Origin of the sequence: Enterobacter sp. 148H3 (genome assembly GCF_034107425.1) — a bacterium.
In the GTDB taxonomy this organism is placed as follows: domain Bacteria; phylum Pseudomonadota; class Gammaproteobacteria; order Enterobacterales; family Enterobacteriaceae; genus Enterobacter; species Enterobacter vonholyi.
The window spans coordinates 228,503-285,769 of sequence record NZ_JAWNEI010000003.1 but is presented as its reverse complement, the minus strand read 5'-3'; the positions used below and the strand labels follow the sequence as shown (position 1 = coordinate 285,769).

Below are 57,267 nucleotides of genomic sequence, written 5' to 3'. Positions count from 1 at the left end.
CACCGACGCGCCTGCAGGCCAGACGGTAACCATCACGCTGAACGGTAAAACCTATGCGGCTACCGTCCAGAATGACGGTACCTGGAGCTATACGGTGGGCAGCGCTGACGTGACCGCGCTGGCAGACGGCGGCTCGTACGTCATCAATGCGCAGGTGAGCAACACCATCGGCAACAGCGCCAGCGATAACCATACCGTCACGGTGGATCTCACCGCGCCGTCGATGGGGATAAGTATTGATTCGCTGCAAAACGATACCGGCCTGAGCGCAACGGATTTCATTACCAACGACAGTCAGGTCGTCGTCAACGGCTCGCTGACCGCGCAGCTCGGCAATAACGAGAAGGCGCAGATCAGCCTCGACGGCGGCGTCACCTGGATTGACCTGACCGTGACCGGCACCATCTGGCGCTACGCCGATGGCCGCACCCTGACGGACGGTACGTATCAGTACCAGGTGCGGGTGATTGATAACGCGGGCAACGTGGGGGCAACGGACAGCCAGGACGTGGTGATTGATCTGACGAAGCCTGCGGCAACCACCATTACCGTGGATTCCATTACGCAGGATACCGGCCTGTCCGGCAGCGACTTTATCACCAGCGACAACCAGATCAGCCTTAAAGGCACGCTCGGTGCGGCGCTGGGCAGCGGCGACCACGCGCAGATCAGCCTTGACGGCGGCGTCACCTGGACCGACGTCAGCGTCAGCGGCCTGAGCTGGACGTACGTCGATGGCCGCACGCTGGCCGACGGGGATTACAACTACCAGCTGCGCGTGATTGACGATGCGGGCAACATCAGCGCCACCGCCTCTCAGGTGGTGACCATTGATACCGTTGCGCCGGACGCCAGCAAAACGATCGCCATCGACAGCATCAGCGACGATACCGGCCTGAGCAGCAGCGACTTTATCACTCGCGACACGTCCCTGACGCTGCACGGCTCGCTCGGCGCGACGCTGGCCGACGGGGAATACGCGCAGATCAGCATCGACGGCGGCGTCACCTGGCAGAACGTGATTGTCACCGGCAACAGCTGGTACTACGTGGACGGCCGCACGCTGGGTAACCAGACCTATGACTACTACGTTCGCGTGGTGGATGCGGCCGGTAACGTGGGCGCCAGCGCCCATCAGCAGGTGACCGTCGATACGGTCGCCCCGGATGCGGCGATTACGGTGACCGTGGATAACATCACCGTGGATACCGGCTTCGACAATAACGACTTCCTGACCAGTTCGACCTCGTACACGCTGCACGGAACGCTCGGCGCAGAACTCGGCGCGGGTGAATTCGTGCAGGTGAGCATGGACGGCGGCAGCACCTGGGTATACGCCACCGTGAGCGGCACGCAGTGGAGCTACAGCGACACGCGTACACTGACCGACGGCAGCCATAACTATCAGGTACGGGTCGTCGATCTGGCGGGGAACGTTGGGGCAACCACCTCGCAGGCGGTGACGGTGGATACCCAGGCGCCGCAGTACGGCGTCACCATCGACAGCATCAGCGAAGATACCGGCCAGTCCGGCAGTGATTTCATCACCATGGACACCACGCTGACCATTAACGGTTCGCTGGGCAGCGCGCTGGCAAGCGACGAGCGCGTACAGATCAGCCTGGACGGCGGGAATACGTGGCTCGATACCACGGTCACCAACCAGCGCTGGAGCTACACCGATACCCGCGATCTGCCTGACGGCGACTACACCTACCAGGTGCGGATTATCGACCAGGCGGGCAATGTGGGTTCCACCGCGTCTCAGATCGTCACGGTAGACACCACGCCGCCGACCACGGTTGGCACGGTCGTGAGCTACACCGACGGCGAAGGCGAGCGTCAGGGCACCTTTGGTAGCGCGGTGGCAACGGACGATAACTCGCCGCTGATCAACGGGACGCTGAACCGTGCCCCGGATGACGGCGAGATCGTGCAGCTCTACCGTGACGGGGTTCTGCTCGGCCAGGTGACCATGAACGGCAGCGCGAGCTGGTCCTTCCAGGACAACGGCCTGAGCGACGGGAATCACACCTACATCGTGCGCGTCACCGACAGGGCCGGAAACTACACGGAATCCGACGGCTTTGTGCTGAACGTCGATACCAGCATCCCGACCACCACGGCGGCGATCACCGCGCAGACCACGTCGGACACTACGCCGATCGTCAGCGGTACCGTCTCCGCTGACCTGGTGAACGGCGAATATCTGGTGGTGACGGTGAACGGCAAAACCTACACCTCCCAGACCGGCGGTGCGGTGGTAGTCGACCCGGATCACAACACCTGGTATCTGCAGATCCCGGACGGCGATGCGCTGAGCGTGGCAAGCTACAGCGTGACCGCGCAGGTGAAGAGCAGCGCGGGTAACGGCAATACCACCGGTACGGCGACCGGCAGCCTGGTGATTGATACCACCTCGGTGAATACCGACTGGGCAACCACGGCGGGGAACAGCAACAACTCCACCATGACCCTCGGCATGAACAGCAGCGGTCTGTGGAATATCATCGCTAACGGCCAGTCATACTCCAGCAGCGATAGCTCGACCTATGCCGGCAATACGCTGACCAACACCCGTAACTACTACGTGGTGAGCCAGACCGCCGCCGACTTTGACCGTAACGGCACGCAGGACATTTTCGCGACGGAAAATACCTACGCCGGTTCAACGCAGGTGATGTGGACCTACGATGGCAGCACCTATAACGCCAGCCAGCTGGCAATGGGCACTACCATCTGGTACGGCGGCGTGATTGCGTACGATAAAACAGGTGATGGGTATCTGGATCTGGCCTACGGTGACTCCGGCGCGGACTCCATTACGTACCTGATCAACAAGAACGGCGTACTGTCGCCGGATGGGACCAATGGCGGAGCAGGTTTCTGGGGGCAATTCACCACCATGCGTGAAATCTCCGGCGTCGATCTGAACAACGACGGCACGGTAGATATTGTCCAGCACACTAACCGCAGCGGCGCGTACTCGTTAACCGTGATCAACAACAACGGTAACGGCACGCTCTCCATCGGTCAGAACCTGACGAACGTGTTTGTGGCAAACGCTTCAAATACCACCACGGCGGCATCCATGACGTGGGCGGACTTCAACGGCGATGGCTACATGGATCTGTACCTGGGCAGCAGCTACAACAACAACGGCGGGGTGATCTACTACAACGACGGTACCGGGAAGCTCTCGGGCACCAAGAGCGCGGTAGAAGCCTCTAACGCAGCGGCGGGCTATTTGTCTGTGGCGGTGGACTGGAACGGCGACGGACAGATGGACATCGTCAAGCTCAGCACCTACAGCGGCTCGCAAACGGCGACCCTGTTCACCAACAACGGTTACGGCTCTACCTGGACCTCAAGCCAGCTGGCTTCAGGCCTGGCGAACGTCACCGGCGTGGCGGCTGTCGACTACAACTGGGACGGCGCGCAGGACCTGCTGGTTTCTCAGCAGAACGGCAAGGTGGTGCTGGTGCAAAACAGCAAAACCATTGCTGACGGCACCGCGATGCATCTGCACATTGTCGACAGCGAGGGCATCAACGCCTACTACGGCAACACGGTCAATCTGTACAACGCCGCGGGCGTGCTGGTGGCCTCGCAGATCATCAACGCCCAGTCCGGTATCGGTTCGAACGATACCTCTGCGCTGGTGAGCTTCTACGGGCTGGATCCGAATGAAACCTATTCGGCTGAGATCCTGAAGATCACCAACGGCGTGTCGGATAACGTCACCTGGAGCGGTCTGGAAGCAGGCAACGGCAAGGAGGGCTATGTCCTGACGGCCGAAGCCGCCACCGGCGGCCACAGCGGGACTATCACCGGGACCGGGTATAACGACACCTTTATCGCGGAAAACGGCACCTATACCTACAACGGTTCCGGCGGCTGGAATACCCATTCCGACTATGACACCTGGAGCAAAACCGGTGGGATGGACGTGGTGGATTACCGCAATGCGACCTCCGGCGTAACCGTTGACCTGCGCCTCTCAACCGCGCAGGACACCGGGTTCGGCACCACGCGTCTGCTGAACATTGAAGGGATTAACGGTTCGGATTTCGACGACGTCATCACCGGCAACAGCGGTGATAACCAGTTCGAAGGCCGCGGCGGAAATGACACCTTCAACATTGGCAGCGGCGGTCACGATACGTTGCTCTACAAGCTGATCAACGCGTCGGATGCGACGGGCGGTAACGGTCACGACGTGGTGAACGGCTTTACGGTCGGGACCTGGGAAGGGACAGCGGACACGGATCGTATTGACCTGCGCGATCTGCTCTCCGGCAGCGGCTATACCGGCACGGGCTCGGCGAGCTATGTGAACGGCGTGGCCACGCTGGACAGCAGCGCGGGCAATATCAGCGATTACATCCGCGTGGTGCAGAACGGCAGCAATACCGAGATCCAGGTTGACCTGGACGGTACGGGCGGCCAGTTCTCGCCGACCACTCTGGTGACGCTGAACGGCGTGCAGACGGATCTGGCGACGCTGCTGGCGAACCATCAGCTGTTAATTGCGTAAAACAACGCCGCGGGGAGCGATCCCCGCGGCCTTTTGGCATTTCTTTACACGAATAGTCATAACCCTATATTTCACAAGATTATTTTGCGGGCTCGTTTAGAAAGCGTTCGTTTTTTAATCATCCCGTAAAGGTATCATTTCAGGGCGGAATTACCGCTCTGGACAGGACGTAGCCTTATGAAGACACATCCACTGTACGAACCCTGGCTGCAGGGCATGCTCATCATCGCGAAGCACTACCGGCTGGATTTTTCCGCGGAGCATGTTCGGGTCACAATTAACCATGAAAGCCAGTCTCCGCGCCAGCTGGTGCTGGAGGAGATGGCGCGCCAGCTTGGGCTGGGGATGCGTGTGGTGGCGGCGGAAGCGGTATCCCTCGATCCGTGGCGCCTGCCGCTGCTGGCGGAATTCACCGGCGGGCAGATTGCGGTGATCAACCGCATGGACAACGAAGGCAACGTCAGCCTGCAGTTCAGCGGCGATGCGGGGCTGGAGACGACGCTGACGCGCGAGGAGATCGGGTCGCGGTTAAAGGGCCTGATGGTACTGCGCCCGCTTGAATCCACGCCGGATGCCCGCGTGGATGACTACATCAAACCGTATGAGAAAAACTGGTTCTGGCAGCTGGCGCTGAAGGACTGGCGACGCTACAGCGATATTATGCTTGTGGCGCTGGTGGCTAACGTGCTGGCGCTCTCAGGCATGGTCTTCTCCATGCAGGTATATGACAGGGTGGTGCCGTCGCAGTCGGAGGCCACGCTGTGGGTGCTGTTTGGCGGCGTGATGATTGCCATCGTGTTCGAATTCATCATGCGTATGCTGCGGGTGCATATTTCTGATGTAGTGGGCAAGCGCGCCGACCTGCGTATCTCTGAACGCGTTTTTGCCCACGCGCTGCGGATTAAAAACGGCGCGCGATCGAAATCAACCGGATCGTTTATCGCGCAGATCCGCGAGCTGGAGTCGGTGCGCGAGCTGATCACTTCCACCACCATTGCGGCGATTTCCGATCTGCCGTTCTTCCTGCTGTTCGTCTTCATTCTGTGGATGATTGGCGGTCCGCTGGTGCTGGTGGTTCTGCTCGCCGTGCCGCTGCTGCTCATCCCGGGCCTGCTGGTACAGCGCCCGCTGGGGAAACTCTCCAGCGAAGGGATGCGCGAATCCGCCATCCGTAACGCTACGCTGGTGGAAGCGGTGCAGGGCATTGAAGACATCAAGCTGATGCGCGCCGAACAGCGTTTCCAGAACCAGTGGAATAACACCAACGACGTCGCCGCCAGCGTCGGCATGAAGCAGCGCTGGCTGACGGGCCTGCTGCTCACCTGGACGCAGGAGGTGCAGTCCATCGTTTATGCGGTAGTGCTGCTGGTGGGGTGTTATCTGGTCATCAGCGGCGATATGACCACCGGTGCGCTGGTCGGGACCTCGATTCTGGCGTCGCGGACCATTGCGCCGCTGTCGCAGATCTCAGGCGTGCTCTCGCGCTGGCAGTCGGCGAAAGTGGCCCGCAAGGGGCTGGACGATCTGATGCAGCGTCCGATTGACGATCCGCAGCACGGCAAGAAGGTGCACAAGGCCCACCTGCGCGGCGACTATTCGCTTGAGGACGTTGGGTTTTACTACGACGAGGAAGAGAAACTCACCGTGCTCAACATCAGCAAGCTGCAGATCCGCGCCGGGGAGCGCGTGGCGGTGCTTGGACGCAATGGTTCCGGGAAAAGCACGCTGTTACAGCTTCTGGCGGGCATGCAGGAGCCGCAGCAGGGCAGCATTCTGCTGGACGATATTGCGCTCAATCACCTCGACCCGGCCGACGTGCGTCGGGACATGCAGCTGCTGAGCCAGCAGGCCCGGCTGTTCTTTGGCTCCGTGCGGGACAACATCCTGATGGGGAACCCGCTCGCCACCGATGACGAAATTCATCAGGCGCTGGTCAACAGCGGCGCGCTGGAGTTTGTGCGCAAGCAGAAAATGGGGCTGAACACCATCATTAACGAAGGCGGAACGGGCCTCTCCGGCGGACAGCGTCAGGCGCTGCTGCTGGCGCGTGCCCTGATCACTTCACCAAATATCCTGCTGCTGGACGAACCTACCGCCTGGCTGGACGAAATGAGCGAGAAGCAGTTTATTCAGCATCTTCACAAATGGCTGGGTAAACGCCGGACGCTGGTCGTGGCGACGCATCGCCTGCCGATTCTGGACCTGGTCGACCGCATCATCGTGCTGGAAAACGGCAAGGTGGTGATGGACGGACCGCGCGACGCTATCCTGCACCAGCACGGTATGGCACCGCAAAAAGCAGCACAGCGCACCGTGACCATGAAGCCGGCGGCGGTTGCAGAGGAGGGCGCGGCATGAATGATTTGTCTCGTTTCAATAGCCGGTTGAAGGAGCCTCGCCTGCCGCGCTCTACCCTGGTGGCATGGTCGCTGTTTGCCCTGCTGGCGGTGTTTATCGCCTGGGCAAGCCTGTTCCATCTGGATGAGGTGACCACCGGCAGCGGTAAGGTGATACCGTCTTCGCATGAGCAGGTCATTCAGTCCCTGGAAGGCGGCATTATCCACAGCCTGATGGTGCGCGAAGGCGACATTGTGGAACGCGGCCAGCAGCTCGCGCAGCTTGACCGGACGAAAACCGAGTCGAGCGTGCTGGAGAGTGAGTCTCGTCTGAATGCGGCGCTGGCAACGGCGGCGCGCCTGAAGGCCGAGGTGAACGACACGGAACTCTCGTTTCCGGAAGAACTGGATGACGACGTTGAGCTGGTCAAACAGGAAACGGCGCTCTACCAGTCCCGTCGTGAAAGCCTCGAAAAAGGACTGGCCGGTTTGCGTCAGGGGGCCGAGCTGGTGCAGCGCGAACTGTCGTTAACCCGTCCGCTGGTGACACAGGGAGCGGCCAGCAAGGTGGAGGTGCTGCGTCTTGAGCGTCAGAAAAATGAGCTTGAGAACAAAATCACCGAGATGAAAAACCAGTATTACGTTCGCGCCCGTGAAGAGCTGGCGAAAGCCAATGCGGAGATTGAAGCCCAGCGTTCGGTGATGAAGGGTCGGGAAGACTCTCTGACCCGGCTGACCTTCAATGCCCCGGTTCGCGGGATCGTGAAGGATATCGACGTTACGACCGTGGGAGGCGTCATCCCGCCGAACGGCAAGCTGATGAGTCTGGTTCCGCTTGACGATCAGATGGTGATTGAAGCGAAAATTTCGCCGCGCGATGTGGCGTTTATCCATCCCGGACAGAAGGCGCTGGTAAAAGTGACGGCCTATGACTACTCCATTTACGGCGGGCTGGAAGGGGAAGTGACCATGATTTCGCCGGACACCCTGCAGGATGAGGTGAAAAGAGATGTTTATTACTATCGCGTCTATATCCGTACCGACAGTAACCATCTGACCAATAAGCAAGGTCAGGAATTCCCGGTCTTTCCGGGCATGATTGCTACCGTAGACATTAAAACCGGCAGCAAAACCATTCTGGATTATCTGTTGAAACCGCTGAACAAGGCAAAAGAGGCGCTGCGGGAACGATAGATGAGTGGCGTTCGGAATTCCGAACGCCTGGTGAATTATACGGTTGACGTCATGTTTTGAGCGTGGCGTCGCTCTTTAGGTACAACGTTGATGTAATGGGTAACATACGCAAAATATAATCCGGCATAATTTTCAACAAGTTCGAGAAACGCCGGGTATATCGACATTCGACCATCACCACGATCTTTAAGATAACCTGCCTCTTGTGCCGATTTAATAATTCGGTTGACGTGAATGCGCGAAACAAAAAATTCTTTTGCTAGCGTGCTTGCTGAATATTCAATGACGGCACCATGGGCAGATTTGTTTTTCATGGCCTGCAGGTAAAGATAAAGCATAATCATACGCCCGCCATCTTTATCGATAAATAATCCCACTTCTGGCAGCACCTTTCGGAACGTTAATCCCCGAAAAAGATATTCAGCCGCGCGGCGAAAAAAGTTGTTTCTCAAAATATCATTATCCAACAGGTTAACATTAATATTAAATGCTGGGTAAAGAATACTGACGGGCAAAAAAGCACCGGACATATAACGCTTAAGTTCATTAAGACCTTTTTCAGTGGGCGCGATTCTCGTTTTACGGCGGTCTTCCGTGCAGCGCCAGGTCCTGATGCGCCCGGTAGTTCTGAGTATCGTAATGATCGCAATAACGCTGTTAGGGCTGGCTATCTTATAGCGAGAACATAATTCTTTAATCTCTGAAACTGACTCGGCCTGATTTCCAAAAATAAAACAACACATGGAGAGAATAATATTGAATCGTGATTCCTGCAGCATTGTCTTGTAGAACAAAGGTTGTTTTTTGTAGATGGTGTCATTAATTGTGTAGTGCTCTGATATTGCCTCACCGAATCGCGGATTGCTCTTTATAACATCCCTTCGATGTAGCAAGGCCCTGGATGAGATATGATTATCCATAGCATTTTTCTCGTATTTGAATGAACCGATAGATGAAGTATCCAGTCTTCTTTTTCGGAATTTTCATTATACCCTGAGAATGAGATTTTTGTCGGGGTTATTTGAAAAGAAAAGTATATTTAAACCGCGGTGATTAACGCAAAGATGTTCCGGTGAGTTCAGCTGATAATTGTTTCGTACCCTGTGGCTGTATTGTAAAATTAATGATTATAAAAGGTGCGTTAAATTTAACGTATTCACAAATGGAAAAGGTGCGTTAGTGCCCAGGAGCAGTTTATGACCCACAAAATTTCTCACAGAAATGGGGCGTGCGATGAACAAAAATTTGTCATTTCAGCCTGCGGTTTTACGTTCCAGGGATATCGTCTGATCCTAAGCCAGTACGGAATAGAGGCTTCGCATCTGCACTTTGAGGGGGATGAGATATCCGAGCGGGATATGGAAAATATCCTTATAAATCAAAATGCTCATATCGTTGCCTTTCTTGGTAAGGGGGTCGTGAATCTCCTGGAAAGCCTGAAGCGTCTGGCATCCGTGCTCAATACACTTCCCGTTATTCGACGCGTCACCCTGTATGGTGACATACCGGATGGCTGGCTGTATCGCACCCTGGGCAGTCTTTTAAATAATAGTTATCAGTTATCATTGATTCGTATAGCCCGCGTTTCAGATATTATAACCTTTATTCATACGCACCATAATGTATTTAAGGACCGTTCGTACTTATTACGCGATCGTTACCGGGATAACTCTTCCCAGGAAAACGTAAAGTGGCTAACAAAAAGAGAGATTGATGTTTTATTAAATTTCTATCGCGGCATATCAGTAAAAGAAATGTGCGAAAGAATGGGCTTATCGAATAAAACGGTTTATACCCATCGGAAGGAGGGTGTGCTCAAATTAAACTTAATTAAGCGATGGCTACACGATCCGCATAATTTAAAAGCGGAAGGGCGAATTAAACATCAGCGCCAGAAAACAGAATTCACGGATAAGGAAACAGAAATATTTAATGCGCTACTTAAAAGAGAGATCTTCCCTGCCTATCAGATTATTACCGATCGTGACAAAAAGGGCGTAGGTTTTGAAATACTTATCCGCTGGAATAAAAACGGTAAAATTGTCAAGCCAGCCAGTTTTCTCACGGACATTTCAAATCATGAGATATGGTTAAAAATAACAGCGTTAGTCATCCATGCCGCCGTTTCGGGTATTAATAAGTATAACGGGAAATATTATTTTTCTGTGAACATCCCGCCTCGCCTGGCTTCCGGGAATGCATTGCCTGATATGGCACGCAAAGCCATCGATATGCTGCTCAAACCGCAGTGGGCCGAAAAGCTGGTCTTTGAATTTGCAGAGGATATTGACGTAACGAAGGACAAAAGGATCCCTGAAACCATGCGGCATTTACGTAATACGGGGTGTCGATTGTATCTGGATGACTGCTTCTCGAATCATCAAACTATGTTCCCGGTGCGCCAGGTGCATTTTGATGGACTTAAGCTGGATCGGGACATCGTTGAGCATTTTGTGGCAAACGATAATGACTATAACCTGATTAAAGCGATACAGCTTTATAGCGATATGACCGGAACGGACTGTATTGCAGAGGGGGTTGATAGTGAAGAAAAGTTTGAGAAATTAGTCGCGCTAGGCGTCAAGAATTTTCAGGGGTATTATTTATCGCGGGCCGTGAAAGAGGATGAGTTAGACCGTATGGTAAGATTGTTTAGTTAGGTAAAAATAAAGCCCCGAAGGGGCTTTTATTATTTTCGACCCAGCAACAGACCGAGAACAATACCGACAGCACCCGCGGCGACGAGGCCGGTGAGGGGATTATTTCTGACCGCTTCTGTTACATCGGAAACGGCATCGCTGGCCTGCGCGGCATATTTTTTGGCTGCACCTTTTACCTGATGCTTTGGTGAATCAACGAATTCACCAAACTGCTGCTGCGCTGAGCCTGCTAGTTCATCAAATTTATTTTTTGCTTTATCTTCAGCAAACTGGGTGTTTTTATCAGTACCGAAATCAGACATTTTTGCCTCCTTTTGTTGATAATTAAAGGATAGCCGCTCTTTGTGGATACGGGAGACGCAAGGCTAAATTCGGCACCTGAAAGGGCGGTTTTCGGATATATCTCTATATCCGGAACCCGTTATTTCTCATTGTCATCCTGACCGTAAAACAGTTTCCCGATGCGGATCAGAGGGCGGCCCTGTGACTTACGGTGCAGGTTACTGTCTCTGAGCGAATAAACGCAGCCGCAGTATTCCTGCTGGTAAAACTGTTCCCGCTTGCTGATCTCAATCATGCGTGAAGAGCCGCCCTGTTTGCGCCAGTTATAGTCCCAGTAAACCATACCCGGATAGCGCGCGGCCGCACGCTGGCCGCAGTCGTTTATCTGCTGCATGTTCTTCCAGCGGGAGATCCCGAGCGAGCTGCTGATGACGTTGAATCCATTCTCTGCCGCATAGAGCGCCGTACGCTCGAAACGCATATCGAAGCACATGGTGCAGCGGACGCCGCGCTCGGGTTCCCATTCCATGCCTTTCGCGCGCTCAAACCAGTTATCGGTGTCGTAATCGGCATCAACAAACGGCACGCCGTGTTTTTCCGCAAAGCGAATATTCTCCTCTTTACGAATGAGGTATTCCTTTTGCGGATGGATATTGGGGTTATAGAAGAAAATGGTGTACTCAATGCCCGACGCCTGGATGGCCTCCATCACTTCACCCGAGCAGGGGGCGCAGCAGGAGTGCAGCAGCAGTTTGTCAGCGCCGTTTGGCAAGGTGAGTTGAGGGCGGATAAAAGGGGCTGTCGTCATGGCGTTCTGCACTATGTTTATGAATTTTATGGAAGGGTAGCATAAATTCAGAATCTGTTGAGACGGGATCGACGCAGGAAAGAGCGATCCCGCAGGGCGGGATCTTCTCGGGTATGACGTGCCGCTATTCGGCAAATTTGAGCAACGCTTCTCCGTCAAGACGGTATCGCACCCATTCGGACTGCGGCAGCGCGCCAATGCTCAGATAAAAATCGATGGCGGGCTGGTTCCAGTCCAGCACGCTCCATTCAAGGCGGCCACACTGTCGTTTTACCGCGAGCTGAGCGATATGTTTCAGCAGCGCTCTTCCCGCGCCTTTACCGCGATATTCCGGGGAAACGTAAAGGTCTTCCATATAAATCCCGTTGCGGCCAAGCCAGGTTGAATAGCTGGTGAAGAATACGGCATAGCCGGCGATCTTGCCTTCACACTCCGCGATCAACGCTTCGGTTTTTGTACCTGCGCCAAAGAGCGTTTCCCGGATCTCCTCCGGCGTGGTAACTACTTCTTCCGGGGCTTTTTCATACACCGCCAGCTCGTAAATCATGGCGTAAATGGCCGCCGCATCTTCGGGGCGGGCCTGACGAAGGGTGATGCTCATTGTTTTTCCTGCTTTTTAGCGTGCGTCTTGATTGATGGCGTTAAGCATACGGAGTATTGTCCGAAGAATTAAGTGCAATGAAATCAACATATGATGAATATTATGCATCCGACCCTGAGACGACTTGATTTAAACCTGCTGCCCGTTTTCGACGCGATTTACCGCCACCGTTCCGTTCGGCTGGCCGCTGACGAGCTGGCGATGAGCACATCCGCGCTCAGCCATGCGCTGTCGCGCCTGCGCGCCAGCCTGAATGACCCGCTGTTTTTCCGCGAAGGGCATCGTATGTCCCCCAGCGTTTATGCCTCTCAGCTCGCACCTTCGATTGCTTCCGCACTCTCGTTCCTTAATCATGAACTGACCCCGCAGCCGGAGTTTGATGCAGCCAGCAGTACGGAGAGCCTGCAGATTGCGATAACGGACTTTACCGCGCTTTGCATTTTTCCGGCTCTGATGCACAGGCTGCAGCTTACTGCCCCGGGGTTACGCTTTGAATTGCGCTATCTGCCGCACAGTCCGGCGCTGACGGAACTGCTGGCGGGCGAGGTGGATCTGGCGCTGGGCTTCAGCACTCAGGATGATATCCGACACCCGGAACTGGAAGAGATCGACTGGTTTGAAGATGAGTATGTGGTCATCAGCAACGCGCGGCGGACGCGTCTGACGCTGGAGGATTATCTCGCGGCCCGACATCTGGTGGTGACCCCATGGAATGAGAAGCAGGGCGTTCTTGACGTACGGCTTGAGCTGCTGGGCTATACCCGGCAAATCGCGATCAAAACGCCGTCAATGCTCAGCGCACCGTTTATCGTAGCGGAAAGCGACCTGCTGATGGCGATCCCTCGTTACGCCGCTGAGAAGCTGGTTGCGGCAGCAGACCTGAGGATTTTTGCTTTACCGTTTTCGATACGCACGTTTGAAGTGAAAATTTACTCGCATAAACGCAGCGGCCAGCGGGGCGCAACGCGCTGGCTTCAGGAGGAGCTGCAAATGCTGGCGCAAAATTCCATAAAGGCTTCGACTGCGGCGGGAGCAAGTCGACGTGAAGGCCGCGTGATATAGAGAGGATAGGTTTCGCCCGGCCATTCCGGAAAAATTTCGACCAGCATTCCGTCAGCGATCAGCTGTTCAACGCTGAGTGAAAGCACCTGGGCAATGCCAACGCCACTTACGCAGGACTGAACCATCAGATCGACATCGGTTGTGGTGAGATGGCCACGGGTTTCAACCGTCAGAACTTCCCGACCACGGCGGAATTCCCATTCGAACGGCTTACCGCGGCGAGGATCGATAAACTGGATGCACTCATGACTCTTCAACGCTTCAGGATGCCCCGGTCGCCCGTGCCGTTCCAGATAGGCCGGTGATGCTACCGTCAGCACGCGCGTCTTTAACAACAATTTTGACGTAATAGTCGAGGGGAGTTGCGGCCCAAAACGCACCGCAACATCTATTCCCTCCGTCACTAAATCCCCGACGTCCGGTTGCTGGACCACTGTCAGTTCCAGTTCCGGATGACGTTCGCGTAACAGCGGCAGGTTCGGCGCCAAAATATGTCGGGCAAATATTGGATTAAGGCTGACCCTTAATGTACCCCGAACAGCCACGGCGGCACCGGAGACGTAGCTCGCTGCAACTTCGATACCTTCCAGATGCGGCGCGGCGCGCTCATACAAAGCCCGACCTTCATTCGTCAGGTTCAAGGTACGCGTAGTCCGGTTCAGCAAGCGCACGCCTAGCCTCTCTTCAAGCCTGTCTATCGATCTGCTGACGCCAGACGCTGACAGCCCCAGCACCTCGCCAGCGCGGCTGAAGCTGCCCGCCTCTACCACCGCGGCCAACACGCTTAATCCTGACAGTAACCGTCCGTCAAAACTCATTCCCGCTCACCTTTGACTTTATGCAAATATAATTTGAATAAAGCTACCTTTATCAAAGATGGCGCGCAACCTATTGTGTCAGCCAATTCGTTGCGAAGAGCAATTTTCACGATCGTCGTCCTGGCGAACCGCGCAACGAACGGCACCACTTAACCCTGAGGAACATGAAATGACAACGACGCGCACACTTTTTAAAGGCGGCATCATCCTGACCCTGGATGCTGACGTACCCAATCTCTCCGTGGGCGATGTGCTTGTGCAGGACGACCGGATAGCGGCTGTCGGCCCGGATCTGCATGCGGATGAAGCCCATGTGATTGACGCCACCGATCATATTGTTATGCCCGGCCTGATTGATGCCCATCACCACGCGTGGCTTGGGGTTATGCGCCGCATGATGCCGGACGTCGACGATCTTTTTGCTTACATTGATGTCGTCGCAGAGAAACTGGGCAAACACTATCGTCCACTGGACATGTACCTGAGTACCATGCTCACGGCACTTGCCTCACTGGACGCTGGTATCACGACCATTATTGATGCCTGCCACAACTCGCGCAGCCCCGAGCACACTGATGCAGCACTAGATGCTCTAAAGGAGAGCGGCATCCGGGCGTTACATATGGTTGGTGCGGCAATGGATAAAGAAGCTTCATCGGCGCATTTGCCTGCCGATTTGGAGCGACTGTCGCGAAGCTGGAATACAAATGACAGCCTTGTGCAGGTTGGTCTGTTTGGTCAGCTCAATCTTGACTGGTGGGAGATCGCACGCAAGCTCGACATGCGAATTCTGACTGAATTCATCGGCGATATCGCTAACCTCGGCCCTGAGTTTGCCAGACCGGGCATACTGGGCACGGATAACATCTTCAATCACTGCTCAAGAGTTCCTCAGGATACGTGGAAGCTGCTGGCCGATGCACGGGTCAACGTCACGGTCAATCCACGTTCGGATGCGTTATTTGGTTTCGACGATGAAACCTTTGCTTACCAGCAGGCTGTTGATAACGGCTTAACCCCGGCGCTGGGCATCGACCTGGATACGGCGTTTGGCAGCGATATGTTCGGAGAAATGCACGCGCTGTTCGGTCAGCAGCGATCGGCTATGCGCTACCGTCACTTCCGTTGCGAGGAGAACGTGCCATCTCCCATTACGGCAGAGGCGGTCCTTAAGGCGGCAACTGTGAATGGCGCGCGAGCGGCCGGACTTGAGGACCAGATTGGGACCCTTACGCCAGGAAAGCAGGCCGACATTATCATGATTCGTACTAACGGCGTCGCCGTTTTCCCCGTGACCAACGCGATCGGCACTGTTGTGCAGGCGATTGAACGGTCTGATGTGGATACCGTGATGGTGGCTGGCCAGCTGCGCAAGCGTGCGGGCAAATTAACGGGCATCGATCTGGCGTCGCTGAGTGCGGAGATCATCCGCTCTCGCGATTACCTGCTCAAAGCCAGCGGCTATCACGCCGATCTCTTTACAGCATCTTGATAACTGAGCGGCCCGACACTCCGGGCCGTTCAACTCTCTCACGCCTGTATCATCAAGGAGAATTTGATGGAAGCCCACGTCATAAAGCGGCTAGCGGAGGATAATACTCTGCCCGTGCTTCTTCCCCGCCCGGCAACGGGCGTTATCGCCGCGTTATTTTTTGGCTATCTGGCCGTCGGACTGCCGTTGCCGGTGATTCCTTTGTTCATCCATGGCCATCTCGGCTTTAGCAACGTCGTGGTGGGACTGGTAATAGGCATCCAGTTCCTGGCAACGGTGCTCACTCGCGGCTACGCCGGACGGATTACCGACCAGCAGGGTGGCAAACGTTCCGCGCTTCAGGGCGCGATCCTTTCGGCGCTGGCTGGAGGACTCTATCTGGTCGCTTCAGCAACGGACCTTTCACCCACAGCCACACTTTGCATTGTTATCGCAGGGCGTCTGATGGCCGGGTTTGGCGAAAGCCAGTTCGTGACGGGATGCGTGTCATGGGCAATTGCCTCCGTTGGCCCTCAGCGCGCCGGGATGTCTATGTCGTGGACTGGCATCGCTATGTTTGCGGCACTTTCAATCGGTGCTCCTGTTGGAATGGCCTTTTATCAGCATTACAGCCTCGCGACGGCGATGATTGCCTGTATTGCTTCACCGCTATTGGCCACGCTGATTGCATTAGGTACTACATCATATAGATCGCCAGGAGGTCCGCGGCTGCCATTCCATCGCGTAGTAGGGCGCATCTGGCGCGAAGGTCTGGGATTGATGCTGCAGGGTGTCGGGCTTTCCGGGCTTACCGCTTTTGCCTCATTGTACTTTGCAGCACATCACTGGCAGAACGCTGGACTGGTAATGACTGCCTTTGGCCTCGGTTTTATTTTTGTTCGCCTCGCCTTCGGGCATCTGCCAGATCGGCTGGGCGGCTACCGCGTTGCGGTATGGTCCCTGGTGGTTGAAGCTCTCGGTCAGGCAATGTTGTGGCTGGGATCAAACGAAGGGGTGGCGCTTGCCGGCGCTTTGGTCACCGGGTTGGGCTGTGCGCTGGTATTCCCCGCGCTGGGCGTTGAAGCCTTAAGACGCGTTCCACAAGCCAACCGCGGCAGTGCAATGGGCGCATTCGTTGCCTTTCTGGATGTCGCTTATGGAATCGCCGGGCCTGTAGCTGGCCTGATCGCCGGTCAGTTTAGTTATGCCGCTGTATATCTGTCTGGTGCAGTCTGTGCGCTGCTGGGGGCGCTGATTGCGAGCGCGTCTCGCATGCAGCAATCCTGAATAAACATCCGAGCCGGTAGCCCTTGCTGTCGGTTCAATAATCTGGAGAAATTATATGTCACGCATTTTCATCTCCGGTTCGTCTACAGGCCTCGGCCTGATGGCAGCCGAACTGCTGGTTCAACAAGGACATCAGGTTGTATTGCACGCGCGTAATGCCAACCGTGCTGAAGATGCCCTGCGCACCTTACCCCAGGCTGAAGCCGTCGTTGTAGGTGACCTGGAGACCATTGCCGGTGCCAGGGAAACGGCTTTATGCGTCAACGAACTGGGGCATTTCGATGCCGTCATCCACAATGCTGCCGTTGGCTACAACGAAGCGTATCGCGTGACCCGCGACGGGCTGCCGCATGTTTTCGCGATCAACACGCTCTCGGCTTACATACTTACCGCGTTGATTGAACGTCCGCAGCGCCTCGTCTATCTGAGTTCGGGTATGCATCATCATGCCCGGGCAAACCTGGATGATATTCTCTGGCAAAAACGTCGCTGGAATGGTGCTGACGCTTATGCTGAGAGCAAATTACATGACGCTATGCTGGCTTTTGCTCTGGCGCGTCGCTGGCGTAACGTGCGGATCAACAGCCTGGAGCCTGGCTGGGTGCCGACAAAAATGGGTGGGCCGCACGCTCCGGACGATATGGAGCTGGCACATCTCACTCAGGCATGGCTCGCAGCCAGCCATGATTCTGCGGCTGATGTGACGGGCAAATATTTCTACCACATGAAGCGCATTGCCGCTAATCCACAGGCTCTCAATGCGGCATTGCAGGATCGTCTCATTGATATATGTACTGAGATTTCAGGGATAACGCTGCCGGAGTAATACGTAACGTTAACAAAATGTGTGTTAACTATAAAAACAGAGTGTTTACATTATATCAATAATAAATGTACCATACCCCCCTATAGTATCAGGAGGGCGTATGCCGCATTCACCCGAAGATAAAAAACGTATTCTTACCCGCGTCCGGCGCATTCGGGGCCAGGTTGATGCCCTTGAACGCGCGCTGGAGGCGGGCGATCCCTGTCTGGCGATCCTGCAGCAAATTGCCGCCGTGCGCGGGGCTGCCAATGGCCTGATGGGCGAAATGGTTGAAATTCACCTCAAAGATGAGCTGGTAGCGGGGGAAACCACGCCGGATCAGCGTGCCGTACGCATGGCGGAAGTCGGCCATTTACTGCGCTCTTATCTAAAATAAATCCACATACCTGACAAGAAGGGAAGACATATGAAATCTCGCGCTGCAGTTGCATTTGGCCCCGGCCAGCCGCTCAAAATCGTTGAAATTGACGTGGCACCGCCAAAGAAAGGTGAAGTGCTGATCAAAATTACCCACACCGGCGTATGTCATACCGATGCGTTTACGCTCTCGGGCGACGATCCTGAAGGCGTTTTCCCGGCGGTACTCGGCCATGAAGGCGGCGGGATTGTGGTGGAAGTGGGCGAGGGTGTGACCAGCCTGAAGCCAGGGGATCACGTGATCCCGCTGTACACCGCGGAATGCGGCGAGTGTAAGTTCTGTAAATCCGGCAAAACTAACCTCTGCCAGGCGGTGCGCGCCACCCAGGGGAAAGGGCTGATGCCGGACGGTACCACCCGTTTCTCGTATAACGGCGAGCCGGTTTATCACTACATGGGCACCAGCACCTTCAGTGAATACACCGTTTGCGCGGAGATCTCACTGGCGAAGGTGAACCCGCAGGCTCCGCTGGACAAAGTCTGCCTGCTGGGCTGCGGCGTGACCACCGGCATCGGCGCGGTGCACAACACGGCAAAAGTTAAAGAGGGCGATACCGTGGCGGTGTTCGGTCTCGGCGGCATTGGTCTGGCGGTGATTCAGGGCGCGGTGCAGGCGAAAGCCGGTCGTATCATCGCGGTCGACACCAACCCAGAGAAATTCAGGCTGGCGGGTGAAATGGGCGCGACCGATTTCGTGAACCCGAAAGATCACGAGAAGCCGATTCAGGACGTCATCGTTGAGATGACCGACGGCGGCGTGGACTTCAGCTTCGAGTGTATCGGCAACGTCAACGTGATGCGTTCCGCGCTGGAGTGCTGCCACAAAGGCTGGGGCGAGAGCATCATTATTGGCGTGGCCGGAGCGGGCCAGGAAATTAAAACCCGTCCATTCCAGCTGGTCACCGGGCGCGTATGGCGCGGTTCCGCGTTTGGCGGCGTGAAGGGGCGTACCCAGCTTCCGGGTATGGTTGAAGATGCTATGGTCGGCAAGATTCAGCTCGATCCGTTCATTACCCACCGCTTACCGCTGGAGCAGATTAACGAGGCGTTCGATTTGATGCACGAAGGAAAATCCATCCGTACCGTTATCCATTTCGGCGACAAGTAACTCTTCTGCCAGCGGTTTTTAGCCGCTGGCATTTCTTTAATAATCTTCTCTAAAGTGTGACCAGTGCGGCGTTTTTAGCCGTAATCTAAATCTCTGCCGTGCCGATGACTATTTAACAGGCGTGTTTTTACGCATCTTACCTACAAGAGAGTCGACGGTCATGGACAACACTACTTCGATGCTGGCGCAGCGCAAGCTGGGCTTCTTGCATCACATCAGGCTGGTTCCGCTGTTTTCCTCCATTCTCGGTGGCATTATTCTTCTGTTTGCCTTGAGCTCGGGTCTGGCAGGGTATTTCCTGCTGCAGGCCGATAACGATCAGCAGGATGTCACATCCGAAATTCAGGTGCGTATGGGGCTGTCGAACAGCTCAAACCATCTGCGAACCGCGCGTATCAATCTGATCCACGCCGGTGCGGCAAGCCGAATCGCGGAGATGGATGCGATGAAGCAGAACATCAGCGAGGCGGAAACACGCATTAAGCAGTCTCAGGATAGCTTTACCGCCTACATGAATCGCGCCGTGCGTACCGCCGAGGGCGCAGCGCTGGATGCGGAGCTGAAGACCCGGTATGACGCCTATATCGCGGGCATGCAGCCGATGGTGAAATTCGCCAAAAACGGCATGTTCGAGGCGATTATCAACCATGAAAACGAAACGGCGCGTCCGCTGGACGACGCTTACAACGCCGTACTGCTGAAGGCAATTAAAATCCGTACCGACCGTGCCAATGCGCTAACGGCGCAGGCGCACAGCCGCACGCAGCTGGGCCTGATGTTTATGGTGGGCGCGTTTGCGCTGGCGCTGGTGCTGACGGCGATGACCTTTGTCGTGCTGCGCCGTACGGTAATCAATCCGCTGCAGCGTGCAGCGAAACGTATCGAGAATATCGCTAAGGGCGATCTGACGATGCCAGACGACGTGGCGGGACGCAGCGAGATTGGCCGCCTGACGCGCGATCTGCAAACCATGCAGCACTCGCTTGAAAACACCGTAGGCACCGTACGTCAGGGGGCGGAGGAGATCTACCGCGGCACCAGCGAGATTTCAGCCGGTAACACCGACCTCTCTTCACGTACCGAGCAGCAGGCCGCAGCCATTGAGCAAACTGCCGCGAGCATGGAACAGCTCACCGCGACGGTGAAGCAGAACGCCGATAACGCCCATCACGCCAGCAAGCTGGCGGAAGATGCCTCCGGTAAAGCCACCCGCGGCGGCCAGATGGTTTCCGGCGTGGTGAAAACCATGGGCAATATCTCCAGCAGCTCGAAGAAGATCTCTGAAATCACCGCCGTGATTAACAGCATTGCCTTCCAGACCAATATCCTGGCGCTTAACGCGGCGGTAGAAGCGGCGCGGGCGGGCGAGCAGGGGCGCGGATTTGCCGTGGTGGCAAGTGAAGTGCGCACTCTGGCAAGCCGCAGCGCGAATGCCGCAAAAGAGATCGAAAGCCTGATCAACGAATCCGTTTCGCTGATCGACCAGGGTTCCGGTGAAGTTGTCGCCGCCGGTAACACTATGAATGAAATCGTTGAAGCGGTTAAACGCGTGACCGACATCATGCTGGAGATTGCCGCAGCGTCCGATGAGCAGAGCCGCGGTATCGTACAGGTGAGCCAGGCGATTTCCGAGATGGATAAAGTGACCCAGCAGAACGCCTCGCTGGTGGAGGAAGCCTCCGCGGCGGCGGCGTCTCTGGAAGAACAGGGCGCGCGTCTGACCGAGGCGGTCGGCGCATTTCGGTTGAGCAGCAAGACACAGGGGCGCACTCAACCACAGAACTCCGCAGCGGTAAAACCGGCTGCACTACGTCCGGCGGTAGCAGATAGCGGGGATAACTGGGAGACGTTCTGAGTCGACAGCCGCGTCGGGTGGCGCTTTGCTTACCCGACCTACAAAAACTGACCTACAAAAAAGGGACCTTTCGGTCCCTTTTTCACATCTTATTTCTTATCGGGTAACGCGTACGCGATAACGTAATCACCGCGATCCGGCGACTGGCGGGCGCCACCGGCGTTAATGATGATGTACTGCTTACCGGTTTTCGGCGACACGTAGGTCATCGGTCCGGACTGGCTGCCGACCGGCAGGCGGTCTGTCCAGATCTCTTTCCCGGTGGCGGTATCAAACGCGCGCAGGTAGAAATCCTGGGTGCCGGCAAAGAACAGCAGGCCGGACTGGGTAGAGAGCGACGCGCCCAGGGTCGGCATGCCGATTGGGATTGGCATGTGCATACGTATGCCCAGCGGGCCGGTATCTTCCACCGTGCCGACAGGGACCTGCCACACCAGCTTGCCGGTTTTCAGGTCAACGGCTGACATGGTGCCAAACGGCGGCTTCTGGCACGGAATACCCAGCGGTGACAGGAAGCGTTCGCGCATCGCGCCGAACGGCGTGCCGTCCATTGGGACAATCCCCATCTCGATGCCGCTGGCATTTTTCGCCACGTTCGCGCGCGGCACCATATAGTTTGCCAGGCCCAGGCGCATATCGTTGACGAACATCAGGCTGTTGTTCGGGTCAACGGAGACGCTGCCCCAGTTCATCCCGCCGAGTGAGCCAGGGAACTGCAGGGAACGATCGAGACCCGGTGGGGTGAAGACGCCCTGATGACGCATCTCTTTAAACTGAATGCGGCACAGCAGCAGGTCGACAGGCGTCGCGCCCCACATGTCGGATTCGGTCAGCGTCTGGTTGCCAATCATCGGCATGCCGACGGAGTACGGCTGGGTCGGGGAATAGCGTTCACCTTCAACGTTACCCGCCGGGACAGGGCGTTCCTCTACCTTCGCGACCGGCTTACCGGTTTCGCGGTTAAGCATGAAGATCATGCCCTGCTTGCTGGTCTGCACCAGCACAGGCGTGGTGCCGCCCTTACCGTCAGGCAGGTCGTACAGCAGCGGCTGGGAAGGCAGGTCGAAGTCCCACAGGTCGTGGTGGGTAGTCTGGAAATGCCAGCGAACCTGACCGGAGGCCGCGTCGACGGCGACGATGGATGAACTGTACTTATCGTCCAGCGCGGTACGCTCTCCCGCCCAGAAGTCTGGCGTGGCGTTGCCGGTTGGCAGGTAGATCAGGTTCAGTTTGGCGTCGTAAGACATCGCTGACCAGACGTTCGGCGTACCGCGGGTGTAGGTCTGGCCTTCTGGCGGCAGGCCGGTCAGGTTCGGATTACCCGGATCCCACGCCCAGGCCAGCTTACCGGTGTGAACGTCGTAGGCACGCACCACGCCCGGCGGCTCGCCGGTTGAGTAGTTATCTGCGACGCGACCGCCGACGACAACAACATTCCCGGCAACCAGCGGCGTCGAGGTTTGCTGATAATATCCGGGCTTAATCTCACCCATGCCGACGCTCAGATCCACGGTGCCATGGTCGCCGAAGTCGTCGCAGACCTTGCCGGTATCCGCGTTGATGGCAATCAGACGGGCATCGGTAGTGGGCAGGAACAGGCGGCGAGGGCATGCCGCAGGCTGCGTTTCTGCCTGTGACGTTGTCACGCTAGAGTGGTCTTCAAAATAGCCCAGACCGCGACAGCGCTGCCAGTTAGGGGCCGTGGCTTTGGAATCGTAGCGCCATTTTTCTTTACCGGAATCCACGTCCAGCGCCAGCACTTTACTGTATGGGGTACAGACGTACAGCGTGTCGCCAATCTGCAGAGGCGTGTTCTGATCTTCCGCACCCGAGCCGTTGCTCTGCGGAATATCGCCGGTGTGTGCAACCCACGCGACTTTCAGCGAGCTGACGTTTTGCTTGTTAATCTGGTCCAGCGCGGCGAAACGGTCGCCGTGGGTGGTATTGCCCCAGTGCTCCCAGTTCTTTTGCTGCTCGCCAGGGGCGACGGGTTTCACCGGAACGGGCTCGTTGGCAGCCACGAGGGTCTGAGGCTTAAACATCCAGCCCAGGCTGACCAGCATGGCCACCGCGAGCAGGGCCGCGACGCCAAAAGCGGGAGCCTTGTTCGCGGCGCTGTGGTTTGCCGCGCGCAGGAAGGGCCAGACGATGGCGCACAGGAACGCCAGTACGGCAAAGGTAAACAGGCGGGAGAAGAGTGGCCAGAAATCCCAGCCCGCATCGCTTACCGCCCAGAACAGTGAGGCAATAAATCCAATGCTATAGAGCACGATCCCGCTGGTGCGGTTGAGGAAAATCAGGATCGCGGCAATCACCATTACCACGCCCATTATCAGGAAGTAACTACTTCCGCCCACGGTGGCGAGCTTAAAGCCCAACCCGCCGACGGCCAGACCGATGAGCATCATCAGTCCGGCAAGAAGCCACTGCAGAATACGAGGTATCCCGCGCGGCGCGCTGCCAAATGCCATTTCTGTCTCCTTAGCTCCCCCCGCTGTGTCGGGTATGTACCAGTTGGGTAATAAATGCGGTGGGATTGATGGTTGATACCGGTGAATTCGTTTATATCAAATAATTTACGAACCATTTGGTGAATTCGCCGCTATGATAAAACTGTTAAATTGTTTTACGCAATTGTTAATGATTTATTCCGCATTATTTGATTAACGCACAGGTCAACCCCCCTCGCCCCTAAGGGGAGAGGGTCAGGGCGAAGGGCAAAAAGGTTTTAAACCGGCATTGATTTACGGATGGCGCTCAGCAGCGTCTGCGCACCCGTTGAGAGTGGGGTGTCGACGCGGGTCAATATGCCGATGGGTTCACCGGGGCCAGGGGAGGTAATCGGCAGCGCGATCAGCGTTCCCTGGCGTAAATCATCTTTTACCGCCCCGGAAGGGACGAACCAGACGTAGTCATAATCCAGCGTAAGCTGGCGTGAAAGCGAGGCTGACAGCGTTTCGATACACCCTGAGGGAAGCGTACACCCCTGCATTTGCAGCAAGGTTTCGGCGGTCTGGCGCGGGACGGTCCCTTTTGGGCACACCACCACCGGCCACTCCATGACGCGGCTTAACGTCACCGTGTCCTGCAGCAGCGGGTGATCGGGACGAACCACCAGCTTCAGGGACTCCAGGAACAGCAGTTCGTAATTGAGACCCCCCATCAGTTCGGGGTCGGACATGCGGCCGATACCGATATCCAGCTCGCCCGATTTCAGCCCCGCGAGCAGCATGGTGTTATTCATGGTGGCAACCTGAATCGTGGTATGCCGTTGCTGCTTGTGGAACTGGCCAATCACCGGCGGAAGAATGCCCAGCGCGGCGGTAGGCAGTGCCCCGACGCGGACGACCTCGCTGGTGTGTTCTTCTTTTCGGTGCAGGGACTGGCCTGCGGTATTGAGCGCATCCAGCACCTTAACGGCGTGCGTAAGGAACTGTTCGCCCACGATGGTAAGCTGCGCCCCCAGCCGACCGCGGTCAAAAAGACGGGCGCCGGTCAGCTGTTCCAGCTCGTTGAGTGTTTTAGATAGCGCGGGCTGGCTCAGGTTAAGGGTTTCAGCCGCACGCCCCAGCGTTCCCTGTTGAGCGACGGCCACAAATGTATGCAAATGGCGCAAGCGTATGCGCTGACTGAACAGACCATTTTTTTCCATAGGCGATGTTAAAAACAGAGCGATGCGGGTGACAAGTTAAGTTATTTAATTTTGATAACCTGATAGCAAAATATTTTTAACATTTGATCTGTTTGAGTTACAAGATGTTTTTCGGCAGGGGAATAAGAGCGAACGTCCTTGTTCATTTATTGCTCATTGCTGAGGGGAAGGGTTAAGCGGTTAGATTACGCCGTCACCGCCGTCAGAACACCATACCTGGCCGGAGGTAAATGAACATTCATCCGAGGCCAGCGTGACGTACAGCGGGGCAATCTCGACGGGCTGACCCGGACGACCCAGCGGCGTATCTCCGCCAAACTCCTTCACTTTTTCCATCGGCTGGCCGCCGCTGGACTGCAGCACCGTCCAGTATGGGCCGGGAGCGACCGCGTTGACGCGAATGCCTTTCGGACCCAGCTGCTTGGCTAAGGATTTGGTAAATACCGCCAGACAGGCTTTGGTCTGGGCGTAGTCCAGCAGCACCGGGCTGGGCTTAACGGCCTGAACGGAGGAAGTATTAATGATAACGGACGAGGCCTTCAGGTGCCGCAGGGCCGCCTTCGTGATCCAGAAAGGGGCATATACGTTGGTTTTAAACGTCGCGTCAAAATCTTCGGTAGTCAGCTCTTCAAGGGATTCACGGAACTGCTGGCGACCGGCGTTGTTGACCAGAATATCCAGCCCGCCCAGCTTCGAGACGGCTTCTTCGACCAGGTTCTGGCAGAAGGTTTCGTCCCGAACGTCCCCCGGCAGCGCGACGGCGTTCCGGCCTTCGGCTTTGATCAGGTCGATGACCTCCGCGGCGTCTTTTTCCTCTTCAGGCAGATAGTTAATCGCCACGTCAGCGCCTTCACGGGCATAGGCGATGGCCACTGCGCGACCGATACCCGAGTCACCGCCGGTGATCAGCGCTTTTTTACCGGCCAGGCGGCCATGCCCTTTGTAGCTGGTTTCCCCGTGGTCGGGTACAGGCTGCATTTCGGATGCCAGTCCCGGTGGCGTTTGTGGCTGTTCCGGGAACGGGGGCTGCGGATAAGCGTTCGTACGTTGTTGGGTATCACTCATAGCTGACTCCTTAAGCCAAGGGGTGAGATTTGATGGATAACTGCAGCGTTAACGCTTCGCTGAATTATTTCTGCAAACGATCGACGCGGACGACGGCAGGAGATGATTTTTTATCAAGCGAACCGTTGATGCTGATCATCTGATCGGGTTTTACCGTTCTGCCGTCAAAGACTGCCTGGGGAATAATAACGTCGATTTTTCCGGTTTTATCCTGAAATACAAACTTATCGCCGCTACCGTCAATAAGATTACCGCGCAGTGAAATGGTCGCACCGTCGTGCAGTTGTTTTGCCTGATCGATGGTCATAATACGCGCATCATCGGTTCCGCGATATCCGCTATCCAGCGCATGGGGTGGCGGCGGAGCTTCACCTTTTTGTAACCCGCCGTTATTATCTGCGAAGGCGGCCGGAACCAGAAATATCATAAAAGCGGAAATAAGCGATAATTTCATCGGATATCCTTCATTTTGGGTGTCTTGACTTATTAAGTATTGTTGCTATTTCTTTATGTGGCAAATGTGATAAGTCCTAAAAACATTCGCGTGAAAAATCAAACTTATCGGATAATAAGCGAAACGGTGACGATGACCATGAAGCGTGAAAATGAAAAGTTGCCCGGGATAGATGAGAGTTTTCGCTTGCTGACGTTTGAATACGCGTTTCGTCAGGTGGGTTTTATTGTTCTGCTGGCTATTATCATCGCGGCTATCGCCGGTCTGTTTTCAAGCGGGTGGGTCAGCGATACGGTCAAAACCAATTCCGCAAAATCACTGACCATAAGCTATGAACGGTTTGGCCGACGGGAGACGGAGACGCGAATGGAGCTGGCGTTCCCGGTGCAATCAGAGGGTAAGTATGTTCTCAGCATGACCAGCGAGAGCAGCGATGTTTACGAGCCTGGCAGCGTCTGGCCGCAGCCTGACAGCATGTTCAGCCGGGGCAAGACCCTCTATTTTGTCTATAACAACTTGAAAAAATCAGACAACTTCTCTGTGTTATTCTTCACCACGCCTTCGAGAGCCGGTAAATGGAACACAACCATCCGTATTAACAGCGAGCCGGAGATAACCTTCTGGCAATTTATTTACCCCTAGGAGGCTGATATGGAAATGGTCTTTCGTGCGCTGGCGATTTATCTGTTCCTCGTGGTGGTTTTCAAAGTGGCCGGGCGGCGTGCGCTGCTGCAGATGACCAGCTTCGATCTCATTCTGCTCCTGATAATTAGTGAAGCTACTCAGCAGGCGCTTCTTGGACAAGATTTTTCCGTCACCGGTGCGATGATTACGATTACCACCCTGGTAGTAGTAGATATTATTTTTGGCCTTATGAAGAAGTATTTTTCCCCGGTGGAGAATATTCTGGACGGCACTCCCGTGATTCTGGTGGAAAACGGAGTGCCCCTGGCTGATAAACTCAAAAAGGTCGATGTATCTTGCGATGATATTCTGGTGTCAGCGCGTCAAAATAATGGTATTACCGAAATAAGCCAAATTAAATATGCCATACTTGAGCGCAATGGACATATTTCAATCATTCCTTTCGAGAAATAAGAGGCGAAAAAATGAGCAATCTTTTTCACGACAACAATTATACCGTGGGTGAACTGACGAAAAAACTGGCGAGCAAATTAACCGATCTCGGGCTTCGCTTAACCACGGCGGAATCCTGTACCGGCGGAAAGCTATCGGTAGCACTCTGTGCCGAAGAGAACACGGCCGATTTTTATGATGTTGGCCTGGTCGTATTCAGCGACGAAGCCAAAGCGCGGATCCTCGGCGTTCGTCCTGAGACGCTCGCGCGCTATACCGCCGTCAGTGAGCAGACGGTGACCGAGATGGCCGCCAGCATCCGCGACATCGCCCAGGCAGATATCAGTATCGCCATCAGCGGCTATGCTGGCCCGGAAGGGGGCGACGATGGCACGGCGGCGGGGACGGTCTGCTTTGCGTGGAACATCCGCGGCGAGACGCAAACCCGCACCGTACTTTTCTCCGGAGACTGTCAGGACGTGGTGGAAAAAGCGGTGCATTTTTCGCTGGCCGAGCTGGTGACAGCATTGTCGGACGGAAATAACGGATAAACTCACGTGGAGGTTCTATGGCTGTCATAGTCATTACCGGTGGGACGGCGGGCGTGGGAAAAGCCACGGCGCTGCGCTTCGCAAAAGCAGGTTACGATGTCGGCCTTATCGCCCGCGATGAGGCCAGCCTGCACTCAACCCAGGAAGAGCTGCGCCGCTTCGGCGTGAATGCGCACGCCGTGCAGGCGGACGTCGCCGACAGTCAGGCGGTGGCGGATGCGGCTAACGAGATTCAGTATCGCCTCGGCGCGATTGATGTCTGGGTCAACAACGCCATGGGGGCCGTGCTGGCACCGTTTCGTACCCTTACGCCGGACGAGTTTCGGCGCGTGACCGAGGTGACATACCTCGGCTACGTGAACGGCACCCGCACGGCTCTCGAGCTCATGGTTCCGCGCGACAGGGGCGTGATTATTCAGGTAGGGTCTGCGCTGGCCTACCGTTCCATTCCGCTGCAGTCCGCCTACTGCGGGGCCAAAGCGGCGATCCGCGGGTTCACCGATGCGGTGCGTACCGAGCTGATGCATGAGAACAGCCGGGTTCAGCTTTCGATGGTGCAGATGCCGGGGCTCAATACGCCGCAGTTCGAATGGGCAAGGAACAAGTTCGCCTGGGCGATGCGCCCGGTACCGCCGGTGTTCGAGCCTGAAGTCGCCGCCAGCGCCATCTTCAGGGTGGCGCAAAAACCGGTGCGCGAACTGTGGGTTGGCAGCAGCACCATTCAGTCGATTGTCGGGCAGTTCCTCTTCCCGGGTTTTCTGGACAGGCTGATGGTCAAGAAAGCCTGGGAAGGCCAGATGACCGACGATCTGAACGCGCCGGACCGTCGGGATTATCTCGACCAGCCGGTTAACGACCTGCACAAAATCCACGGCCGTTTCACTGATGAAGCGAAAACTCGCGCGTCGTCCGTGACTTCCGATATGCCGGGCAAAGTGGCGTTAGGGGCCCTTGCGGTGGCGGGTATTGTGTTGACGCGTTTGCTAACCCGCCGGAAACCGTAATCAGCGCAGCGCGCTGCGGTGCGTCCAGAACCAGCGATAGCCGTAGCCGCCAAGGCTGAGCTCGACGGTTTTACCGCAAACCAGCGCGTCATCGTAGCGTTTGTCCGCAAGACAGGCGGTCCAGGTGGCGTTGCGGATCCCCTTCACGGTGAACTGCACCGGCTGGTCGCTGAAGTTAACAAAGGTCAGGATGCTGCGTTCTTCGGTCTCGTAATAGATCCCCAGTACCGCGTCACGATCGATCGTGAGGAGCCGAAAGGGCGCAACGGCGATTTCGGGGAACTCCGAGCGGGTATTGGCGATATCAATGATCCGGTGCAGAAGCGAGTTGCGGTGGAGGAGCGAATCGGCGACGTTGATTTTCTGATAGCGATAAGGGCCGCGGTCGATAATCGGCGCGATAAATTCTTTCGGGTCGGCTGCCGAAAAACCGCCGCCTTGCGATCCCGCCCACTGCATCGGGGTGCGCACAGCGTAGCGCTCCTCCAGCTCGAGGTCATCCCCCATGCCGATCTCATCACCGTAGCGCATCACCGGAACGCCGGGCAGGGAAAAAAGCACCGCATGGCAGAACGCCAGTCGCTTCAGATCGCCGTTTAGCATCGGCGCCAGGCGGCGGCGGATCCCGCGCTGATAGACGTTCATCTCCTCTTCAGGGGCGAAGGTATCGAGGACAAACTGTTTGTCTTTCTGGCTGATGCCCTCCAGATCCAGCTCGTCGTGATTGCGCAGCCAGTTGGCAAAACAGCATGAATCGGGCGGGACGATCATCTTCTTCACCGCGTTGCGCAGCGGACGGGCGCTTTTGCGGGCCAGGCTGACGTAAAAATATTTGTTGAGCCAGAAGTTGAGCACCAGATTCAGGCGGTCATTATTGCCAAAGTAGTCCTGATAGGCCTCCACCTCAACGTCGACCTCACCCAGCAGGATCGCGTCCGGGTTGTGTTGCTCGATAAGACGACGCATATGCTCGAGGATCCACAGGCCCTTTTTTTCATCACCGTTTCCCGCCTGGGTGGTCAGGTGAGATGCGGCATCCAGTCGAAATCCCGACACGCCCAGCTTGAGCCAGAAGAGGATGATGTTCTCAATCTCTTTCAGCACCACGGGCGAGGTCAGATTCAGATCCGGTTCGTGGCGATAGAACATGTGCCGGTAGTATTGTCCCGCCTCGTCGTCCCAGCTCCAGATGCTCTTTTCGACGCCGGGAAACATGGGGGGCGTATCGTCCTCGTCGTTATCTGACCAGAGGTAGTAATCCCGGTAGGGTGATGCCGGGTTGCGGCGTGCCTGCTGGAACCAGGGATGCGCGTCGGAGGTGTGCTGGATCAGCAGCTCGATAATGACCTGCATGCCCAGCTCGCGGGCCTGTTCGATAAAGGCGATGATATCGGCCAGCTTTCCGAAGCGGGGGTCCACCTGTAGATGGTCGCTGACGTCATAGCCTTCATCGAGAAAGGGCGTGAGGTAAAACGGTGTGATCCAGATAACCGTCGCCCCCATGCGGCGAATGTACCGCAGCTTGGCCGCTATCCCGGCGATGTCCCCGCAGCCATCGCCGTTCAGATCATAAAAGAGTGCGGTATCAATCTGGTAAATAATGGCCCGTGTATGCCAGTCCGTCATAGCGTGCCTCAGTGATAGCCTTCAGTATCCGAAACCTTGCCCCGGAAAACGTAGTAGCTCCAGGCGGTGTATACCAGGATCACCGGAATAATCAGTAACGTCCCAACCAGCATAAACAGCTGGCTGGCAGGCGGAGCTGCGGCCTCCCACAGGGTGATGCGCGGCGGGATAATGTTCGGCCAGAGGCTGATACCCAGCCCGCTGAACCCGAGGAAGATCAGCCCCAGCGTCAGCAGGAAAGGGCGCGCGTGGCTGTCCGGATTGCGGGTCAGGCGCCAAATCAGCACGCTGAAAATGCCGACCAGCAGCGGAACCGGCAGGAACCAGAAGAAGTTGGGCAGGCTAAACCAGCGGTCGGCGACGTACTGCCAGCCGAGCGGGGTCCAGACGCTGACCACCGCGATAACCACCATCAGCGCCAGCAGCACGTGGCGGGTCAGTTCGCGCATGCGTTGTTGCAGCGCGCCTTCGCTTTTCATAATGAGCCAGGTGGTGCCCAGCAGCGTGTAGGCGACGACCAGACCGATGCCGCAGAAGAGGTTAAAGGGCGTGAACCAGTCCAGCGCCGAGCCGACAAAACGTCGGCCCTCCACGTCAAAGCCGTTGATCACGGCGCCCACCACCACGCCCTGGCTGAAGGTAGCGAGCAGGGAGCCGCCGGCGAAGGAGTAGTCCCAGAATTTGCGGTGTGAGGGGGTGGCTTTGAAGCGGAACTCAAAGGCGACGCCGCGAAAGATGAGGCCGATCAGCATTGCGGTGAGCGGGATCGTCAGCGCATCAATAATGACCGCATAGGCCAGCGGAAACGCGCCGAAAAGCCCCGCGCCGCCGAGGACAAGCCAGGTCTCGTTGCCGTCCCAGACGGGCGCCACGCTGTTGACCATCACATCGCGCTCTTTCGCATCGCCCACGAAGTTAAACAGCAGGCCAATCCCCAGGTCGAAGCCGTCCATAATGATATACATCAGCGTGGCAAACACGATGATGGCAAACCAAATCACCGAGATATCGACGCCCATCAGATTCTCTCCTCTTCCGGAACAGACTCCGCTGCAGACAGCGGACGGGCTGGCGTGCCCGAGGTGTTTGACGTCAGCGTATCGACGGGCTGAGGACCTTTCTTAATCAGCCGGATAAGATAAACATAGCCCACGCCAAATACGGATGAGTAGACGACGAAGAACGCCAGCAGGCTAATGCTCATCTGCAGGGTGCTGTGCAGCGATACCGCGTCGATGGTGCGCAGGTAGCCATAGACAACCCATGGCTGACGGCCCACTTCGGTGGTCACCCAGCCGGCGAGCAGCGCCAGCAGCCCCGCAGGCCCCATGCAGAGGGCAAACCAGTGGAACGGGCGCGAATGATACAGTCGATGGCGATAGCGCAGCCAGACGCTGACAAGACCAAGGGTAATCATCAGCAGCCCCATCCCGACCATCACGCGGAACGACCAGAAAACGATGGTCGAGTTTGGGCGATCCTCTTTCGGGAAGTCTTTCAGCGCGGGGACCTGTTTATCCAGACTGTGCGTCAGGATCAGGCTGCCGAGTGCGGGGATTTCCAGGCCGTATTTGGTGCGCTCTTCCTCCATATCCGGCAGGCCAAACAGCAGCAGCGGGGTGGCCTCACCGGGGGGATTTTCCCAGTGACCCTCAATGGCGGCAATTTTCGCCGGCTGATGCTCAAGCGTGTTCAGGCCGTGCATATCGCCCACCACCGCCTGAATGGGCGCGACCAGCAGCGCCATCCACATTGCCATCGAAAACATGGTGCGAACGGCTGGCGTATCGTTCCCGCGCAGCAGGTGCCAGGCGCCCGACGCGCCGACAAACAGCGCGCTGCTCAGAAACGCGGCGATAGCCATATGGATAAGACGGTACGGGAAGGAGGGGTTAAAGACGATGGCCAGCCAGTCCTGCGGGATAACCTGCCCATTTTCGATAGTGAAACCCTGCGGCGTATGCATCCAGCTGTTGGAGGCGAGGATCCAGAAGGTCGACATTAGCGTGCCGAGCGCCACCATGCAGGTCGAAAAGAAGTGCAGGCCCGGCCCGACCTTGTTCCAGCCGAACATCATAACGCCGAGGAATCCGGCCTCCAGGAAGAAGGCGGTTAACACCTCATAGGTCAGAAGCGGGCCGGTAATGCTGCCCGCGAACTGGGAGAACCCGCTCCAGTTGGTGCCAAACTGATACGCCATAACCAGCCCGGAAACGACGCCCATGCCGAAGTTAACGGCAAATATCTTTAGCCAGAAGTGGTATAGCGATCGCCAGACGTCGTTTTTGGTGCGCAGCCACATGCCTTCCAGCACCACCAGATAGCTGGCGAGGCCGATGGTGATCGCGGGAAAAAGGATATGGAACGAGACGGTAAAAGCGAACTGAATTCTGGCCAGATGAAATGCATCGAGTTCGAACATGGTCCGTACCTCTGAGACGATGGGGCACGCGACTTGCCGGGCAGTTCAGGACTGCCCGGCAAACCGATTACGGTTTAGTCTTACCGGCACCCAGCTCGGCACCGGTCAGCGGGTCGGAATGTGGATCGGACTTCGTGCGGGCAGACATCGCCTTAACCAGGGTTGCCTGCTCGGTTGTGAGCGTCACGCTGGCACTGCCATCGCCGCCGTCAACCGCAGGCTGGGGGGACTCAACGTAATCGAAATGTTTATCGCTGTTCCAGCTTCCGCGAACCTCTCCACCTTCAGACATATTGTAGTACTTGTTGGTGAATTCCTCGATTGGCGGCAGTTTTCCCGGCGGGAAATTATTACGGATGGACTGCAGCGCCTTTTCAAAGGAGAGCTGATGCGCCGCCTCACGCGTCATCAGAAACGCCAGCGCGTCCTTAACGCCGGGATCGTCGGTCACGTTGATCAGCCGTTCATAGATGATTTTGGCTCTGGCTTCGGCCGCCACGTTCGAACGCAGATCCGCCGTCGGCTCGCCAATGGTGTCGACGTAGGCCGCCGTCCAGGGCACGCCCGCTGAGTTGGTGAGCGGCGTACCGCCGCCGTAGAGCAGGGAGGTGATGTGGCTGTCATTCCCGTTTTCGGTCATGGAGCGATACAGCTCGGCCTCATTTTCCACCCCTTCCGCCAGCGCGCCCTTGGCACCTTTATTCAGCATGCCGACCAGGGTGCCGATAATTTCGAGGTGGCTTAACTCCTCGGTTGCGATATCCATCAGCATATCCTTACGGCCCGGATCGTCATCGCTCAACCCTTGCGTAAAGTACCTACAGGCGGCGGCCAGTTCACCCTGCGGCCCGCCAAATTGTTCCAGTAAAAGGTTGGCAAGGCCGGGATTAGGTTCGGCGACGCGAACCGTGTATTGCAGCTGTTTGACGTGTCGAAACATGCTCACTCTCCTGTGGGTTATTTTTTCGCTTCGACACCCGACGCGTCTGAACGCAGCAGGAACTGTTCCGTCGTTTGCGGGATATGACGAATCAGCCAGTCGGCCATTTCGCGCTCTTCGGCTAGGATCGTCTCAATAGCGGGTATTGAAGCGGTATCGCCCGCTTTTTTCGCCGCCGCGAGCAGGGAGGTATAGCAGGCGATTTCAAACTGTTCAAAAACATAGCCGCTGATTGAGCCCTTCACGATTTCGTCGGAAGGGAACATGCCGCCGATGGATTGTCCCAGCGCCGCCATTTTGCTCATCGAGTCTTTTAAGACCGAACGAGAAATATCATTACGGTCGAGGATTTCCTCCAGCAATGTGATTTGCCGTTTTGTCTCATTAATATGTTGCTCAATTCTGGCGCGAACATCAGGATAATTATCGATACGGCTGGCCATGGATTCCAGCATTGATTCGGCTTGCTTTTCCATTGCATGGGCATCGCGTAGCCAGTCATGGTAGTGTTCTACGTGATTCATAATTGTATCCTCATTAGGGGTTCGCTTATTTGTTCTCACTTTCAGCAGCCTGATCGGCACGTGCGGCACTGTAGCCAGATAAATGGCCGACAATATTGGCATAAATACTGATGATAATGACCCATAGCACGCTGTTCTTCCACCATATTACGGAAGGAATAGCGAGAATGAACCATATTATTGCTGCCGCTAAATGGCACCGTTTAATTGTCCTGGGACTGATGCTCATTTTATTTAACCTGTGTTATAGCGTCATTTTTGCGCTTTTTGGTTAATATTGCCTACGGCCAGATCGGTGAGTTTCAGGTCGGTCTCTTTTTCTTCTTCCAGGGTTTCGGCAAGAAGCTTAACGGCTTTTTTATAGCCCAGTTGTTCTGCTAATGTGGCAAGGGTGCCGTAGCTGGCTATTTCATAATGCTCGACTTTTTGCGCAGCGGCAATTAAGGCAGCATCACGCACTTCATTTTTTTCCGTACTTTCGATAACTTCGTTGGCTTCTTCAATTAAGCCTTCCATCGCCACGCACTTCATGCGTTTAATCTTAATTCCTTCTTCCTGTTCGACGATCTGGTCGATACGTTCGATCTGACCCTGCGTCTCCTCAAGGTGCGCGGTAAAGGCTGCGCTCAGCTTCTCGCTGGACGCGGCGCGGGCAAGCTTGCTAAGCGCGCGAGTCAGCTGCTTTTCCGCACTGTAGGTGTCCGAGAGAAGATGAATAAATACATCCTCAACACTTTTCATATTCATAATAATTACGCTCCGGTAAAATAAAGAATGGGTACTGCGAGCTTTTCAGCCCGCAGCATGCTCTCTGGTTTTATTAAAAGAGTACTAAATAAGATCAGGAGTTATCAGATTTACGGCCTCCGCCGTGACTGTTCTGTCCCCCTTTCTTACCCGCTTCAGATGCGCGTTGCGGATCGTTTTTAAAATTACCACCGCTATGCTGGCCACCTTTACGTCCAGCTTCTGATGCTTTTTCACGGTCTTCAGCGAAATTACCGGAACCACCACGATGCTCTGCCATATTAAACCTCATAGTCATATATTGGTTATGTCAGTACGATACGAAAATATTTCCGTATCACTCGTCGTTCGAGTAATAACTCTAGTCGCTGTGCGGCATCCGTCAAATGCATTTGGCTATTTGCGGTTGCGTTATTTTTAAATATTTGTAAATTTGCGCTTCGCTTGAGCTGGAAATATGGATAGACAGGAAGGACTTGTAAACAACTGTTCAGATTATTCCTAACTTTGAGCTAAAAATTTGAAAGCTGAGGATAAAAATAATGACGCGTTAAAATTGGTTGATTTGCCGTCAGAGGAAAATAAAAAAATACTCCTTTATAGCTAGAAAGCGAAACCCTAAATAATTATAAGGAAAATCCTGGATAAAAAGCGTCGGGCACGAAAGGGCGGTTTCGTTGAGGCTTGTTAAGAGGCCAGTCGCACACGGTTTGACCACTGTCGTCTTAAGATCACAAATCAGAAATCTTTCCCCCCGGAAGGAACGGGTTTCTCTACACTCCAGGTAATATTCACTGGAGGCATGACATCATGGCGAACACCATCACGGCTGATGACATTCGGGAACACTTTTCGCAGGCTATGTCGGCGATGTACCAGCAGGAAGTTCCGCAGTACGGCACCTTGCTTGAACTGGTAGCGGACGTAAACCTGGCGGTGCTGGAAAATAACCCACTATTACATGAACAACTGGCAAACGCCGATGAGCTTGCGCGCCTGAACGTGGAGCGTCACGGAGCAATTCGCGTTGGCAGTGCGCAAGAACTTTCAACCCTGCGCCGTATGTTTGCCATTATGGGCATGTACCCGGTCAGCTATTACGATCTCTCCCAGGCGGGGGTGCCGGTTCACTCAACGGCGTTTCGCCCGATCGATGATGCGGCGCTGTGCCGTAATCCGTTCCGCATCTTTACCTCGCTGCTGCGCCTTGAGCTGATTGAAAACGTCGCGCTGCGCGAACGGGCGGCGGAAATCCTGTCTCACCGGAACATCTTCACCCCGCGCTGTCTGGCGCTTCTCGATCTGTATGAATCAGAAGGGCACTTTACTGACGAGCAGGCGCACGAGTTTGTGCAGGAAGCGCTGGAAACCTTCCGCTGGCACCGTCACGCGACGGTCGATCAGGAAACCTATCTTGCGCTGCACAACGAGCACCGGCTGATTGCCGACGTGGTCTGCTTCCCCGGCTGCCACATTAACCACCTCACGCCGCGCACGCTGGATATTGATCGGGTGCAGGAGCTGATGCCGAAGTACGGTATCGAGCCGAAAATTCTGATAGAAGGCCCGCCGCGTCGCGAGGTGCCCGTCCTGCTGCGTCAAACCAGCTTCAAGGCGCTGGAAGAGCCGGTGCTGTTTGCCGGGGAACATAAGGGCACCCACACCGCGCGCTTCGGTGAGATTGAACAGCGCGGCGTGGCGCTGACCCCGAAAGGCCGGGAGCTGTACGATAGCCTGCTTGCCCAGGCAGGCACCGGCAAAGATAACCTGACCCACCAGCTGCATCTGCAGGAGATCTTTAGCGCCTTCCCGGACAGCGAACTGTTGATGCGCCGTCAGGAGCTGGCGTATTTCCGCTATCGCCTGACGCCTGCGGGTGAAGCGCATCGCCATGCGTTCCGGCCGGGAGACGATCCGCAGCCGCTGATCGAGCGCGGATGGGTGGTTGCCCAGCCGATCACTTACGAAGATTTCCTCCCGGTTAGCGCCGCGGGGATTTTCCAGTCCAATCTCGGGAATGAAACCCAGGCCCGCAGCCACGGTAACGCCAGCCGCGATGCGTTTGAAGACGCGCTGGGCTGCCCGGTGTATGACGAGTTTACCCTCTACCAGGAGGCTGAAACGCGCAGCAAACAGCGTTGCGGTTTGCTCTGAAATCGTTACTCTGCTGGGGTGTGATGGAAAAAATAAGGTCGTTATGCAAAATCCTTCCGCCCCTGTGGTTGAAACGCGCCAGGGCGCACTCTCTGGTTTAACCGATGAAAATGTCCACGTCTGGTGCGGTATTCCTTATGCTGCACCGCCCGTGGGCGAGTGGCGCTGGCGCTCCCCGCGGCCCCCTGAGCCGTGGGATGGCGTTCGCGAGGCCACCGCCTTTTCGGCCTCAAGCTGGCAAAGCAGCGAATATTGTCAGGAGCTGGGCGGGGGCGATCCCGGTCAGTTCTCGGAAGACTGTCTTTATCTGAACGTCTGGTCACCCAAAGAGCGCGCCGGGGCGCTTCCGGTTATGGTATGGCTGCACGGTGGTGGCTTTACCATTGGCGCGGGGGGCTTACCGCCCTATAACGGCAAAGCGCTGGCTACGCGCGGCGTTGTTGTCGTGACGATCAACTACCGTCTCGGCCATCTCGGCTTTTTCGCCCATCCCGCGCTGGAAGGTGAGGAAGATCGCGTGGTGCATAATTTTGCACTGCTGGATCAGATCGCCGCGCTCGAATGGGTGCGGGAGAATATTGCTGCGTTTGGTGGCGATCCCGCTAACGTGACCCTGTTTGGCGAATCCGCCGGTGCGCGTAGCGTGCTCTCTCTGCTGGCCTCGCCGCTGGCGGCAGGATTGTTCCATAAGGCTATTGTGCAAAGCGGGTACACCTTGCCGGACACGCCGCGCGAGAAGGCGCTGCAAAAAGGGGAGGCGCTGGCCGCCCATTTTGGCCTGGAGAAGGCGACTGCTGAGCAGCTGCGCGCCATTCCTCCCGAGGCGTTCTGGCCGTTAACCGCGCCGCTGAACGTCGCACCGGCGCCCATCGTCGGGGACTGCGTTCTGCCCGAAGCGATGCTGGACGTCTTTTTCGCTGCCCGCCAGCATCCCGTACCGGTGATGATTGGGTCGAACAGCGATGAGGCCAGCGTAATGGCGGTGTTTGGCATCGATCTCGCCGGGCAAATCCAGAAGCTCCGCCGGGAGCGGCGCTTCGGACTGGGGCTGATTAAGCTGCTCTATCCTGGCGTCAAAGGCGATGAAGAGCTGGGCAGGCAGGTGTGCCGCGACATGGCGTTCACCACGATGGGCTACGTCGTGATGCAGGCTCAGCAGCGGGTCGGCGGATTGTGCTGGCGCTACTGGTTTGACTATGTCGCGGAGGCGGAACATGCCACCTATATCAACGGTGCCTGGCACGGCAACGAGGTTCCCTATGTCTTTGATACGTTAGGTCAGGTGGAGCCTTCACGTCAGTACGTCAACGAACGGGATCTGCAGTTTGCTGCCCACGTGGCCGATTACTGGGTGAGCTTTGCGCGTGACGCTGGTCCTCGCGAGATCCTGCCAGGGCCGACGCACTGGCCCGCATGCCGAAAAGGGCGGGACGTTTTGTTACGCATTGGCGTGAATAAAAATGCAGGTTTTCGGCTTGAAAACCGCTTTATGCGCGCCCGCATGAGCCTCTTCAAACGGGTGATGAAGCACCACGTCAGCCTCGATTAAGCAAACATGCGCGAAACGCCGCCAGTCCGTTTTCCTCGCCTGGCGTTTCGCGCAGCACCAGCCGGTAGCTGGCGCCGGTTTTTATGCTGGTTTCATAAGGCCGCATCAGTCTTCCCGCGCGGACATCTTCGGCCACCAGCGTTTCGTCGGCAATGGCAACGCCCAGCCCCTGAATGGCGGCCGTGATGGCGAGATCCATCGTGTCGAAGTGTTGATTTTTGTGCATAGCAAAGCCCGGACCTTCCTGTTTCGTCAGCCACAGCGACCAGTCTGTCTTATCTCTTGTGGGGTGCAGGAACGTCAGCGATCCCAGCGTTGCACCCGCCCGCACCGGGCTTATCACCGGGGTGAGCGCCTCTTCGAACAGCAGGTCGCCTGCGCTCATGTGCGTCCCGAACACGATGGCCGCGTCGTAAGATTCGGTTTTGAAATTGACGTTGTGATCGGTAGTGGTGGTCAGGGCGATCTGCAGATCCGGCTGCTCACGCTCCACCTCCAGCAGGCGCGGCACCAGCCAGCGCATGGCGCAGGTGGGTGCCTTGAGCCGGATCACGGTCTGCTGGCTGCGGGCCTGGTCGGCCACGGTCAGCAATTGTTCAAAAGCAGACTGCAGCTCCGGAAGCAGGGCGCAGCCCTGCGAAGAGAGGCGCAGGCCGCGCGCGTGGCGTTCAAAAAGCGGAAAGCCAAACCACGCTTCGAGGGAGGCTATCTTGCGGCTCACGGCTCCCTGCGTCAGGCAAAGTTCTGCGGCAGCATGGGTCAGATTCAGGTGACGCGCGGTGACTAAAAATGCGTCGATGGCATTGAGCGGGAGCGAACGGCGCGACATGGAAAACCCTCAGCTATGCATTTTTCTCATGGCTATTATGACAACAATTCGATTGTCCCGACAACAGAGATGTTGTTTGAATAGTTATGCAATGTCCATGAGAAGGGAAAGAGGATGACTTTACGAACGCCAGTGCAGACGCGCTCCAAACTGCCCGATGTGGGCACCACCATTTTTACCGTTATCGGCCAGCTCTCGGCGCAGCATAACGCGATTAACCTTTCTCAGGGCGCACCGAATTTTTCCTGCGACCCGAAGCTGATTGCGGGCGTCACCCGCGCAATGGAGTCGGGGCATAACCAGTATGCGGCGATGACCGGCCTGCAGCCGCTTAAAGAGCGCATTGCCGATAAAATTGCCACGCTTTACGGCACGCGCTATGACCCGGCCGGCGAGGTCCTGGTGACCGCCAGCGCCAGCGAAGGTCTCTATTCGGCAATCAGCGGGCTGGTGCACCCGGGTGATGAGGTGATTTACTTTGAGCCCTCTTTTGACAGCTACGCGCCGATTGTCCGTCTGCAGGGGGCAACCCCAATTGCCATCAAGCTGACCGTGCCGGATTTTGCCGTCAACTGGGATGAGGTCCGTGCTGCTATCACCCCGCGCACGCGCATGATTATCATCAATACGCCGCACAACCCGAGCGGTCAGGTCTTTTCGGCCAACGACCTGCAGCAGCTGGCGGCGCTGACGCGCAATACCGACATCATTATTTTGTCTGACGAAGTGTATGAACACGTGGTGTTTGACGGTGAGCCGCACCACGGGATGGCCACGCACCCGCAGCTGGCGGAGCGTAGCGTGATTATTTCTTCTTTCGGAAAAACCTATCACGTCACCGGCTGGCGCGTGGGTTACTGTGTTGCACCGGCGGTGCTGATGGACGAGATTTGTAAAGTCCATCAATTTTTAATGTTCTCTGCCGATACGCCAATGCAGCACGCGTTTGCTGAACATATGGTCGACCCGCAAACCTGGCTGTCGCTGTCGGCGTTTTACCAGCGCAAGCGCGATCTGCTGCACAGTCTGCTGGCCGATTCTCCGTTCACGCTGCTGCCCAGCGCCGGATCGTTCTTCATGCTGGCGGACTACAGCCAGTTCAGCGACGAGCGCGACAGCGATCTGGTGAAGCGGCTGATCGTCGAGTACGGTGTTGCCACTATTCCGCTGTCGGCGTTTTATGCGGACGGTACGGATAATAAATTGATTCGTCTCTCTTTTGCGAAAGATGAGGCGACGTTACGGGCAGGAGCTCAAGCCCTGTGTCGGGTTAAACCACGCTGAGATAGGCTCTGAGGAGTATGAGATGAAATTACGCGCGTTAGTTGTCGGCATGGGATTGCTGTGTACCTTTTCCTCCTTCGCGGCGTCCGAGCTGCGTTACGGTCTGGAAGCCGAATATCCGCCGTTTGAAAGCCGCAATGCGGCAGGCGAACTGGAAGGGTTTGACGTTGAGCTGGGGAATGCCATCTGCAAAGCGGCAGCGCTGAAGTGCAGCTGGGTGGAAACCTCGTTTGATGCGCTGATCCCGGGCCTGGTGGCGAAGAAATTCGACGCCATTAACTCGGCGATGAATATCACCGAGCAGCGCCGCAAGAGCATTGATTTTACCCAGCCTATCTACCGTATTCCGTCCCAGCTGGTGGGCAAGGCCGGTACGGCGGTAGAGGCGACGCCTGAAGGGCTGAAGGGGAAAACCATCGGCGTGCTGCAGGGCTCCATTCAGGAAACCTATGCCAAAGAGCACTGGGAAAAGCAGGGTGTCACCGTGGTGTCTTATAAAGATCAGAATATGGCCTGGGGCGATCTGCTGAATGGCCGTATCGACGCCTCGCTGGTCATGTCCGCGGCCGGGCAGGCAGGTTTCCTCAGCAAGCCGCAGGGGAAAGGGTTTGGCTTCATCGGCAAGCCGGTGTCTGACGACACTATCCTCGGCAGTGGGATCGGTTTTGGGTTGCGTAAAGGGGACGAGGCCACCAAAAAGCAGCTTGATACCGCGATTGATAAAGTACGTGCCGACGGCACGATCGCTAAACTCGCTGATAAGTACTTCCCGGGTATCGATGTCAGCGTAAAATAACCGCCTCATTGGCCCCGGTGGACGATGTCGCGCCGGGGCATTTTTCTACACATTTTCCAGGCTTTCTTTACACCACTTTCGGGCCGTTCTGGTCGACAGAAAATATTTCTCACTTTGTTCATATAATCACCGGCCAACAATTGGATTCTTAACCATTTTTGTTTAGGCTGTGCGTTCTTTCTTGCCGTCATTTCGCCGAGCGCGGAACACATTCACACGACCATAAGGACGTTTTTCCAGGCATGAATCGCAGACGTTTTCTAAAAGGCTCGCTGGCAGTGGCAGCCCTGAGCGGCACATCCGGCCTTGCCTCCCTGTTTTCCAAAGCGGCATACGCCGCCGACTCTGACATTGCTGACGGCCAGAGCCGTCGTTTTGACTTCTCCGTACTGCAATCCATGGCGCATGACCTGGCAAAAACCCCGTGGGGTGGCGCGCCGCGCCCGCTGCCGGAGACGCTGGCCACCATGACGCCGCAGGCGTACAACGCCATCCGCTACGATGAAAAACAGTCTCTGTGGAACAACATTGAAGGGCGTCAGCTGGACGTGCAGTTCTTCCATATGGGAATGGGGTTCCGCCGTCGCGTGCGGATGTTCTCGCTGGACCAGTCGACCTCTATGGCGCGCGAGATCCACTTCCGTCCTGAGCTGTTCAGCTACGGTGAAACGGGCGTGGATACCAAACAGCTGGAAGGGCAAAGCGATCTCGGCTTTGCGGGCTTCCGCGCGTTTAAGGCGCCGGAGCTGGCGCGTCGCGATATCGTCTCCTTCCTGGGCGCGAGCTACTTCCGCGCGGTGGATGACACCTACCAGTACGGCCTTTCCGCCCGCGGTCTGGCGGTAGACACCTTTACCGACACGCCGGAAGAGTTCCCGGACTTTACCTCCTTCTGGTTTGAAACCGTCAAGCCAGGCGACACGACCTTTACCGTTTATACGCTGCTCGACAGCCCGAGCATCACGGGTGCCTATAAATTCGTGATCCACTGCGAGAAGAGCCAGGTGATCATGGAGGTGGAAAACCACCTCTACGCGCGTAAGGACATCAAGCAGCTCGGCATTGCGCCGATGACCAGCATGTTCAGCTGCGGTAATAACGAACGCCGCATGTGTGACACCATTCACCCGCAAATTCATGACTCCGACCGCCTGGCGATGTGGCGCGGCAACGGGGAGTGGATCTGTCGTCCGCTGAACAACCCGCAGAAGCTGCAGTTCAATGCCTATATGGACAAAAACCCGAAAGGGTTCGGTCTGCTGCAGCTCGATCGCGATTTCTCCCACTATCAGGACGTGATGGGGTGGTACAACAAGCGTCCAAGCCTGTGGGTGGAACCGCGTAACGACTGGGGTAAAGGCGCGGTTGGCCTGATGGAGATCCCGACCACAGGTGAAACGCTGGATAACGTGGTTTGCTTCTGGCAGCCGGAAAAAGCCGTCAAAGCGGGCGACGAGCTGGACTTCAAATATCGCCTCTACTGGAGCGCGATGCCGCCGGTGCGCTCCCCGCTGGCCAACGTCTTCGCCACCCGCACCGGCATGGGCGGCTTCCCGGAAGGCTGGGCGCCGGGCGAAAATTACCCGAAAGTGTGGGCCCGTCGCTTTGCGATAGATTTTGTCGGCGGCGATCTGAAGGCCGCTGCGCCAAAAGGCATCGAGCCGGTGATTACGCTCTCCAGCGGTGAAGCGAAGCAGGTGGAGATCCTCTACGTTGAGCCGTTTGACGGCTATCGCATTCTCTTTGACTGGTACCCGACGTCGGATTCGACGGAGCCGGTGGATATGCGTCTGTTCCTGCGCTGCCAGGGCGACGCCATCAGTGAAACCTGGCTGTACCAGTATTTCCCACCGGCGCCGGATAAACGTAACTACGTTGACGACAGGGTAATGCGTTAACGATCGATTCCCTCTCCCTCCGGGAGAGGGTTAGGGTGAGGGGAAATGACCGCAGTAAAATCCGAAATTATCCCGGTATCTGACGCTCTCGAGCTTCGCGCCGTCGAAGAGCGCTATACCGCCGATCTGCACAACCTCGTCGTCAAAAACAGAATCTTTCTGCAAACCGCCTTTGACTGGGCGCAGCACGTAGGTAGCGAAGAGGATACCCGCCGCAACGTGCAGAGTAACCAGATGCTGCACCAGCGCGGCTACGCCAAAATGTTTTTGATCTTTAAGGATGATGCGCTGGTTGGCGTCCTGTCGTTCAACACCATTGAACCGACCAACAAGGCCGGGTACATCGGCTACTGGCTGGATGAAGCCCACCAGGGGCAGGGTATTCTCTCCCGGTCGCTGCAGGCGTTTATGCGCTACTACGCTGAGCGCGGTGAGATCCGTCGTTTTGTGATCAAGTGTCGGGTGGCGAATCAGCACAGCAACAGCGTTGCCGTACGCAACGGCTTTACGCTGGAAGGGTGCTTGCGGGAAGCGGAATACCTGAATGGCCGCTTTGACGACGTGAATATCTACGGGAGAATTTATACCCTATAACGCACCCAGCAGCGGCGTACGGGTGATGCGCTGGTCGCCGTTAATCACTTTTTCGCCGCGCAGGTGAATGCTCTCGCCGGCAAATGCTTCAATAACCGCATCGTCGGTGATTTCAATCCGATGTTCGATCAGCACATCCCCGCTGATGCGCGCGCGCCCCTGAATCACCACTTTATCATCCAGCATGATCGGCCCGCCGCGCAGCCAGGCCTGACCGCCAATCAGGACGTGATGCTTGATGACGCAGTTTCCCTCGACCACGGCATTCTCCGCAATCTGCGAACTGTAGCGCACCGTTGGGATGGCATCTTCATCAAAGCCGGCTATCACGCGGGCGTTACCATAGACTTTAGCGCAGTCGCACACCCAGACGTTGTTCAGTTCGTTTCCCTCCAGGATCGCGTTGTCGAAGACTTCGGCCCGGTGTTCAACAAAAGCAAAATTAACCATCGCCTCGCCGTAGATTTGCGCCTGATGCACAATCCGCGACTGGCTCACCGTTGCCTTATCGTAGATTTGCAGGATCTGCTCATGGTCCGGCGTCAGCCCTTTGGCTGCAATCACCACGCTGTGATGCAGCACGCGCGCTTCGCCGTAGATATGACACTCGCCCCGCACGCAGGATTGTTGAATCGTGACACTGTCACTTATTCGCGCCCCGTGGCTGACCTCCGCGCCGTCCAGCCAGCAGCTGTCGCCGATATGCGCGTTATGGCTAATGATGCACGGCAGGGTAAGACGCGCGTTGCCGGACACGGTCGCTCCGGCGAACACCACGCTGTTTTCATCGTAGATCCAGCAGTGGCCGTCCTGCGCGAGGGCGCGCTCATCGTCAATCCAGCCGCCTCTCGTCCCGACAGTCACGTCGTTAAAGTCCGCCGTGGCGATAATCTGCCGCAGCGTAGTGGCGTGGCTGGTTTCGCCATTTTTCCATTGCCAGAGGCGGGTCTCGTCGCTGAGGCGATATTTGTTCATCTTTATTTCTCTGATAAGCGTCTTAACTAAACGTAGCAAATTTTTCGATTTTCGAGCGGCTGGCAACCAGACGGTAAACGCCTTAAAATAGCATTCAGAATGCACTTTCACTTTATGAGAACGCAGGAAAACAATGACTGTCGATGAGAATTACTTCACAGAGAAATACGGCTTAACCCGTACCCATTCAGAAGTGCTGTACAGCGCGGAGATTGTGAAACCCGGTAAAACGCTGGATCTGGGCTGCGGCAACGGCCGTAACAGCCTCTATCTTGCAGCTAACGGCCACGATGTCACCGCGTGGGACAAGAACCCGATGAGCATCGATAATATCGAGCGCATTAAGGCGGAAGAAGGGATCGATAACCTCCACACGGCGATTAAAGATCTCAACAACCTGAGTTTTGACGGCGAGTACGATTTCATTCTTTCCACCGTGGTGCTGATGTTCCTGGAGTCAAAAACCATCCCGGGTCTTATCGCTAATATGCAGCGCTGCACCAGGCCTGGCGGCTACAACCTGATTGTTGCCGCGATGGACACGGTGGATTACCCGTGCACCGTCGGCTTCCCGTTTGCGTTCAAGAGCGGTGAGCTGAGCAACTACTATGAAGGCTGGGAGTTGCTCAAATACAACGAAGACGTTGGCGAACTGCACCGCACCGATGAAAACGGTAACCGCATCAAGCTGCGCTTTGCCACGATGCTGGCGCGCAAGCCCGCTTAACGGGCGGCCAGCAGGCAGATCTGCAGGGCCGTGTTGTAAGACGCTTCGAACGACGACAGCGGCAGGAATTCAAACTTCGAGTGGAAGTTATGCGCCCCGGTGAAGAAGTTCGGCGTGAGTAGCCCTTTTGCCGAGAGCGCCGCGCCGTCGGTGCCGCCGCGCATCGGCGTCGGTTTCGGCGTGATGCCGAGCGATTCCATCGCCTCGAACATCAGATCGATAGCGCGCCGGTCTTCACCAATCGCATTGCTGATATTGCTGTAGGTATCTTCAATGCGATAGTCCACTCTGGCCGTCGGATATTGGGCGGCAATCAGTGCGGCCACGTCGGCAATCTGCTGCTTGCGCGCGGCAAAGCTCTCCTTATCAAAGTCGCGGATATTGGCCTTAAGAACGGCCTCGTTCTGTCCGGCCTGAATGCCGTTAAACCAGATATAGCCTTCACGTCCCTCGGTGCACTCCGGCGTTTGCTGGCGGTCAAAATGGCTGATGTAATCAGTCGCCATCAGCAGGGGATTCACCAGCACGCCTTTGGCGGACATCGGGTGCGCCGTTACGCCGGTAAAGCGGATCTCCGCGGCGGCCGCATTAAAATTCTCGTAAACAATTTCACCCAGCTCGCAGCAGTCGATGGTCCAGGCAAAGTCGACGTCGAAGCGCTTAAGATCCAGCGCCTTGGCACCGTTCAGGCCGATCTCTTCGTCAGGCACAAACGCCACGACGATATCCCCATGCCGATGCTCCGCCGTGAGGTTTTCCAGCACCGTCATGACCACCGTGATCGCCGATTTATTATCCGCGCCCAATACGCTGGTTCCGTCGCTGAAAATAATCTCCTCATTCGGATAAGCCAGAATTTCAGGGTGCTCGTTAACCCGCAGCCAGATGTCTTTCTCTTTATTCAGACAGAGATCTTCACCGGTAAACGTTAATATTTGTGGATGAATATCCGGTGAAAGTCCCACGTCGACGGTATCAATATGGGTAATAAAGCCGATGCGCGGCGCACCGGGCACGTTGCCTTTTTTTACCGCCGTAACCGTGGCGAATTCATCAATCACAATGTCGTCTAACCCCAGCTGTGCCAGCTCCTGCGCCAGCTCGCGCGCCATGTCATGCTGGCCCGGCGTTGAGGGAAGGGTTTTGACTTTGGGATCGCTCTGGCTGGTGATAGCGAGATAGCGGAAAAAACGATGCGTTAATTGTCTGGAAAGCGGCGAGCCCATAGTGATTTATTCCTTATTTATTTTTCAGGTGTTTGCCACATCACTTTAATGTTATTTATGAAATGGCAAAAGAATTAATTAGCCGTCGAATTAAAAAGACAGGAATAAATGATGACAAGCAAACTCACAACTATAGCGCTGGCGTTCGCTGCACTCACGGTCAGTTCCACCGTTGCTGCGAAAACGCTGGTGTATTGCTCTGAAGGATCGCCGGAAAACTTTAACCCTCAGCTATACACCTCGGGAACCAGCGTGGACGCCAGCGCCGTGCCGGTCTATAACCGTCTGGTCGATTTCAAGCCTGGCACCACGGAGCTGGTGCCAAGCCTTGCGGAGCGCTGGGAGGTGAGCGACGACGGCAAGGTCTACACCTTCTTTCTGCGTAAGGGCGTTAAGTTCCAGAGCAATAAATCCTTCACGCCAACCCGCGACTTTAACGCCGACGACGTGATCTTCTCGTTTATGCGGCAGAAAGACGTGAACCATCCCTACCACAACGTCTCTAACGGCAGCTACTCCAACTTTGAAAGTCTGGAGTTTGGCAGCCTGATAACGAGCATTGATAAAGTTGATGAGCACACCGTGCGCTTTACCCTGGCGCACCCGGAAGCGCCGTTTGTCGCCGATCTGGCATGGTATTTTGCCTCGATCCTGTCCGCGGAATATGCCGACGCGATGCTCAAAGCGGGCACGCCGGAGAAGGTGGATATGGAGCCTATAGGCACCGGGCCGTTTAAGCTGGCGCAGTATCAGAAGGATTCGCGGATCCTGTTTACGGCGTTTGCCGACTACTGGCAGGGGAAATCGAAGCTGGATCGGCTGGTGTTTAGCATCACACCGGATGCCTCCGTGCGGTTTGCCAAAATTGAGAAGAACGAATGTCAGGTGATGCCGTTCCCGAACCCGGCGGATCTGCCGCGCATGAAGGCGAACAAAGACATCAACCTGATGAGCAAAGCCGGGCTGAATACCGGTTTTCTGGCTTTCAATACCCAAAAGCCGCCGCTGGATAACGTGAAGGTCCGTCAGGCGCTGGCGATGGCCATCAATAAACCAGCCATTATTGATGCGGTGTTCCACGGTACCGGCACCGCTGCGAAGAACCTGCTGCCGCCGGGCGTATGGAGCGCAGACAGCGAGCTTAAGGATTACGACTACGACCCTGAAAAAGCCAAAGCGCTGCTGAAAGAGGCCGGTTTTGCCAGCGGCGTTAGCATCGATTTATGGGCGATGCCGGTGCAGCGTCCCTATAACCCGAATGCGAAACGCATGGCGGAGATGATTCAGGCGGACTGGGCGAAAATAGGCGTGCAGACCAAAATCGTTACCTACGAATGGGGCGAGTATTTGAAACGCGTGAAGGGCGGAGAGCATCAGGCCGCGCTGATGGGCTGGACGACGGCAACGGGCGATCCGGACAACTTCTTCGGCCCGCTATTTACCTGCACCTCGGCAAACGGTGGGTCAAATTCGGCGAAATGGTGCTATAAGCCCTTTGATAAAATTATTGCGGAAGCAAAATCAACGACCGATCGCGATAAGCGCGTGGCGCTATATAAAGAGGCGCAGCAGATGATGCATGACCAGATGCCCGCGGTAATGATTGCGCATTCAACCATTTTCGAACCGGTGCGCAAGGAGGTGACGGGCTATGAAATTGACCCGTTTGGCAAACATCTGTTCTGGCAACTGGATATAAATCAGTAATTTTTCACTGCCCGGCACGCCTCCGGGCAGTCTTTTCGCAATTTGTGCTCTCCGCATCATTTTTTGTCACAACAAACCCGCCGGTCTTTTGCTATAACTTCAAATGCATACTTGCAGATAACATGGAAAACTATCATGCGTACTCAAACTTTTTTTAAAGTTGCAGTGCTTACTGGTCTGTTGGCGTTAGCGGGCTGTTCTTCGAAAGTCGCAGCTCCCGAACAATATTCTGGCTTTTTAAAAGACTATTCAGGATTGCAGCAGACAACGTCTGCGACGGGTAAACCAACGCTGCGTTGGGTTGATCCTTCCTATAACGAAGCTAATTACGACAGTATTCTCTGGACACCGATTACGTATTATCCAACGCCAAAACCAACCACGCAAATTGGGCAAAAAACGCTTGATGAGCTGTTGAACTACACCAATACCAAAATGAAAACGGCGATTGGCACGCGTAAGCCGATTGTGACCACGCCGGGTAAACATAGCCTGATTTTCCGCGGCGCGATTACCGGGGTGAGTTCGCAGAAAGAAGGTCTGCAGTTCTATGAAGTGGTGCCGGTCGCGCTGGTGGTAGCAGGTACGCAGATGGCAACCGGGCATCGCACCATGGATACGCATCTCTTCTTTGAAGGCGAACTGATCGATGCGGCTACCAACAAACCGGTCATGAAGGTGGTGCGCAAAGGCGAAGGTAAAGATCTGAACAACGAAAGTACGCCGATGACCTTTGCAACCCTGAAGCAGGTTGTTGATGACATGGCGACGGACGCCACCATGTTTGATGTGAAAAAGACCGCGAAATAAAATAAAACGGCCTGCGTAATGCAGGCCTTTTTATTTACGCCATTCGTATGCGTCTGAACCAGGTTTCTGGTTTGGTAAACATCACCATATTTCCCCCCAGAATCAGCAATAACCCCACGATACCGTTGATATGCCAGACGTAGCCTTCATACACCGTAGAGATGGACAGCGCCACCAGCGGGAAGAGCAGCGTACTGTAGGCCGCTTTGCCCGGGCCAATGCGTCCCACCAGCGTGAAGTAGGCGCCAAAGGCAATCACCGAACCAAATACAGCCAGATAGAGCAGCGCGCCAATGTAGCTGATGGTCCACTCTGGCGCGAAGCTATCGCCTCTGAACAGCGCAATGCAGCCCATCACCAGCGTGCCGTAGAGCATCGCCCAGGCGTTGGTGGTCATGGTTTCCAGGCCTCTGCGCTGATGGCGCATGCTGATCATATTGCCCAGCGAGAAGCCGTAGGTGCCGAGCGCGGAGAGGCCAATCCCGGTCAGGAGCGATGCGCTCCAGCCGCTGGCCAGCAGATCGTCCCAGAAGAGGGTGACGATCCCGATCAGGCCCAGCGCCGCCGCCGTCCAGAAGCGCGACGGCGGACGCTGCCCGAAGAAAATAAAGCTGTTGATGGCGTTATAGAGCACGGCCATAGAGAAGATCACCGACTCCAGCCCGGTATTAATGTGCGAGGCTGCGGTGTAAAAACACCAGAAGTTAAAGCAGAAAACGCAGCATCCCTGAAGCAGGCAAAAAAGGTGATCCCGCAGCGCCAGCTTGCGCAGGCGGCGCAGGGCGATTAACACCGCCATCATCGTGAGGCTGGCGACGGCGAAGCGCCAGAAAATCGACACCGGCGCCGCGACGGGGCCCTGCTGCAGAAAAATCGCAATCCAGGTGGTTCCCCAGATAATGACCACGAGTCCATATAATAATGCGTTCATAGTTCTCTCTTCTCAAACCGCGGAAGCCCGCAGTATGGCGCTGAAACTCGCGACGGGCTTTCACCGGGTTGCGGGTCACTTGCAAAATCTTGCGCTTTTTTCTTCCGGCGGGACTGGCAACGGGGGGCAACTCTTCTTAGACTGATATTCCCATCAATTATGCGCTAACGGTTATGTCTCACGCTTACGATACCTTTGAAACGCTTTGCCAACAGAATGCAGTCCTGCGGGAAACCGTCTCGCTGAATTCGGGTATTCAGCTGGCAGCGTGGTACAACAAGCACGATACGATAACGGTAAAAAGTAACCATCATACCCTCAGCCTGTACGTGGCGGACGGCTACGAAAGCTATCAAAAAACGCCGGGCGGCTGGAAGAACGGCGGGGGGCCGGACCGTTTCTGCCTGATGCCCAAAGAGAGCGAATCGACGTGGGATATCCGCGATGACCTGTCGTTTGTGCATCTCTACTGCACCGATGAACACCTGCGCGACGTGGGGGAAAAAATCTGGGACAAGCGCCCGCTTTCGCTGACCCTGGACGAGCGCATTTTTGGCAGCGATCCGAAGATCACCGCGCTGTATCGGCAGTTTTTGCTCGGCTGTGACTGGCAGCAGCACGCCAACCAGCTCACCCTGAGCACGGCCTCTACGCTGCTGCTGACCCATCTGCTGCAAAACTACTCTAACGTGCAGTGGAAGCTGCCGGTCGTCACCGGAGGGCTATCGCCATTCGTGCTGCGCAACGTGCTGGCCTTCATTGAAGAGAACCTGGGCCAGCCCCTGACGCTGGCCGAGCTGGCGGCGCAGGCCGCGCTCAGCGAATACCACTTTGCCCGCATGTTCCGCCAGTCAACGGGGCTGGCGCCGCATCAGTACGTGATGCAGAGGCGAATGGATAAAGCTAAGGCCCTCGTTCAGCATACTACGACGCCGCTGACGGACATCGCGCTTGCCTGCGGGTTCAACTCCGCCAGCCACTTCAGCAACCGCTTTCGCAGCGCGACGGGCATGACGCCTTCGCAGCTACGTGCGGCGAGTGCGTGAAAACAGGGCGTAGCAGATCCCGCCCAGCACCAGCCCCCAGAATGCCGAACCGATGCCCAGGATTGTCACGCCGCTTGCGGTCATCAGAAACGTGACGATGGCCGCGTCGCGCTCTGCTTCTTGACTCAGCGCCTGATATAAACTCCCGCTGATGGTGCCCAGCAGCGCCAGACCGGCCAGCGTTTGGATCCAGCTGAGCGGCAGAGCTGCCATCAGCCCGGTAATGGAGCCACCGAAAATTCCCGCCAGCAGATAAAACCCTCCCGCAGCGATGGCCGCCAGCCAGCGTTTACCCGCATCCGGGTGGGCATCCGGGCTTTGACAAATGGCGGCGGTTATAGCCGCAATGCAGATGGAAAAGACGCCAAACGGAGAAAACAGCAGCGCCAGTCCTCCCGTAACGATGATGAGCGGTGAGACCGCCAGCGGGTAACCGGAGGCTTTCATCGTGGCGAACCCCGGCGCGTTTTGCGAAGCCATGGTCACGAGGAAGAAGGGCAAGCCAATACTCACCAGGCTGGTGAAGGTGAAGGCGGGTGCAATAAATTCGGGCATTACCAGAGAAAGGGTGAGTTTATCCGTGACAACGTCACCTGCCGCCCATGCCACAATCCCGCCCACCAGCAGCGTGACCACGATGGCATAGCGCGGCGACAGCGCTTTTGTGATTAGCCAAGCCGCAATCATGCTGCCGCACAGCAGAAAGTGCCCCTCAAGATGCGCAAAGGCATGCAGGCCAAACTGCAGCAATACCCCTGCCAGCATGGCGGCAGCAAGCGAATGAGGGATCAGCTTCATCAGACGGGCGAAAAGCCCGGTAATGCCGCAGAGCAAAATAAGCGCGTTAGCAAAGATAAACACGCCGATGGTTTCTGCCAGCGTGACGCCGTGCAGGCTGGTGGCGAGCAGCGCCGCGCCGGGCGTCGACCAGGCGGTCAGTACGGGCGCTTTGTACCACCATGAAAGCGCCAGCGTGCTGACCCCCATCCCAATTCCCAGCGCGGTCATCCAGCCCGCAATCTGCTGTGCGCTAGCGCCTGCCGCGGCGGCGGCCTGCCAGATGATGGCGGCCGAGCTGGCGTAACCAACCAGAACGGCGACAAATCCAGCCAGTGCGACCGGAATAAAGTGAGAGGAAGGGCGCATGAAAACTCCATTGTGCGTTATAACGTCCGGAGTAAGGTAGCACTGTGCGCTATAGCGCACAAGTGGTATGCTGATCGTCACCAGGAGGGAACATGGATATCACACTACACCTTGCAACAACGCTGAAAACGCTGCGCCAGGCGCGCGGCTGGAGTTTGTCGAAGCTCGCGGACGAGACCGGCGTGTCAAAAGCCATGCTCGGGCAAATCGAGCGCAATGAATCCAGCCCGACGGTGTCGACGCTGTGGAAAATTGCCACCGGGCTGAACGTGCCGTTTTCCGCGTTCATCACCCCAGAGGCGGACCGGCAGGCGGTATTTGACCCCCAGCAGCAGGCGATGGTCGTCAAACCGCTCTTTCCGTGGGACGAGACGCTCGGGTTTGATTATTTCTCCATCACGCTGGCACCCGGCGCGCTGAGCGAATCCACGCCGCATGAGGCCGGGGTAATAGAACATGTCGTCGTAGTAAGCGGCGAGCTGGAGATGAAGCTTGGCGGCAAATGGCAGACGATTTCTGCCGATTCGGGCATCCGTTTTGCCGGTGATAAACCCCACGCCTACCGCAACAGCAGCGACCGGACGGTGCATTTTCACTCCCTGATTCATTATCCCCGCTGACGCTTCGCAAAACTGTTTCGCTGACGCATACTTCTGACTACAATAGCCGCCATTTTGACCATAACGGATAACGACGAAGTATGCGCCTGCAATCCCATCATCTTGAACTTTTAAGCCCGGCCCGCGACGCCGCCATTGCCCGTGAAGCGATCCTTCATGGCGCAGATGCCGTCTACATTGGTGGCCCTGGCTTCGGTGCCCGCCATAACGCCAGCAACAGCCTGAGCGATATTGCTGAACTGGTGCCGTTCGCCCACCGTTTCGGGGCGAAAGTGTTCGTGACCCTGAACACCATTCTTCATGATGATGAGCTGGAGCCTGCGCAACGTCTGATTACCGATCTCTACCAGGCCGGGGTGGATGCCCTGATTGTTCAGGATATGGGCGTGCTGGAGCTGGATATTCCCCCCATTGAACTGCATGCCAGTACCCAGTGTGATATCCGCACGGTTGAGAAGGCGAAGTTTCTCTCTGACGTCGGCTTTTCGCAGATCGTTCTGGCGCGTGAGCTGAACCTGAATCAGATCCGTGATATTCACCAGGCGACAGACGCGACGATTGAATTCTTTATCCACGGCGCGCTGTGCGTCGCCTATTCCGGTCAGTGCAATATTTCCCACGCGCAGACGGGCCGCAGCGCCAACCGCGGCGACTGTTCTCAGGCCTGCCGTCTGCCGTATACCCTGAAAGACGATCAGGGCCGCGTCGTGGCGTTCGAAAAACACCTGCTCTCCATGAAGGATAACGATCAGACGGCCAACCTGGGCGCGCTGATCGACGCTGGCGTGCGTTCCTTCAAGATTGAAGGGCGCTACAAAGATATGAGCTACGTGAAGAATATCACCGCGCACTATCGCCAGATGCTGGACGCCATTATCGAAGAACGCGGCGTCCTGGCACGCGCGTCGGCCGGGCGCACCGAACATTTCTTTATTCCGTCGACGGACAAAACGTTCCACCGCGGCAGCACGGACTATTTTGTGAATGCCCGTAAAGGGGATATCGGCGCGTTTGACTCACCGAAGTTTATCGGTTTACCGGTGGGTGAAGTGCTGAAAGTGGCGAAAGATCATCTTGATGTCCAAGTGACGGAACCGCTGGCGAACGGCGATGGCCTTAACGTGATGATTAAGCGTGAGGTCGTGGGCTTCCGCGCCAATACGGTCGAGAAAACCGGCGAGAACCGCTATCGCGTCTGGCCGAATGAGATGCCGGCCGATCTCTACAAGGCGCGGCCAAACGCGGCGCTTAACCGTAACCTCGATCATAACTGGCAGCAGGCGCTGCTGAAAACCTCCAGCGAACGTCGTATCGCGGTGGACATTGAGCTGGGCGGTTGGGAAGAGCAGCTGATTCTGACCATGACCTGTGAAGACGGCATCAGCGTAACGCATACGCTCGATGGCCTGTTCGAGGTGGCAAACAACGCGGAAAAAGCGCTCAACAGCCTGAAGGATGGGGTGGCGAAGCTTGGCCAGACGATTTACTACGCCCGTAACGTTGAGGTCAGTCTGCCGGATGCCCTGTTCGTGCCGAACAGCCTGCTTAACCAGTTCCGTCGTGAAACGGCAGAGATGCTGGATGCCGCGCGCCTGGCGCAGTATCCGCGCGCTAGCCGTAAAGCGGAAGCCGTACCTGCACCCGTATACCCGGAGACACATTTATCCTTCCTGGCCAACGTCTATAACCATAAAGCGCGTGAATTCTATCATCGCCACGGCGTGCAGCTGATCGACGCGGCTTATGAAGCGCATGAAGAGAAGGGCGATGTGCCGGTGATGATCACCAAGCACTGCCTGCGCTTTGCGTTTAACCTTTGCCCTAAGCAGGCGAAAGGGAATATTAAGAGCTGGAAGGCAACCCCCATGCAGCTTGTAAACGGTGATGAAGTTCTTACTCTCAAGTTCGACTGCCGTCCTTGCGAAATGCATGTGATTGGCAAGATGAAAAACCACATCTTCAAAATGCCGCAGCCGGGCAGTATTGTGGCGTCCGTCAGTCCGGACGATCTGATGAAAACTCTGCCTAAACGCAAGGGCAGTTAATTACCGAACGTGGGTATCCGGTTTGCGCGATTTCTGCCACTGGTGGTGTTCGCGCAAACCCTCCGCCGACTCTTCCGCAGCGCTTCGTAACTCATCGCTGTCGGCTTCATGACGAAGTTGATGCGCCACATTCTTGACCCATAAATATTCGTGTCCTTTGTGCCCGGCCATAAGCTGGCCTGAAAAGAGTGCACAGATAAGCATGACGAGAGATAAGCCTTTTTTAATCATGAGATAGCCGCCGAATGACATTGCGGGGTTATCATGCCGATTATTTTTTAGTGTTATTATTTAATAATTCAAACTCGTGAAAAGAGATTGTCAAATAATGTGTGCCCGGAAAATTGTCCAGGACATTTCCTAAAAAGTTATGAATGTTTGTAAAGTGCCATTTCTGGTCCATAATCGGATATTTGCATTAAGGATAAATCTTATATAATAGTTAATCTCTGGCTAAGGGACGGGTCATTAATAAATGAAAAAAATAATTGCGCTTGCGCTTCTGGCGGTTGCTGTTGGGGCCGTTGCAGGGATTCGTTATGCTGGTGATAACAAACCAGAATATATACAATCGGCAGAAATTCGCGTTGGTTCCTATTTGACCAGCGATTATGGAGCCGTTACCTGTACCAGTAAAAAAATTAACGATGTGCGTTGGGAATTAGACTGCACCCAGCAGACGATAGGAAAAACGTTCCATTTTGCGGCGTACCCCTCTGATAAAGCACCTTATGGAGTGGCGCGGTCATTTTATCTTGAAGCCATAAATGATGACGCAAAACAGAGCGCTGAACAGGGCCTTATGCGTTATTTGCAGATCAATACTCATGCAGGTTAATAAGACTGTTTAACCTTCGTTAAGACAACGGGTGTTAGGTTGTATGGGATCCGCAGCCCGGCCATGGAGTGTCGGGACGTAGAGACCAAAATACAAATCTATCCATGCAAGCATTTACCGCCATTTTTTGGCGGTTTTTTTTGCGCAGTGTTTACCGTCGTTTTATGACAGCAGTCGATAATGCGACTGTACCAGACCCGAAGGGAAGCTGCGGCTGGATACCAGCGTCAAATCCATATCCTCTGGCAGGGCGCCAAACAGCGATTTTCCCGAACCGAGCAGGACAGGAACGGTCGTGATCACCATATCGGCCACCAGTCCTTCTCGCAGGAACGACTGTATCACCTGCCCACCATCGAGATAGACGCGATGGACGTTCTGCAACGCCAGGTAATCGAGCACCTCTTTAGGCGTGCGCCCTGAAAACAGTACTTTTCCTTTCAGCGCGTCGGGCACGGGCGTGTCGGCCAGCTGTCGGGAGAGCACCAGCACGGGCCGGTCATAAGGCCATGCGTCAAAGGTCAGCACTTTCTCATAGCTGCCTCGGCCCATCACTATCCAGTCTTTGTCCGCGATGAACGCCGCATAGCCATGATCTTCAGTCGGATCATCGCGCTGCAGGAGCCAGTCGATATCATCATTGTGTCGGGCGATGTAACCATCAAGACTGGTTGCGATAAAAACGTGTGTGGTGACCATAAGGTTCTCCGTATTCCAGCTAAACCAAAAGACTGACGCCTCAGCGGGCTGTAGCGGAATGAGAAAATT

General features: G+C 56.0%; 53 protein-coding genes (2 of these 53 only partly in view). 28 read left to right on the top strand and 25 right to left on the bottom strand.

The genetic code is table 11. From position 1 onward, the window contains the following. From USH94_RS05865 to USH94_RS05855, 3 genes are all read left to right on the top strand, one after another. Positions 1-4,537: the final stretch of an Ig-like domain-containing protein gene (locus tag USH94_RS05865; RefSeq protein WP_111964661.1), read on the top strand. Its footprint begins 13,469 nt before the window's first position; 4,537 of the gene's 18,006 nt are visible here — the last part of the coding sequence; the start codon falls outside the window, past its left edge; its stop codon occupies positions 4,535-4,537. Positions 4,538-4,714: 177 nt separating this feature from the next. Next, positions 4,715-6,895, top strand: a complete 2,181-nt coding sequence (locus USH94_RS05860) for a type I secretion system permease/ATPase (protein ID WP_111964660.1) — start codon at positions 4,715-4,717, stop codon at positions 6,893-6,895. Then, positions 6,892-8,067 (top strand): HlyD family type I secretion periplasmic adaptor subunit, encoded by a 1,176-nt coding sequence (locus USH94_RS05855; protein ID WP_111964659.1) that lies wholly within the window; start codon positions 6,892-6,894, stop codon positions 8,065-8,067. Before USH94_RS05860 ends, USH94_RS05855 begins: the two co-directional genes overlap by 4 nt. A gap of 35 nt (positions 8,068-8,102) precedes the next feature. On the opposite strand, the gene USH94_RS05850 is transcribed toward USH94_RS05855, so the two are convergent. Then, positions 8,103-8,987 (bottom strand): MarR family transcriptional regulator, encoded by an 885-nt coding sequence (locus USH94_RS05850; protein WP_111964658.1) that lies wholly within the window; start codon positions 8,985-8,987, stop codon positions 8,103-8,105. Between the two features lie 276 nt (positions 8,988-9,263). Here USH94_RS05850 and USH94_RS05845 point away from each other — a divergent pair, with 276 nt between their 5' ends. Continuing rightward, positions 9,264-10,727 carry an EAL domain-containing protein gene (locus USH94_RS05845; protein WP_111964657.1) on the top strand — a complete coding sequence of 488 codons (1,464 nt, stop codon included), beginning with the start codon at positions 9,264-9,266 and terminating at the stop codon, positions 10,725-10,727. A gap of 29 nt (positions 10,728-10,756) precedes the next feature. Here the strand turns inward: USH94_RS05845 and USH94_RS05840 are convergent, their stop codons facing one another. The 3 genes from USH94_RS05840 to USH94_RS05830 all read right to left on the bottom strand — a co-directional run bounded on the left by USH94_RS05840 (position 10,757) and on the right by USH94_RS05830 (position 12,418). Continuing rightward, positions 10,757-11,029 (bottom strand): DUF883 family protein, encoded by a 273-nt coding sequence (locus USH94_RS05840; protein WP_023311651.1) that lies wholly within the window; start codon positions 11,027-11,029, stop codon positions 10,757-10,759. A gap of 119 nt (positions 11,030-11,148) precedes the next feature. Continuing rightward, the gene (locus tag USH94_RS05835) at positions 11,149-11,817 is read right to left on the bottom strand and encodes an epoxyqueuosine reductase QueH (protein WP_111964656.1); all 669 of its coding nucleotides are present in this window, start codon (positions 11,815-11,817) and stop codon (positions 11,149-11,151) included. Between the two features lie 124 nt (positions 11,818-11,941). Then, complete coding sequence (locus tag USH94_RS05830) at positions 11,942-12,418, bottom strand: GNAT family N-acetyltransferase (RefSeq protein WP_111964655.1); 477 nt, start codon at positions 12,416-12,418, stop codon at positions 11,942-11,944. A 90-nt stretch (positions 12,419-12,508) separates the two neighbouring features. On the opposite strand from USH94_RS05830, the gene USH94_RS05825 reads away from it, so the two are divergent. Continuing rightward, positions 12,509-13,480 carry a LysR family transcriptional regulator gene (locus tag USH94_RS05825; protein WP_111964654.1) on the top strand — a complete coding sequence of 324 codons (972 nt, stop codon included), beginning with the start codon at positions 12,509-12,511 and terminating at the stop codon, positions 13,478-13,480. Here the strand turns inward: USH94_RS05825 and USH94_RS05820 are convergent. Further along, on the bottom strand, positions 13,393-14,298 hold the full coding sequence (locus USH94_RS05820; RefSeq protein ID WP_111964653.1) for a LysR family transcriptional regulator: 906 nt from the start codon (positions 14,296-14,298) through the stop codon (positions 13,393-13,395). The genes USH94_RS05825 and USH94_RS05820 overlap by 88 nt on opposite strands. Before the next feature lie 169 nt (positions 14,299-14,467). Between USH94_RS05820 and USH94_RS05815 the strand changes: the two genes are divergently transcribed. The 6 genes from USH94_RS05815 (at position 14,468) to USH94_RS05790 (ending at position 21,262) form a co-directional block, all read left to right on the top strand. After that, complete coding sequence (locus tag USH94_RS05815; RefSeq protein WP_111964652.1) at positions 14,468-15,790, top strand: amidohydrolase family protein; 1,323 nt, start codon at positions 14,468-14,470, stop codon at positions 15,788-15,790. 66 nt (positions 15,791-15,856) lie between these two features. Next, positions 15,857-17,056, top strand: coding sequence for an arabinose transporter (locus USH94_RS05810; RefSeq protein WP_111964651.1), 1,200 nt, complete (start codon positions 15,857-15,859; stop codon positions 17,054-17,056). A 55-nt stretch (positions 17,057-17,111) separates the two neighbouring features. Continuing rightward, positions 17,112-17,882 carry an SDR family NAD(P)-dependent oxidoreductase gene (locus tag USH94_RS05805; protein ID WP_111964650.1) on the top strand — a complete coding sequence of 257 codons (771 nt, stop codon included), beginning with the start codon at positions 17,112-17,114 and terminating at the stop codon, positions 17,880-17,882. 100 nt (positions 17,883-17,982) lie between these two features. After that, positions 17,983-18,258 carry a metal/formaldehyde-sensitive transcriptional repressor gene (locus USH94_RS05800; RefSeq protein ID WP_111964649.1) on the top strand — a complete coding sequence of 92 codons (276 nt, stop codon included), beginning with the start codon at positions 17,983-17,985 and terminating at the stop codon, positions 18,256-18,258. Positions 18,259-18,288: 30 nt separating this feature from the next. After that, on the top strand, positions 18,289-19,407 hold the full coding sequence (locus tag USH94_RS05795) for an S-(hydroxymethyl)glutathione dehydrogenase/class III alcohol dehydrogenase (RefSeq protein WP_021242543.1): 1,119 nt from the start codon (positions 18,289-18,291) through the stop codon (positions 19,405-19,407). Positions 19,408-19,567: 160 nt separating this feature from the next. Continuing rightward, positions 19,568-21,262 (top strand): methyl-accepting chemotaxis protein, encoded by a 1,695-nt coding sequence (locus tag USH94_RS05790; RefSeq protein ID WP_111964648.1) that lies wholly within the window; start codon positions 19,568-19,570, stop codon positions 21,260-21,262. Between the two features lie 89 nt (positions 21,263-21,351). On the opposite strand, the gene USH94_RS05785 is transcribed toward USH94_RS05790, so the two are convergent. The 4 genes from USH94_RS05785 to USH94_RS05770 all read right to left on the bottom strand — a co-directional run bounded on the left by USH94_RS05785 (position 21,352) and on the right by USH94_RS05770 (position 26,433). Continuing rightward, on the bottom strand, positions 21,352-23,733 hold the full coding sequence (locus USH94_RS05785; protein ID WP_111964647.1) for a glucose/quinate/shikimate family membrane-bound PQQ-dependent dehydrogenase: 2,382 nt from the start codon (positions 23,731-23,733) through the stop codon (positions 21,352-21,354). 257 nt (positions 23,734-23,990) lie between these two features. Then, entirely contained in the window at positions 23,991-24,914 is a 924-nt protein-coding gene (locus USH94_RS05780) for a LysR substrate-binding domain-containing protein (protein ID WP_111964646.1), read from the bottom strand. Between the two features lie 180 nt (positions 24,915-25,094). After that, complete coding sequence (locus USH94_RS05775) at positions 25,095-25,979, bottom strand: SDR family oxidoreductase (RefSeq protein WP_021242539.1); 885 nt, start codon at positions 25,977-25,979, stop codon at positions 25,095-25,097. Between the two features lie 64 nt (positions 25,980-26,043). Then, the gene (locus tag USH94_RS05770; RefSeq protein ID WP_045910503.1) at positions 26,044-26,433 is read right to left on the bottom strand and encodes a YdeI family stress tolerance OB fold protein; all 390 of its coding nucleotides are present in this window, start codon (positions 26,431-26,433) and stop codon (positions 26,044-26,046) included. Positions 26,434-26,571: 138 nt separating this feature from the next. Here USH94_RS05770 and USH94_RS05765 point away from each other — a divergent pair, with 138 nt between their 5' ends. The 4 genes from USH94_RS05765 to USH94_RS05750 are packed head-to-tail and all read left to right on the top strand — an operon-like array spanning position 26,572 to position 29,065. Further along, complete coding sequence (locus tag USH94_RS05765; protein WP_111964738.1) at positions 26,572-27,075, top strand: hypothetical protein; 504 nt, start codon at positions 26,572-26,574, stop codon at positions 27,073-27,075. Positions 27,076-27,084: 9 nt separating this feature from the next. Next, positions 27,085-27,531, top strand: coding sequence for a DUF421 domain-containing protein (locus USH94_RS05760; protein ID WP_111964645.1), 447 nt, complete (start codon positions 27,085-27,087; stop codon positions 27,529-27,531). Positions 27,532-27,542: 11 nt separating this feature from the next. Then, positions 27,543-28,061, top strand: coding sequence for a 2-oxo-tetronate isomerase (locus USH94_RS05755; RefSeq protein WP_111964644.1), 519 nt, complete (start codon positions 27,543-27,545; stop codon positions 28,059-28,061). Between the two features lie 17 nt (positions 28,062-28,078). Then, positions 28,079-29,065, top strand: coding sequence for an SDR family oxidoreductase (locus USH94_RS05750; protein ID WP_111964643.1), 987 nt, complete (start codon positions 28,079-28,081; stop codon positions 29,063-29,065). Here USH94_RS05750 and USH94_RS05745 read toward each other — a convergent pair whose 3' ends face one another. The 8 genes from USH94_RS05745 to USH94_RS05710 form a co-directional block, all read right to left on the bottom strand. Continuing rightward, positions 29,066-30,691: an alpha-amylase family protein gene (locus tag USH94_RS05745; RefSeq protein WP_111964642.1), complete on the bottom strand. Its 1,626-nt coding sequence runs from the start codon at positions 30,689-30,691 to the stop codon at positions 29,066-29,068. Between the two features lie 8 nt (positions 30,692-30,699). Continuing rightward, positions 30,700-31,710, bottom strand: a complete 1,011-nt coding sequence (gene cydB, locus USH94_RS05740; RefSeq protein WP_111964641.1) for a cytochrome d ubiquinol oxidase subunit II — start codon at positions 31,708-31,710, stop codon at positions 30,700-30,702. Next, the gene (locus tag USH94_RS05735) at positions 31,710-33,113 is read right to left on the bottom strand and encodes a cytochrome ubiquinol oxidase subunit I (protein ID WP_111964640.1); all 1,404 of its coding nucleotides are present in this window, start codon (positions 33,111-33,113) and stop codon (positions 31,710-31,712) included. Before USH94_RS05735 ends, cydB begins: the two co-directional genes overlap by 1 nt. Before the next feature lie 67 nt (positions 33,114-33,180). Continuing rightward, on the bottom strand, positions 33,181-34,053 hold the full coding sequence (locus USH94_RS05730) for a manganese catalase family protein (protein WP_008502274.1): 873 nt from the start codon (positions 34,051-34,053) through the stop codon (positions 33,181-33,183). Positions 34,054-34,070: 17 nt separating this feature from the next. Next, entirely contained in the window at positions 34,071-34,577 is a 507-nt protein-coding gene (locus USH94_RS05725; protein WP_014883791.1) for a ferritin-like domain-containing protein, read from the bottom strand. A 25-nt stretch (positions 34,578-34,602) separates the two neighbouring features. After that, the gene (locus tag USH94_RS05720; protein WP_111964639.1) at positions 34,603-34,806 is read right to left on the bottom strand and encodes a hypothetical protein; all 204 of its coding nucleotides are present in this window, start codon (positions 34,804-34,806) and stop codon (positions 34,603-34,605) included. Positions 34,807-34,829: 23 nt separating this feature from the next. Beyond that, positions 34,830-35,324, bottom strand: coding sequence for a ferritin-like domain-containing protein (locus USH94_RS05715; RefSeq protein ID WP_111964638.1), 495 nt, complete (start codon positions 35,322-35,324; stop codon positions 34,830-34,832). A gap of 94 nt (positions 35,325-35,418) precedes the next feature. Next, positions 35,419-35,604 (bottom strand): general stress protein, encoded by a 186-nt coding sequence (locus tag USH94_RS05710; RefSeq protein WP_004150795.1) that lies wholly within the window; start codon positions 35,602-35,604, stop codon positions 35,419-35,421. 530 nt (positions 35,605-36,134) lie between these two features. Between USH94_RS05710 and USH94_RS05705 the strand changes: the two genes are divergently transcribed. Both USH94_RS05705 and USH94_RS05700 read left to right on the top strand, forming a co-directional pair. Next, on the top strand, positions 36,135-37,478 hold the full coding sequence (locus USH94_RS05705; RefSeq protein WP_111964637.1) for a VOC family protein: 1,344 nt from the start codon (positions 36,135-36,137) through the stop codon (positions 37,476-37,478). A gap of 43 nt (positions 37,479-37,521) precedes the next feature. Further along, positions 37,522-39,027: a carboxylesterase/lipase family protein gene (locus USH94_RS05700; protein ID WP_111964636.1), complete on the top strand. Its 1,506-nt coding sequence runs from the start codon at positions 37,522-37,524 to the stop codon at positions 39,025-39,027. Here USH94_RS05700 and USH94_RS05695 read toward each other — a convergent pair. Next, the gene (locus USH94_RS05695) at positions 39,014-39,856 is read right to left on the bottom strand and encodes a LysR family transcriptional regulator (RefSeq protein WP_111964635.1); all 843 of its coding nucleotides are present in this window, start codon (positions 39,854-39,856) and stop codon (positions 39,014-39,016) included. The two genes, USH94_RS05700 and USH94_RS05695, sit on opposite strands and share 14 nt — an antisense overlap. 114 nt (positions 39,857-39,970) lie before the next feature. Between USH94_RS05695 and USH94_RS05690 the strand changes: the two genes are divergently transcribed. From USH94_RS05690 to rimL, 4 genes are all read left to right on the top strand, one after another. Next, positions 39,971-41,140, top strand: a complete 1,170-nt coding sequence (locus USH94_RS05690; protein ID WP_111964634.1) for a pyridoxal phosphate-dependent aminotransferase — start codon at positions 39,971-39,973, stop codon at positions 41,138-41,140. Between the two features lie 22 nt (positions 41,141-41,162). Further along, positions 41,163-41,936, top strand: coding sequence for a transporter substrate-binding domain-containing protein (locus USH94_RS05685; RefSeq protein WP_111964633.1), 774 nt, complete (start codon positions 41,163-41,165; stop codon positions 41,934-41,936). Between the two features lie 242 nt (positions 41,937-42,178). Continuing rightward, a complete protein-coding gene (locus tag USH94_RS05680) occupies positions 42,179-43,834 on the top strand; it encodes a glucan biosynthesis protein D (RefSeq protein WP_111964632.1) in 1,656 nt (551 codons plus the stop codon). 45 nt (positions 43,835-43,879) lie between these two features. Beyond that, positions 43,880-44,428 carry a 50S ribosomal protein L7/L12-serine acetyltransferase gene (rimL, locus tag USH94_RS05675; RefSeq protein WP_111964631.1) on the top strand — a complete coding sequence of 183 codons (549 nt, stop codon included), beginning with the start codon at positions 43,880-43,882 and terminating at the stop codon, positions 44,426-44,428. Here rimL and ydcK read toward each other — a convergent pair. Beyond that, on the bottom strand, positions 44,423-45,403 hold the full coding sequence (gene ydcK / locus USH94_RS05670) for a YdcK family protein (RefSeq protein WP_111964630.1): 981 nt from the start codon (positions 45,401-45,403) through the stop codon (positions 44,423-44,425). The two genes, rimL and ydcK, sit on opposite strands and share 6 nt — an antisense overlap. Before the next feature lie 133 nt (positions 45,404-45,536). Between ydcK and tehB the strand changes: the two genes are divergently transcribed. Beyond that, entirely contained in the window at positions 45,537-46,130 is a 594-nt protein-coding gene (gene tehB / locus USH94_RS05665) for a tellurite resistance methyltransferase TehB (RefSeq protein WP_111964629.1), read from the top strand. On the opposite strand, the gene pepT is transcribed toward tehB, so the two are convergent. Next, positions 46,127-47,356 (bottom strand): peptidase T, encoded by a 1,230-nt coding sequence (gene pepT, locus USH94_RS05660; RefSeq protein ID WP_111964628.1) that lies wholly within the window; start codon positions 47,354-47,356, stop codon positions 46,127-46,129. The genes tehB and pepT overlap by 4 nt on opposite strands. 111 nt (positions 47,357-47,467) lie before the next feature. On the opposite strand from pepT, the gene USH94_RS05655 reads away from it, so the two are divergent. After that, a complete protein-coding gene (locus USH94_RS05655; protein WP_111964627.1) occupies positions 47,468-49,063 on the top strand; it encodes an ABC transporter substrate-binding protein in 1,596 nt (531 codons plus the stop codon). Positions 49,064-49,198: 135 nt separating this feature from the next. After that, positions 49,199-49,873, top strand: a complete 675-nt coding sequence (locus tag USH94_RS05650) for a DUF3313 domain-containing protein (protein WP_111964626.1) — start codon at positions 49,199-49,201, stop codon at positions 49,871-49,873. Positions 49,874-49,907: 34 nt separating this feature from the next. Here the strand turns inward: USH94_RS05650 and USH94_RS05645 are convergent, their stop codons facing one another. Further along, positions 49,908-50,804, bottom strand: coding sequence for a DMT family transporter (locus USH94_RS05645; RefSeq protein WP_111964625.1), 897 nt, complete (start codon positions 50,802-50,804; stop codon positions 49,908-49,910). 173 nt (positions 50,805-50,977) lie between these two features. Between USH94_RS05645 and USH94_RS05640 the strand changes: the two genes are divergently transcribed. Then, positions 50,978-51,850, top strand: a complete 873-nt coding sequence (locus USH94_RS05640) for a helix-turn-helix transcriptional regulator (RefSeq protein ID WP_111964624.1) — start codon at positions 50,978-50,980, stop codon at positions 51,848-51,850. Here USH94_RS05640 and USH94_RS05635 read toward each other — a convergent pair. After that, a complete protein-coding gene (locus USH94_RS05635) occupies positions 51,830-52,996 on the bottom strand; it encodes a benzoate/H(+) symporter BenE family transporter (RefSeq protein WP_111964623.1) in 1,167 nt (388 codons plus the stop codon). The genes USH94_RS05640 and USH94_RS05635 overlap by 21 nt on opposite strands. A gap of 92 nt (positions 52,997-53,088) precedes the next feature. Between USH94_RS05635 and USH94_RS05630 the strand changes: the two genes are divergently transcribed. Together USH94_RS05630 and USH94_RS05625 are read left to right on the top strand one after the other, a co-directional pair. Continuing rightward, complete coding sequence (locus tag USH94_RS05630; RefSeq protein ID WP_111964622.1) at positions 53,089-53,616, top strand: helix-turn-helix domain-containing protein; 528 nt, start codon at positions 53,089-53,091, stop codon at positions 53,614-53,616. 80 nt (positions 53,617-53,696) lie between these two features. Next, positions 53,697-55,661, top strand: a complete 1,965-nt coding sequence (locus tag USH94_RS05625) for a peptidase U32 family protein (protein ID WP_111964621.1) — start codon at positions 53,697-53,699, stop codon at positions 55,659-55,661. On the opposite strand, the gene USH94_RS05620 is transcribed toward USH94_RS05625, so the two are convergent. After that, entirely contained in the window at positions 55,662-55,892 is a 231-nt protein-coding gene (locus tag USH94_RS05620; RefSeq protein ID WP_111964737.1) for a DUF2554 family protein, read from the bottom strand. A gap of 244 nt (positions 55,893-56,136) precedes the next feature. On the opposite strand from USH94_RS05620, the gene USH94_RS05615 reads away from it, so the two are divergent. Continuing rightward, positions 56,137-56,499 (top strand): hypothetical protein, encoded by a 363-nt coding sequence (locus tag USH94_RS05615; protein WP_111964620.1) that lies wholly within the window; start codon positions 56,137-56,139, stop codon positions 56,497-56,499. Between the two features lie 162 nt (positions 56,500-56,661). On the opposite strand, the gene USH94_RS05610 is transcribed toward USH94_RS05615, so the two are convergent. Both USH94_RS05610 and ftrA read right to left on the bottom strand, forming a co-directional pair. After that, on the bottom strand, positions 56,662-57,198 hold the full coding sequence (locus USH94_RS05610; RefSeq protein ID WP_111964619.1) for a dihydrofolate reductase family protein: 537 nt from the start codon (positions 57,196-57,198) through the stop codon (positions 56,662-56,664). Between the two features lie 40 nt (positions 57,199-57,238). Continuing rightward, on the bottom strand, positions 57,239-57,267 hold the 3' end of the coding sequence (gene ftrA, locus USH94_RS05605; RefSeq protein ID WP_111964736.1) for a transcriptional regulator FtrA. It continues 979 nt past the right edge of the window; the window shows 29 of its 1,008 coding nt (coding positions 980-1,008); its start codon lies beyond the right edge, outside the window; the stop codon is at positions 57,239-57,241.

What these genes read in the sequence shown, in the direction of transcription:
- USH94_RS05860 (WP_111964660.1), top strand. Translation starts at nt 4,715, where the DNA reads ATGAAGACACATCCACTGTACGAACCCTGGCTGCAGGGCATGCTCATC.
- USH94_RS05855 (WP_111964659.1), top strand. Translation starts at nt 6,892, where the DNA reads ATGAATGATTTGTCTCGTTTCAATAGCCGGTTGAAGGAGCCTCGCCTG.
- USH94_RS05850 (WP_111964658.1), bottom strand. Translation starts at nt 8,987, where the DNA reads ATGGATAATCATATCTCATCCAGGGCCTTGCTACATCGAAGGGATGTT.
- USH94_RS05845 (WP_111964657.1), top strand. Translation starts at nt 9,264, where the DNA reads ATGACCCACAAAATTTCTCACAGAAATGGGGCGTGCGATGAACAAAAA.
- USH94_RS05840 (WP_023311651.1), bottom strand. Translation starts at nt 11,029, where the DNA reads ATGTCTGATTTCGGTACTGATAAAAACACCCAGTTTGCTGAAGATAAA.
- USH94_RS05835 (WP_111964656.1), bottom strand. Translation starts at nt 11,817, where the DNA reads ATGACGACAGCCCCTTTTATCCGCCCTCAACTCACCTTGCCAAACGGC.
- USH94_RS05830 (WP_111964655.1), bottom strand. Translation starts at nt 12,418, where the DNA reads ATGAGCATCACCCTTCGTCAGGCCCGCCCCGAAGATGCGGCGGCCATT.
- USH94_RS05825 (WP_111964654.1), top strand. Translation starts at nt 12,509, where the DNA reads ATGATGAATATTATGCATCCGACCCTGAGACGACTTGATTTAAACCTG.
- USH94_RS05820 (WP_111964653.1), bottom strand. Translation starts at nt 14,298, where the DNA reads ATGAGTTTTGACGGACGGTTACTGTCAGGATTAAGCGTGTTGGCCGCG.
- USH94_RS05815 (WP_111964652.1), top strand. Translation starts at nt 14,468, where the DNA reads ATGACAACGACGCGCACACTTTTTAAAGGCGGCATCATCCTGACCCTG.
- USH94_RS05810 (WP_111964651.1), top strand. Translation starts at nt 15,857, where the DNA reads ATGGAAGCCCACGTCATAAAGCGGCTAGCGGAGGATAATACTCTGCCC.
- USH94_RS05805 (WP_111964650.1), top strand. Translation starts at nt 17,112, where the DNA reads ATGTCACGCATTTTCATCTCCGGTTCGTCTACAGGCCTCGGCCTGATG.
- USH94_RS05800 (WP_111964649.1), top strand. Translation starts at nt 17,983, where the DNA reads ATGCCGCATTCACCCGAAGATAAAAAACGTATTCTTACCCGCGTCCGG.
- USH94_RS05795 (WP_021242543.1), top strand. Translation starts at nt 18,289, where the DNA reads ATGAAATCTCGCGCTGCAGTTGCATTTGGCCCCGGCCAGCCGCTCAAA.
- USH94_RS05790 (WP_111964648.1), top strand. Translation starts at nt 19,568, where the DNA reads ATGGACAACACTACTTCGATGCTGGCGCAGCGCAAGCTGGGCTTCTTG.
- USH94_RS05785 (WP_111964647.1), bottom strand. Translation starts at nt 23,733, where the DNA reads ATGGCATTTGGCAGCGCGCCGCGCGGGATACCTCGTATTCTGCAGTGG.
- USH94_RS05780 (WP_111964646.1), bottom strand. Translation starts at nt 24,914, where the DNA reads ATGGAAAAAAATGGTCTGTTCAGTCAGCGCATACGCTTGCGCCATTTG.
- USH94_RS05775 (WP_021242539.1), bottom strand. Translation starts at nt 25,979, where the DNA reads ATGAGTGATACCCAACAACGTACGAACGCTTATCCGCAGCCCCCGTTC.
- USH94_RS05770 (WP_045910503.1), bottom strand. Translation starts at nt 26,433, where the DNA reads ATGAAATTATCGCTTATTTCCGCTTTTATGATATTTCTGGTTCCGGCC.
- USH94_RS05765 (WP_111964738.1), top strand. Translation starts at nt 26,572, where the DNA reads ATGAAGCGTGAAAATGAAAAGTTGCCCGGGATAGATGAGAGTTTTCGC.
- USH94_RS05760 (WP_111964645.1), top strand. Translation starts at nt 27,085, where the DNA reads ATGGAAATGGTCTTTCGTGCGCTGGCGATTTATCTGTTCCTCGTGGTG.
- USH94_RS05755 (WP_111964644.1), top strand. Translation starts at nt 27,543, where the DNA reads ATGAGCAATCTTTTTCACGACAACAATTATACCGTGGGTGAACTGACG.
- USH94_RS05750 (WP_111964643.1), top strand. Translation starts at nt 28,079, where the DNA reads ATGGCTGTCATAGTCATTACCGGTGGGACGGCGGGCGTGGGAAAAGCC.
- USH94_RS05745 (WP_111964642.1), bottom strand. Translation starts at nt 30,691, where the DNA reads ATGACGGACTGGCATACACGGGCCATTATTTACCAGATTGATACCGCA.
- cydB (WP_111964641.1), bottom strand. Translation starts at nt 31,710, where the DNA reads ATGGGCGTCGATATCTCGGTGATTTGGTTTGCCATCATCGTGTTTGCC.
- USH94_RS05735 (WP_111964640.1), bottom strand. Translation starts at nt 33,113, where the DNA reads ATGTTCGAACTCGATGCATTTCATCTGGCCAGAATTCAGTTCGCTTTT.
- USH94_RS05730 (WP_008502274.1), bottom strand. Translation starts at nt 34,053, where the DNA reads ATGTTTCGACACGTCAAACAGCTGCAATACACGGTTCGCGTCGCCGAA.
- USH94_RS05725 (WP_014883791.1), bottom strand. Translation starts at nt 34,577, where the DNA reads ATGAATCACGTAGAACACTACCATGACTGGCTACGCGATGCCCATGCA.
- USH94_RS05720 (WP_111964639.1), bottom strand. Translation starts at nt 34,806, where the DNA reads ATGAGCATCAGTCCCAGGACAATTAAACGGTGCCATTTAGCGGCAGCA.
- USH94_RS05715 (WP_111964638.1), bottom strand. Translation starts at nt 35,324, where the DNA reads ATGAATATGAAAAGTGTTGAGGATGTATTTATTCATCTTCTCTCGGAC.
- USH94_RS05710 (WP_004150795.1), bottom strand. Translation starts at nt 35,604, where the DNA reads ATGGCAGAGCATCGTGGTGGTTCCGGTAATTTCGCTGAAGACCGTGAA.
- USH94_RS05705 (WP_111964637.1), top strand. Translation starts at nt 36,135, where the DNA reads ATGGCGAACACCATCACGGCTGATGACATTCGGGAACACTTTTCGCAG.
- USH94_RS05700 (WP_111964636.1), top strand. Translation starts at nt 37,522, where the DNA reads ATGCAAAATCCTTCCGCCCCTGTGGTTGAAACGCGCCAGGGCGCACTC.
- USH94_RS05695 (WP_111964635.1), bottom strand. Translation starts at nt 39,856, where the DNA reads ATGTCGCGCCGTTCGCTCCCGCTCAATGCCATCGACGCATTTTTAGTC.
- USH94_RS05690 (WP_111964634.1), top strand. Translation starts at nt 39,971, where the DNA reads ATGACTTTACGAACGCCAGTGCAGACGCGCTCCAAACTGCCCGATGTG.
- USH94_RS05685 (WP_111964633.1), top strand. Translation starts at nt 41,163, where the DNA reads ATGAAATTACGCGCGTTAGTTGTCGGCATGGGATTGCTGTGTACCTTT.
- USH94_RS05680 (WP_111964632.1), top strand. Translation starts at nt 42,179, where the DNA reads ATGAATCGCAGACGTTTTCTAAAAGGCTCGCTGGCAGTGGCAGCCCTG.
- rimL (WP_111964631.1), top strand. Translation starts at nt 43,880, where the DNA reads ATGACCGCAGTAAAATCCGAAATTATCCCGGTATCTGACGCTCTCGAG.
- ydcK (WP_111964630.1), bottom strand. Translation starts at nt 45,403, where the DNA reads ATGAACAAATATCGCCTCAGCGACGAGACCCGCCTCTGGCAATGGAAA.
- tehB (WP_111964629.1), top strand. Translation starts at nt 45,537, where the DNA reads ATGACTGTCGATGAGAATTACTTCACAGAGAAATACGGCTTAACCCGT.
- pepT (WP_111964628.1), bottom strand. Translation starts at nt 47,356, where the DNA reads ATGGGCTCGCCGCTTTCCAGACAATTAACGCATCGTTTTTTCCGCTAT.
- USH94_RS05655 (WP_111964627.1), top strand. Translation starts at nt 47,468, where the DNA reads ATGACAAGCAAACTCACAACTATAGCGCTGGCGTTCGCTGCACTCACG.
- USH94_RS05650 (WP_111964626.1), top strand. Translation starts at nt 49,199, where the DNA reads ATGCGTACTCAAACTTTTTTTAAAGTTGCAGTGCTTACTGGTCTGTTG.
- USH94_RS05645 (WP_111964625.1), bottom strand. Translation starts at nt 50,804, where the DNA reads ATGAACGCATTATTATATGGACTCGTGGTCATTATCTGGGGAACCACC.
- USH94_RS05640 (WP_111964624.1), top strand. Translation starts at nt 50,978, where the DNA reads ATGTCTCACGCTTACGATACCTTTGAAACGCTTTGCCAACAGAATGCA.
- USH94_RS05635 (WP_111964623.1), bottom strand. Translation starts at nt 52,996, where the DNA reads ATGCGCCCTTCCTCTCACTTTATTCCGGTCGCACTGGCTGGATTTGTC.
- USH94_RS05630 (WP_111964622.1), top strand. Translation starts at nt 53,089, where the DNA reads ATGGATATCACACTACACCTTGCAACAACGCTGAAAACGCTGCGCCAG.
- USH94_RS05625 (WP_111964621.1), top strand. Translation starts at nt 53,697, where the DNA reads ATGCGCCTGCAATCCCATCATCTTGAACTTTTAAGCCCGGCCCGCGAC.
- USH94_RS05620 (WP_111964737.1), bottom strand. Translation starts at nt 55,892, where the DNA reads ATGATTAAAAAAGGCTTATCTCTCGTCATGCTTATCTGTGCACTCTTT.
- USH94_RS05615 (WP_111964620.1), top strand. Translation starts at nt 56,137, where the DNA reads ATGAAAAAAATAATTGCGCTTGCGCTTCTGGCGGTTGCTGTTGGGGCC.
- USH94_RS05610 (WP_111964619.1), bottom strand. Translation starts at nt 57,198, where the DNA reads ATGGTCACCACACACGTTTTTATCGCAACCAGTCTTGATGGTTACATC.